52 protein-coding genes (2 of these 52 cut by a window edge) are annotated in these 57,671 nt (G+C 56.9%); 17 read left to right on the forward strand and 35 right to left on the reverse strand.

The features are described from left to right. The 3 genes from BMS17_RS04960 to galE form a co-directional block, all read right to left on the reverse strand. A protein-coding gene (locus tag BMS17_RS04960; RefSeq protein ID WP_046027141.1) for a polysaccharide biosynthesis/export family protein crosses the window boundary here: on the reverse strand, positions 1-199 show its 5' portion. Its footprint begins 857 nt before the window's first position; the window shows 199 of its 1,056 coding nt (coding positions 1-199); its start codon is at positions 197-199; its stop codon lies beyond the left edge, outside the window. A 140-nt stretch (positions 200-339) separates the two neighbouring features. Further along, the gene (locus tag BMS17_RS04965; RefSeq protein ID WP_046026956.1) at positions 340-576 is read right to left on the reverse strand and encodes a hypothetical protein; all 237 of its coding nucleotides are present in this window, start codon (positions 574-576) and stop codon (positions 340-342) included. Positions 577-718: 142 nt separating this feature from the next. Then, positions 719-1,735, reverse strand: a complete 1,017-nt coding sequence (gene galE, locus BMS17_RS04970) for a UDP-glucose 4-epimerase GalE (RefSeq protein ID WP_046026957.1) — start codon at positions 1,733-1,735, stop codon at positions 719-721. Positions 1,736-2,044: 309 nt separating this feature from the next. On the opposite strand from galE, the gene galU reads away from it, so the two are divergent. Together galU and BMS17_RS04980 are read left to right on the forward strand one after the other, a co-directional pair. Next, on the forward strand, positions 2,045-2,878 hold the full coding sequence (galU, locus tag BMS17_RS04975; RefSeq protein WP_046026958.1) for a UTP--glucose-1-phosphate uridylyltransferase GalU: 834 nt from the start codon (positions 2,045-2,047) through the stop codon (positions 2,876-2,878). A gap of 73 nt (positions 2,879-2,951) precedes the next feature. Continuing rightward, positions 2,952-3,359, forward strand: a complete 408-nt coding sequence (locus BMS17_RS04980) for a mannose-1-phosphate guanylyltransferase (protein ID WP_046026959.1) — start codon at positions 2,952-2,954, stop codon at positions 3,357-3,359. 4 nt (positions 3,360-3,363) lie between these two features. On the opposite strand, the gene BMS17_RS04985 is transcribed toward BMS17_RS04980, so the two are convergent. From BMS17_RS04985 to BMS17_RS05025, 9 genes are all read right to left on the reverse strand, one after another. Further along, the gene (locus BMS17_RS04985; protein ID WP_046026960.1) at positions 3,364-4,500 is read right to left on the reverse strand and encodes an SGNH/GDSL hydrolase family protein; all 1,137 of its coding nucleotides are present in this window, start codon (positions 4,498-4,500) and stop codon (positions 3,364-3,366) included. Between the two features lie 36 nt (positions 4,501-4,536). Further along, positions 4,537-5,574, reverse strand: coding sequence for an acyltransferase family protein (locus tag BMS17_RS04990; RefSeq protein WP_046026961.1), 1,038 nt, complete (start codon positions 5,572-5,574; stop codon positions 4,537-4,539). A 12-nt stretch (positions 5,575-5,586) separates the two neighbouring features. Then, positions 5,587-6,690: a hypothetical protein gene (locus tag BMS17_RS04995; RefSeq protein WP_046026962.1), complete on the reverse strand. Its 1,104-nt coding sequence runs from the start codon at positions 6,688-6,690 to the stop codon at positions 5,587-5,589. Next, on the reverse strand, positions 6,690-7,910 hold the full coding sequence (locus BMS17_RS05000) for a polysaccharide biosynthesis C-terminal domain-containing protein (RefSeq protein ID WP_046026963.1): 1,221 nt from the start codon (positions 7,908-7,910) through the stop codon (positions 6,690-6,692). The genes BMS17_RS04995 and BMS17_RS05000 overlap by 1 nt, the downstream gene beginning before the upstream one ends. Beyond that, complete coding sequence (locus BMS17_RS05005) at positions 7,907-9,019, reverse strand: polysaccharide pyruvyl transferase family protein (protein WP_046027142.1); 1,113 nt, start codon at positions 9,017-9,019, stop codon at positions 7,907-7,909. Before BMS17_RS05005 ends, BMS17_RS05000 begins: the two co-directional genes overlap by 4 nt. A 15-nt stretch (positions 9,020-9,034) precedes the next feature. Then, entirely contained in the window at positions 9,035-10,117 is a 1,083-nt protein-coding gene (locus BMS17_RS05010; RefSeq protein WP_046026964.1) for a glycosyltransferase, read from the reverse strand. A gap of 104 nt (positions 10,118-10,221) precedes the next feature. After that, complete coding sequence (locus BMS17_RS05015; RefSeq protein WP_077430560.1) at positions 10,222-12,444, reverse strand: polysaccharide biosynthesis tyrosine autokinase; 2,223 nt, start codon at positions 12,442-12,444, stop codon at positions 10,222-10,224. 44 nt (positions 12,445-12,488) lie between these two features. Next, complete coding sequence (locus BMS17_RS05020; RefSeq protein WP_046026965.1) at positions 12,489-12,929, reverse strand: low molecular weight protein-tyrosine-phosphatase; 441 nt, start codon at positions 12,927-12,929, stop codon at positions 12,489-12,491. 363 nt (positions 12,930-13,292) lie between these two features. Next, complete coding sequence (locus BMS17_RS05025; protein WP_077430561.1) at positions 13,293-13,676, reverse strand: hypothetical protein; 384 nt, start codon at positions 13,674-13,676, stop codon at positions 13,293-13,295. A 340-nt stretch (positions 13,677-14,016) separates the two neighbouring features. Between BMS17_RS05025 and tal the strand changes: the two genes are divergently transcribed. Beyond that, the gene (gene tal / locus BMS17_RS05030; protein WP_046026967.1) at positions 14,017-14,943 is read left to right on the forward strand and encodes a transaldolase; all 927 of its coding nucleotides are present in this window, start codon (positions 14,017-14,019) and stop codon (positions 14,941-14,943) included. A 110-nt stretch (positions 14,944-15,053) separates the two neighbouring features. On the opposite strand, the gene rssC is transcribed toward tal, so the two are convergent. Next, positions 15,054-15,536 carry an anti-sigma factor antagonist RssC gene (gene rssC, locus BMS17_RS05035; RefSeq protein WP_046026968.1) on the reverse strand — a complete coding sequence of 161 codons (483 nt, stop codon included), beginning with the start codon at positions 15,534-15,536 and terminating at the stop codon, positions 15,054-15,056. After that, positions 15,536-16,717 (reverse strand): two-component system response regulator RssB, encoded by a 1,182-nt coding sequence (gene rssB / locus BMS17_RS05040; protein WP_046027144.1) that lies wholly within the window; start codon positions 16,715-16,717, stop codon positions 15,536-15,538. Before rssB ends, rssC begins: the two co-directional genes overlap by 1 nt. A gap of 276 nt (positions 16,718-16,993) precedes the next feature. On the opposite strand from rssB, the gene BMS17_RS05045 reads away from it, so the two are divergent. Next, complete coding sequence (locus BMS17_RS05045) at positions 16,994-17,293, forward strand: PilZ domain-containing protein (protein WP_046026969.1); 300 nt, start codon at positions 16,994-16,996, stop codon at positions 17,291-17,293. 60 nt (positions 17,294-17,353) lie between these two features. Here BMS17_RS05045 and BMS17_RS05050 read toward each other — a convergent pair whose 3' ends face one another. Next, entirely contained in the window at positions 17,354-18,043 is a 690-nt protein-coding gene (locus tag BMS17_RS05050; protein WP_046026970.1) for a VacJ family lipoprotein, read from the reverse strand. 202 nt (positions 18,044-18,245) lie between these two features. Here BMS17_RS05050 and BMS17_RS05055 point away from each other — a divergent pair, with 202 nt between their 5' ends. Then, positions 18,246-18,866, forward strand: coding sequence for a phosphatase (locus tag BMS17_RS05055; protein ID WP_046026971.1), 621 nt, complete (start codon positions 18,246-18,248; stop codon positions 18,864-18,866). Positions 18,867-18,976: 110 nt separating this feature from the next. Further along, entirely contained in the window at positions 18,977-19,240 is a 264-nt protein-coding gene (locus tag BMS17_RS05060) for a DUF4404 family protein (RefSeq protein WP_008151367.1), read from the forward strand. A 172-nt stretch (positions 19,241-19,412) separates the two neighbouring features. On the opposite strand, the gene queF is transcribed toward BMS17_RS05060, so the two are convergent. Then, a complete protein-coding gene (gene queF, locus BMS17_RS05065) occupies positions 19,413-20,243 on the reverse strand; it encodes an NADPH-dependent 7-cyano-7-deazaguanine reductase QueF (RefSeq protein WP_046026972.1) in 831 nt (276 codons plus the stop codon). A 61-nt stretch (positions 20,244-20,304) separates the two neighbouring features. Then, complete coding sequence (locus BMS17_RS05070; RefSeq protein WP_046026973.1) at positions 20,305-20,838, reverse strand: plastocyanin/azurin family copper-binding protein; 534 nt, start codon at positions 20,836-20,838, stop codon at positions 20,305-20,307. 155 nt (positions 20,839-20,993) lie between these two features. Between BMS17_RS05070 and BMS17_RS05075 the strand changes: the two genes are divergently transcribed. Both BMS17_RS05075 and BMS17_RS05080 read left to right on the forward strand, forming a co-directional pair. Next, a complete protein-coding gene (locus BMS17_RS05075) occupies positions 20,994-21,674 on the forward strand; it encodes a heavy metal response regulator transcription factor (protein ID WP_046026974.1) in 681 nt (226 codons plus the stop codon). After that, positions 21,674-23,023 carry a heavy metal sensor histidine kinase gene (locus BMS17_RS05080; protein ID WP_077430562.1) on the forward strand — a complete coding sequence of 450 codons (1,350 nt, stop codon included), beginning with the start codon at positions 21,674-21,676 and terminating at the stop codon, positions 23,021-23,023. The genes BMS17_RS05075 and BMS17_RS05080 overlap by 1 nt, the downstream gene beginning before the upstream one ends. Before the next feature lie 126 nt (positions 23,024-23,149). On the opposite strand, the gene BMS17_RS05085 is transcribed toward BMS17_RS05080, so the two are convergent. The 3 genes from BMS17_RS05085 to BMS17_RS05095 form a co-directional block, all read right to left on the reverse strand. After that, complete coding sequence (locus BMS17_RS05085) at positions 23,150-24,394, reverse strand: lipoprotein-releasing ABC transporter permease subunit (RefSeq protein ID WP_046026976.1); 1,245 nt, start codon at positions 24,392-24,394, stop codon at positions 23,150-23,152. A gap of 65 nt (positions 24,395-24,459) precedes the next feature. Beyond that, positions 24,460-25,143 carry a lipoprotein-releasing ABC transporter ATP-binding protein LolD gene (lolD, locus tag BMS17_RS05090; RefSeq protein WP_162830870.1) on the reverse strand — a complete coding sequence of 228 codons (684 nt, stop codon included), beginning with the start codon at positions 25,141-25,143 and terminating at the stop codon, positions 24,460-24,462. A gap of 7 nt (positions 25,144-25,150) precedes the next feature. Next, positions 25,151-26,401 (reverse strand): lipoprotein-releasing ABC transporter permease subunit, encoded by a 1,251-nt coding sequence (locus BMS17_RS05095; RefSeq protein ID WP_046026977.1) that lies wholly within the window; start codon positions 26,399-26,401, stop codon positions 25,151-25,153. Between the two features lie 94 nt (positions 26,402-26,495). Here BMS17_RS05095 and BMS17_RS05100 point away from each other — a divergent pair, with 94 nt between their 5' ends. Further along, complete coding sequence (locus tag BMS17_RS05100) at positions 26,496-27,074, forward strand: PilZ domain-containing protein (protein WP_046026978.1); 579 nt, start codon at positions 26,496-26,498, stop codon at positions 27,072-27,074. 14 nt (positions 27,075-27,088) lie between these two features. Further along, complete coding sequence (locus tag BMS17_RS05105) at positions 27,089-27,811, forward strand: glycerophosphodiester phosphodiesterase family protein (protein ID WP_046026979.1); 723 nt, start codon at positions 27,089-27,091, stop codon at positions 27,809-27,811. Between the two features lie 42 nt (positions 27,812-27,853). Here BMS17_RS05105 and sthA read toward each other — a convergent pair whose 3' ends face one another. From sthA to BMS17_RS05120, 3 genes are all read right to left on the reverse strand, one after another. After that, a complete protein-coding gene (sthA, locus tag BMS17_RS05110) occupies positions 27,854-29,248 on the reverse strand; it encodes a Si-specific NAD(P)(+) transhydrogenase (protein ID WP_046026980.1) in 1,395 nt (464 codons plus the stop codon). Positions 29,249-29,446: 198 nt separating this feature from the next. Further along, complete coding sequence (locus BMS17_RS05115) at positions 29,447-30,472, reverse strand: FAD:protein FMN transferase (RefSeq protein ID WP_046026981.1); 1,026 nt, start codon at positions 30,470-30,472, stop codon at positions 29,447-29,449. 127 nt (positions 30,473-30,599) lie between these two features. Then, on the reverse strand, positions 30,600-32,063 hold the full coding sequence (locus BMS17_RS05120) for a glyceraldehyde-3-phosphate dehydrogenase (protein ID WP_046026982.1): 1,464 nt from the start codon (positions 32,061-32,063) through the stop codon (positions 30,600-30,602). A gap of 363 nt (positions 32,064-32,426) precedes the next feature. Between BMS17_RS05120 and mfd the strand changes: the two genes are divergently transcribed. From mfd to BMS17_RS05135, 3 genes are read left to right on the forward strand one after another with little or no spacing between them, the layout of a single operon-like run. Continuing rightward, positions 32,427-35,876, forward strand: a complete 3,450-nt coding sequence (gene mfd, locus BMS17_RS05125) for a transcription-repair coupling factor (protein ID WP_077430563.1) — start codon at positions 32,427-32,429, stop codon at positions 35,874-35,876. 10 nt (positions 35,877-35,886) lie between these two features. Then, entirely contained in the window at positions 35,887-36,453 is a 567-nt protein-coding gene (locus BMS17_RS05130; protein ID WP_046026984.1) for a CsiV family protein, read from the forward strand. An 11-nt stretch (positions 36,454-36,464) separates the two neighbouring features. Then, entirely contained in the window at positions 36,465-39,158 is a 2,694-nt protein-coding gene (locus BMS17_RS05135; protein ID WP_077430564.1) for a DEAD/DEAH box helicase, read from the forward strand. Positions 39,159-39,272: 114 nt separating this feature from the next. On the opposite strand, the gene BMS17_RS05140 is transcribed toward BMS17_RS05135, so the two are convergent. The 3 genes from BMS17_RS05140 to BMS17_RS05150 all read right to left on the reverse strand — a co-directional run bounded on the left by BMS17_RS05140 (position 39,273) and on the right by BMS17_RS05150 (position 41,899). Continuing rightward, positions 39,273-40,010 carry an S-methyl-5'-thioinosine phosphorylase gene (locus BMS17_RS05140; protein WP_077430565.1) on the reverse strand — a complete coding sequence of 246 codons (738 nt, stop codon included), beginning with the start codon at positions 40,008-40,010 and terminating at the stop codon, positions 39,273-39,275. A 12-nt stretch (positions 40,011-40,022) separates the two neighbouring features. Further along, positions 40,023-41,021 carry a beta-N-acetylhexosaminidase gene (gene nagZ / locus BMS17_RS05145; protein ID WP_175649008.1) on the reverse strand — a complete coding sequence of 333 codons (999 nt, stop codon included), beginning with the start codon at positions 41,019-41,021 and terminating at the stop codon, positions 40,023-40,025. Between the two features lie 170 nt (positions 41,022-41,191). Then, positions 41,192-41,899, reverse strand: coding sequence for a TetR/AcrR family transcriptional regulator (locus tag BMS17_RS05150; protein ID WP_046026988.1), 708 nt, complete (start codon positions 41,897-41,899; stop codon positions 41,192-41,194). A 229-nt stretch (positions 41,900-42,128) separates the two neighbouring features. Between BMS17_RS05150 and lexA the strand changes: the two genes are divergently transcribed. Together lexA and sulA are read left to right on the forward strand one after the other, a co-directional pair. After that, a complete protein-coding gene (lexA, locus tag BMS17_RS05155) occupies positions 42,129-42,737 on the forward strand; it encodes a transcriptional repressor LexA (RefSeq protein ID WP_046026989.1) in 609 nt (202 codons plus the stop codon). Positions 42,738-42,747: 10 nt separating this feature from the next. After that, complete coding sequence (sulA, locus tag BMS17_RS05160; RefSeq protein WP_046026990.1) at positions 42,748-43,221, forward strand: SOS-induced cell division inhibitor SulA; 474 nt, start codon at positions 42,748-42,750, stop codon at positions 43,219-43,221. Between the two features lie 91 nt (positions 43,222-43,312). Here sulA and BMS17_RS05165 read toward each other — a convergent pair whose 3' ends face one another. The 7 genes from BMS17_RS05165 to BMS17_RS05195 form a co-directional block, all read right to left on the reverse strand. Then, on the reverse strand, positions 43,313-43,546 hold the full coding sequence (locus tag BMS17_RS05165; RefSeq protein WP_007944145.1) for a hypothetical protein: 234 nt from the start codon (positions 43,544-43,546) through the stop codon (positions 43,313-43,315). 151 nt (positions 43,547-43,697) lie between these two features. Continuing rightward, a complete protein-coding gene (locus tag BMS17_RS05170; RefSeq protein WP_046026991.1) occupies positions 43,698-44,222 on the reverse strand; it encodes a DUF6586 family protein in 525 nt (174 codons plus the stop codon). Positions 44,223-44,402: 180 nt separating this feature from the next. Beyond that, the gene (topA, locus tag BMS17_RS05175; RefSeq protein WP_046026992.1) at positions 44,403-47,030 is read right to left on the reverse strand and encodes a type I DNA topoisomerase; all 2,628 of its coding nucleotides are present in this window, start codon (positions 47,028-47,030) and stop codon (positions 44,403-44,405) included. A gap of 114 nt (positions 47,031-47,144) precedes the next feature. Continuing rightward, positions 47,145-47,381 carry a DUF1653 domain-containing protein gene (locus tag BMS17_RS05180; protein WP_046026993.1) on the reverse strand — a complete coding sequence of 79 codons (237 nt, stop codon included), beginning with the start codon at positions 47,379-47,381 and terminating at the stop codon, positions 47,145-47,147. Between the two features lie 99 nt (positions 47,382-47,480). Beyond that, positions 47,481-48,656: an acetyl-CoA C-acyltransferase FadA gene (fadA, locus tag BMS17_RS05185; RefSeq protein WP_007944141.1), complete on the reverse strand. Its 1,176-nt coding sequence runs from the start codon at positions 48,654-48,656 to the stop codon at positions 47,481-47,483. Between the two features lie 32 nt (positions 48,657-48,688). Further along, entirely contained in the window at positions 48,689-50,836 is a 2,148-nt protein-coding gene (gene fadB, locus BMS17_RS05190) for a fatty acid oxidation complex subunit alpha FadB (RefSeq protein WP_027921690.1), read from the reverse strand. Between the two features lie 539 nt (positions 50,837-51,375). Then, a complete protein-coding gene (locus BMS17_RS05195) occupies positions 51,376-51,813 on the reverse strand; it encodes a hypothetical protein (protein ID WP_046026995.1) in 438 nt (145 codons plus the stop codon). Between the two features lie 104 nt (positions 51,814-51,917). Between BMS17_RS05195 and BMS17_RS05200 the strand changes: the two genes are divergently transcribed. After that, positions 51,918-52,355 carry a universal stress protein gene (locus BMS17_RS05200; RefSeq protein ID WP_077430567.1) on the forward strand — a complete coding sequence of 146 codons (438 nt, stop codon included), beginning with the start codon at positions 51,918-51,920 and terminating at the stop codon, positions 52,353-52,355. Between the two features lie 191 nt (positions 52,356-52,546). Here BMS17_RS05200 and BMS17_RS05205 read toward each other — a convergent pair whose 3' ends face one another. Further along, positions 52,547-54,466: an ATP-binding cassette domain-containing protein gene (locus BMS17_RS05205; RefSeq protein WP_077430568.1), complete on the reverse strand. Its 1,920-nt coding sequence runs from the start codon at positions 54,464-54,466 to the stop codon at positions 52,547-52,549. Positions 54,467-54,679: 213 nt separating this feature from the next. Here BMS17_RS05205 and BMS17_RS05210 point away from each other — a divergent pair, with 213 nt between their 5' ends. Further along, positions 54,680-56,608 carry a transglycosylase SLT domain-containing protein gene (locus BMS17_RS05210; protein ID WP_077430569.1) on the forward strand — a complete coding sequence of 643 codons (1,929 nt, stop codon included), beginning with the start codon at positions 54,680-54,682 and terminating at the stop codon, positions 56,606-56,608. 141 nt (positions 56,609-56,749) lie between these two features. Here the strand turns inward: BMS17_RS05210 and BMS17_RS05215 are convergent, their stop codons facing one another. After that, positions 56,750-57,671 carry the 3' portion of an ABC transporter transmembrane domain-containing protein gene (locus BMS17_RS05215; protein ID WP_077430570.1) on the reverse strand. Its footprint extends 857 nt past the window's final position, so 922 of the gene's 1,779 nt are visible here — the last part of the coding sequence; the start codon falls outside the window, past its right edge; its stop codon occupies positions 56,750-56,752.

Below are 57,671 nucleotides of genomic sequence, written 5' to 3' on the forward strand. Positions count from 1 at the left end.
TGTACAAGACATCGTTATTACCGATGCGGTACTCGGCGGGTGCCGTCAGTAATTCCGGGGGCAGTGGCTTATCGATCTGTGCGGCCCTGTCCATGGCGATGAGCTTGGGGGTAATTGGAATCAGCTCGACCCGACTGCTTTCGCTGGCCCCTTCGCGAGTGATATCACTGGTGCTCAGATGTTGACCCGGCGAAAACATGCAACCTTGCAAAGCAATACTTGCCAGCATTAAAAAAGGAACACTACGAATCATAAAGGCACTACGCTATTCAAGGGCAAATACAAAACAAGATCGCCCAGTGTTAGCCGGGCAATCTTGTATTACACCTGCGAAATTTCTTAGTTACTGGTGCCGGTCGTCCCGGTAGTACCTGTTGTCCCGGTGGTGCCGCCATTGGAACTTCCACCACTGTTGGAGGCGGCCACGGCACCGGCAACCAGTGCGGTACTTGCCAGTACGGCTTGTCCAGCGGTCACGTCACCCAACACTTTTGTTTCCAGAGTGAGAGGTTCTTCTACGGCGAGTACCCAGCTGCTCATCATGGACAACAAGGCTATTACCATCATCTTTTTCATATCAAACTCCTTCCTGCGAGTTCTTTATATCTACGGACTTGCCGGATGGGTTTCCAGTCAATTTTCCCGACCATAAATAACATCGAAGCCTGATATAACAGTTCAGCAGAAAAACAGGCCGTTGAAGGCCCGCCCATCAGTTTCAATCGACGTATCCCCGGGGATGATTCGATTGCCAACGCCAGGTATCGGTCATCATCTCCTGCAAGTTCCGTGTGGCCTTCCAACCCAACTCCTTCGCCGCTTTAGAGGGGTCGGCCCAACACTCGGCGACGTCGCCCGAGCGTCGCGGCATCATCCGATAAGGCACCGCTCGCCCCGACGCTTGCTCAAATGCCCGCAGTACTTCAAAAACGCTGTAACCATCGCCAGTGCCCAGGTTCCAGATATTGATCCCGGTGCGCGCCGAGATCGACTGCAACGCTTTGAGATGCCCGTCAGCCAAGTCCACGACGTGGATGTAATCGCGTACGCCGGTGCCATCGACGGTGGGGTAATCGTCACCAAATATCGACAACTCCTGCAGACTGCCGACGGCAACCTGGCTGATGTACGGCACCAGATTGTTGGGAATACCGTTGGGGTCTTCCCCCATTTGCCCACTTGCGTGAGCACCGATCGGATTGAAATAACGCAACAGTGCGATGCTCCAGCGCGGGTCCGCCGCACACAGGTCATGCAATACGTTTTCGATGATCAGCTTGGATTGCCCGTAGGGATTGGTGGGCGTGCCCGTCGGAAAGTCTTCACGAATCGGCATCTGCTCAGGCGCGCCATACACCGTGGCCGATGAACTGAATACCAACCGCAATACACCGGCCGCAGACATCGCCTGGCAAAGCGTAATGCTTCCGCAAACGTTGGTTTCGTAATACTCAAGCGGCTTGCGCACGCTTTCACCTACGGCTTTGAGCCCGGCAAAATGCAGAACAGCATCAATGGAGTGCTGCTGAAAAATCCGGTCCAGCAACGCTCTGTCGCACACGTCCCCGTGAATCATTAATGCGGATTTTCCGCAAATGGCTTCAACCGCATGAAGGGCGGCATCAGAGCTATTGCAAAGGTTGTCCAGCACAACCACTTCGAAGCCTGCTTCAAGCAGCGCAAGAGTGGTGTGCGAACCGATATAACCGGTTCCACCCGTTACCAGAATCTTCATAGAGCGGTCCATAGTGGGGTATTGAAGTATTCAACTGCATGCCATATTTAAAGCAATTAGCGCACGCAAGAAATTGACGCCAACGACTTATTAGCACTTCACAAGAACCGACACTATTAATAGACACCGACTAAAACTAACTAAATACAGGCAGACCCGACAACTAATAACATTTACCCCATTCTGCACATGCCATTAATTGCCATCAAACCACGCCTCAGGTATTAAAGTACAACCATCGTAAAACATCCAAACTCATGGCCACCCTCTTCTGTGTGGCTGTGAACAATGACTTTCCAGGAAATATCTATGATTCGTAAATGCTTGTTCCCCGCCGCCGGCTATGGCACGCGTTTCTTGCCTGCAACAAAAGCAATGCCAAAGGAAATGCTGCCGATCGTCAACAAGCCTTTGATCCAATACGCCGTTGAAGAAGCACGGGACGCCGGTTTGCAGAACATGGCCATCGTTACCGGTCGGGGCAAGCGCGCACTGGAAGACCATTTCGATATCAGCTATGAACTGGAACACCAGATTCGCGGCACCGAGAAAGAAAAGTTTCTGGCCGGTACACGAGAGCTGATAGAAACCTGCACCTTCGCCTACACCCGCCAGGTCGAAATGAAAGGCCTGGGGCACGCGATTCTCAGCGGTCGCCCCTTGATCGGTGACGAACCCTTTGCCGTGGTGCTGGCGGATGACCTGTGCCTGAACCTGCAAGGTGACGGTGTGCTCGCGCAGATGATCAAGCTCTACAATAAATTTCGCTGCTCGATCGTGGCCATTCAAGAAGTCCCGCGGGATCAGACACACAAATACGGGGTGATCGCCGGCGAACTGGTTTCCGAAGGGATCTACCGCGTCAACAGCATGGTTGAAAAACCCGCCCCCGAGGACGCACCGTCCAATCTGGCAATCATCGGCCGGTACATTCTGACCCCCGACATTTTTGATTTGATCGCCGATACCCAGCCCGGCAAGGGCGGCGAAATCCAGATCACCGATGCGCTGATGAAGCAGGCGCAAGATGGCTGCGTGCTGGCCTACAAGTTCGAAGGCCTGCGCTTTGATTGTGGTGGTGCAGAAGGCTATATCGACGCCACCAACTTTTGTTATGAGCAGCTGTATCTCAAGGGCCTTTAACCAATCGGCTCAGCACACTCACCGCTCACCTTGCGGAGCCCTCCGTCACACTCTTTCATCCAGGCAGGCCACTATGACCACTGCAAAACGCTCGGTAGACACCGAACTGAAAGCGAGCAACTTCGGAATGATGGCCTGGCTGTCAAAAGCGCCATCGTTATCCTTCGACACTGCTGCCTGGCTGGGCACAACCCTGCTGGTTGAACGTATCGGGGTGTTCCCCTCTTCGGGCGATATCCATCGCCCGATCAGGGACCCGCTTTCCCTCCTAGCTCACCTGAAAAGTCTGTATGCCGACAAGGCCCTGGATATCGATGAACGCGAAGGGCTTAAAGTGATTTTCAACGATTGGCGATTCCGGGTTCGCATTCGCTACAGCGACCCGGCGATCGTCATCAATGTTGAAACGCGGTGTGATCCCGAACTCATGCCTCTGAAAACCGCAGAACTGCTGAGTCAGCTGGAGCACTTTGAACGGTGAAGGATTACTTTGAAGCGGCACCACACGGCAATTCACCGACAAGCAGTCGATAGAAGTAATCGGCAATAAGCCGACCTCCCGAACCCGGGATGGGGTGAATCTTGTCCGGGCCGATCATGGGGGTCGGCCCGTCACTGGCATAGCGTTTGAAGTCGGCACCGAACGCACACTGCAAACTCCAATAGGCGACGTTCTGCGAACGCGCCCACGGTTCAAGTACTTGGGCATAGTCCGACATCGGATAGGTACTGGAACGTGTTGTGTCCTGACGCAAGATCACATTGATGCTCGCCGCCGGATGAACCTCGCGAACCATCTGCACCAAGCCTTTCATGTTCTCAAGATAATCCTTGGGCTTAACGCCAAACCCTTGATCATTGCCGCCCAACATAATCAGGTAAACGTCTGCCGGTATCTTTGAAACGACGGCCTTCCACTGGGTCTGCCATTGGTTGTCGCTTTTAAAAAAGTCACCGGAGGTGGCACCTGAAGCAGCGAGTTTGGAGACCCTGATGCCGCCCCGGTCATTGGCCAGCCACAAGCCAAATAATGTCGGCGCACCTTTCACCACTTCGAGCCTTAGCGCCCAGTCAGCACTGGCGGGGACACTTAGTTGCACTTCCTGAACACCGGCCCCCGCTATCGTCAATGGATGCCACGGGCCTGAAGGTGTCCACCGATACCTCATCTCGCTGGTTTTGCCGTTTCCCAAGTAGAGTAAGTTGGCGTGGGCAATGGACGTATCAATCGCAGCCGTCTGGCTGGAATCGATCTCAAGATAAGCACCCGCCTTCCCGGTAACAGTGCGACTGTCCGGGCTCGCTTGCCCAAGACTGGAAACGCTCCAATCACCACCGAAGTACTGCTGATTGCTGCGGGTGTACTTGAAGTTCGTACCGCCGAGCGCTACGCCGTGGTTAAACCCGACATAACCAGGCCCGGCGAAACCAAAGTCTTTCGCCAAGCGTTGAGTGAGGCCATTCAGATAAAAGTTCTGCCCGGCGCTATAGCTGTCGCCAATCACCGAGATGTCCAGCACCATCCCCGCTTTACCCTTGCCCAGTCCGGCAAGCGGTTCGCGTGAGCTTCTCACCTCGATGACCGGAGCCGGGACAGGACGCACATCATCGACATAGACCATTGGCTCATCTATCTATCAGGAAACCTGCTTTGGTGTTCAGGTGCGAGACACCTTCAGACCTTTCGCCGGGGTCTTTTTGCTGATCGCACGTTCGCCCAAAAACAAAGTCGATGTGATGGCGAAACGGCTGAAAACATTCGACAGCACCACGGGCCCCAACAATCCGAACAGCACACCGCCAACAACCAAAACGCTTTCATCGGTGACACCCAAACGACGTAACGCGACCCGTGAACTGCCCGCAAACAGAACATGAAAGAGGAAAATCGCGTAGGAATATCCACCGAGCCAGATCAGCGCTTTCGAGCGCATGTCACTCGACAACAACGCGATGCAGGAGGCACAGCCAACGAGCAATCCGACAAGGCTTCTGCGATCGACAATGAGCTCGCGATCCACGGCGGCAATGTAGAGCAGTGCGACCGATATCAAGACGAACACGACGGGCCCGATCACTTTCAGGGACTGCTTTAATTCATTGCCCTTTTCGTGGCAAATCATCCCCGTCACGAAGAACGGCAGCAAATAGATGGCGCCATTGATGCCAAAGGCATCGACTGGAAAAAGCGGCATCAAGAACACCACTGCGGAAAACAAAAACAACAGGTACAACCGTGTCGCCGTCTGCAACCAGCCGCGCCACTGAAGAAATCCGACAAACATAAAGATGATAAAAACCGCCTGCAAGAACCAGAAGTGGTTAATCGGCACGTAAAACGACAACAAGGCGTCTATTAACCCGAAGTCGTTGTTTACCCCCGGCCCGACAACCTGCAGCACCGAAAATGGAATACCGACAAAAAACAATGGCACGATCAATCTTCTTACCTTGCCACGCCAGTAAGCGGAAAAGTCGTTGCCTCTGATTTTGTAAATCGAATAGATGTAGCCCGATATAAAAGTGAACAACGGCATCCGGACGTACACCATCGAATCGGCCAGGATTCGGAAAGGTGATCCCAGGTCGATTTTCAATCCGCCGCCTAATGGCCCTATCACGTGATAGAGCACCAGCAGCAGGCATGCCAGCCCTCTGAGTGTTTCTATTTCCAACGACTTCTTATTGCTTTGCATAAACCACAAACCTCAGTTCAAGACGTTTGATTCAAGCGACTCAGGTTTTTTTGAGCGCAACTGCAACCCCAGCCCCACAAACAGAACCGGAACCACCATGGAGAAATGTCGGGCAAACGATCCGAAGTCAGGTTCAAACAGGCCCTGCACCAATAAAAAGGACAGCGGAATAGCGATAAGCTCTTTGACTTTGGGTTGGATGATTGAGCCCTTGTAGTGACTCGACGTCATCATTTTGAACATCAGCAACGAGGTCATCATCATCAGGACGACAAAGATGATCTGCCCCAGGCCGGAAAGAAGGATTAACTCCACCGGGAAAGACAACCTGAAAAAGATGCTCATCGAATCCACGGCCTGCGAAACGAAGTCACCGCCGTTAATCCACGACACAATCAATGACTTTGAGCCCTCTTCGCCCAGTGTGCGCTGCTCGTTACTATTGGCTCGAATGGACGAAACCGAATAGCCGGCGAGCATCTGAATCGCTGTCGCGATGGCCAAATAGAACGTGAACAACATCAGGAAAAAGCTGAAACGTGACACACGCTTCTTCATGACACACACGCCAACCCAGACCAGCGAAAACAGTATCCAGTAGGGTCGAACCAAGATGCCGTAAAACAGCGCAGAGAGAAAAAAGCCCGCTCTGTATTGCTTCGAAAATGAAAAAACCAGGATGGTAATCATCGCCACCGAAACAATGATTTCCTTGGTCAGGTTATCGAGAAAGAACGACCTGACCACCCCCCACAGACACAGGGTCAGAAAAATCGTCAGCGGTATTCTTCTGAAGATAAAGATCGGGATAGACGTGAGAAACAAGTTGCACATCATCCCGTAGGCCCAGGCATTGTCCAGATTGATGCCGGTGGGACGTAGCACGTAAGCAGTGCAATCGTAAGAAGACCGGTCTGGCGAAAAGGGATTCCAGAAATTGCAGTAGTCTGAACGAGCGTATGACGACCACAACGTCATCGCATCCGGGCCCGGTTCTCGGTGAACCAGCAGCGGCATTGCTACGGACAGAAAAAGACCGCACATCAAAATCAGGAGTGAGATCGACGAATCCAGTTTTGTACCGCGAAATTCTATGGAAGGCAGAGATAAAGCCATTACAACGCCCCCTTCGCCTGGGCAAACCTGGCCAGCAAAGCAACAACGACCAGCTGCACCGTAATCGAGAAAACGTTCCCCCAGGCCGCCCCATAAATTGAATAGTGTTTAATAAGGACATAGCTGACAGGCAGTGAAATCAGCAGGCAAATCACCGCACTGGCCAACGACACCCGATTGTTCTTCGACGCAATAAGACCTCCCCATACGATGTCGCCGACTGCTCGCAGCGCAAACGAGAAAATCAGGATGCACAAAACCCCGTTATCCGGACGCGGAACTGCCGCGTCCACATAATCGAGCACAACATTAAAGAAGGCATAAATCAGCACAGCAACTGCGCAGGAAACGACCAGCGAGCGCAACACCCATTGATTGAAGAACAGTTGCCGGACCGTCAGTGCCTGTTGATTATTCTTATAACGCTTGGCGAGCACGGGAATGCCAACGACGGCAACAACGGCAAAAGACAGCGCTTGCAGGGTGTTAGCGGCAGACCAGGCATACACGTACTTGCCAAGGCTGTCGTACGGCTCAAGGTCCACAATCAGAAAACGCTCGGCAAACTGACTCAATAACATCAAACCGTCGCCCAGATAAAAGGGCAATCCGGCTTTCCAGACAGAAGCCGTCGTGAGGGCACTGACCTCCCTCCCCTTATGTACATTCACCACAATAAAGTATCCGGCCACGATCACCAGAAGGTTGCTGATCACCCACAACCAAAGAACACTGGCAATGCTGGACACCACGCCCGTCATTAGCCCTCCCACAGCAATCAGCGCCCAGAGCCCGGTTTTTATGAAGAACAATAACGCTCCCCAATTGGCTTTTTGCGCAGAAAAAACAAAGGAGTTAATTTCGAAGGACAGATGCTCCGTGATCAGGAGCAGCGTGACGCAGGCGATCAACGCGGTGCTCGCCGGAACATCGCTGAAGAGTGAGTAGAGTACGACTGTGACCACCGAAAACAACGAACCAACGGCCAGGTACAAGACCAGTACTTTATCGATGACGAATCGGGAGCTGCCTCCGATGCTGATCAACCGATTGATTTCAGAGCTGAACCCGACGCTGTAAAACTTCGAGGCTAACAAAGGGGCGATCACCACGACGCCGTAGAAGCCCAATGCGTCATAACCCAGGTAATGAGTGATGGCCAACACCAGCAAAAACTTCGCGCCTAATGCAGTCCCCCTTAGCAACAACCGAAATATCATCGAACAACCCCTTTGATGATATTGTCCATCAGCACCGTTTTGGCTCCGATGTCTTTACAGGTATCCGTGAGTTTCTTGGCAAACCTCGATAGAGCGTTGGGGGCGTAAACAGTGTCGATGATGGTATCGACATTGATATCGCCTTCGTTGATCACCCAGTCTTCCACTCCCATGTCCTGGTACGCCCCAAAACCTTTGCGTTCATAACTGATATGGAACGCGGGTACACCGGCCAGGAGCGCCTCGATAGCCCCGTGTAACCTCACGGAAATAACCAGATCCGGCTGATATTTCGCAAGTGTTGCCTTCAACGGCAGCAGGTCTTCGGTAATGCCAAGTTCGCGATAAAACGCGCCATCGTCGTTGCCGCGGACGGTGCTTTGCACAGCGCAGACCACTTTGCTTTTCGCCCTTAATCTCCTCAATAGAAGCTTCAGGTTTGCAACGTAGGCGACTTTCTTCTCTTTGCTCCAGTGCGACGGCTTGCGTAGAACAACACAGACCACGGCAGGAGCTGATCCACAGTGGATAAACTTGGGCTGCAGCAGTATCTTTTTCGCTAACGCCTGGATCGCCAGGTCCGGCGCCCGGTAGACATTCTCATTGGACTGGAAAATTTCCGAAGACCTGTTGTCTCTGACAAATACCGCATCGGCGCTGGCGTAATGCTCTACGATTTTGCTGCTCTCGCCATGGAACGGACCGATACTTTGTGGGAGGTAAACAGTCGGTACCTTGCTCAAAATCGCGGTTTCAAGCTGTTTGGCATGACCCAGTTTCAGCTTGAGGTGTTCAAAGGTACTTTTTGAGCGCATGTATCCACCGCCCACCCCTACAACCAGATCGCTGGTATTCAAAAGATCGGCAAGGGGGACATAAGACTGTTTAAGGAAAATCGCTTCCCTCACCCTTCCGAATCCCTTAGCCGCCATGACCGGCGCCTCATATCGCTTACAGGAAAGATAGCTAAATGATTGAGGGTCTGACGCAACTACGTTGATTAAAGTGCCGGCGCCAAAGTTACGCTGCACCGTGGCTATTGCCAAATCCACGAGTAGACCATCACCCGAACTGGACGCACTGTAGCCATGCAAAATAGTTACGTTCATCATCTGATTGTCTACTTAATAAGTTTTAGCGGAGTACACGTCATAGGTTTGCTGAATCATCAACGTTGCACTGAACCGCTCGCGCACTTTCTTGCGGCTTTCTGTACCTAGTTCCAGCAGCTTATGTTTTTTGATATTCACTAATATGCTGGCAAGGGCCTGGTAGTCGCCGGTCGAGAACAGGTAGCCGGTGATGTTGTCCGTCACCAATTCAGGAAGCGATGTACAGTCACTGGCAATCACCGGCACGCCCATGGCCATCCCTTCGAGGGGAACCATGGCAAAGCCTTCCCAGCGACTTGGAACAATCAAGGCATCCGCCGTTTTGTACAGTTCGTTGACTTCAGCCGGAGTCACCCAAGGCAGGTACTCCACGGCGTCAATATCGGGGCACTCGACGAAGTCTTCATTGACAGCACTCCCAACGACAGTGAGTCTCAAGTCAGTTCGCTCGACTTCAGCAAACGCCTTGAGCAAAAGATCGAAGCCTTTCTGGTAATCCAGTCGGCCTACAAATAGAAGCTGAATGTCCGTGCTTTCGCTGGACTTGTTCTCATCACTTTTATAATGAATCCCGTTGTAGATCAGCTTCATGCGGTGACGATCAATACCAAACGACGCGGCTTTATCCATTTCATACTGACTGACGCAGATAATGACGTCCGTTACTTTCTGCAAGAGTCGCTCCACCAGCGAATACACTTTCTGCTTGACTGTCGAGCTCTCCATCAAGAAGGAAAATGCGTGCGGGCAGTAGACAATTTTAGGTGACCGCCAAGGGCGCAGTAGCAGACAGACACATCGGCCAATGACCCCGGAAAACGTGCTGTGCAAGTGCACGACATCCGGTTTTTCCTTGAAGATCACGCGGGCCAATTGCCAGGCAAACCGCAACAGGGACATGACATCGCGCTTGTTCCGGGAAAAGGTCCTGATGTTTTTTTCATCAATGCCATGCAACTCTTTCTTCTGGTCGTACGGAACCAGATAAACCAGTTCATACTTCAGAGCATGGTCCCGAGGGGGGGTTGATATCGTACGAATGACCGTCGCAACGCCACCCTTGATAGTTTCCGCCACATGTAATATTTTTTTCATAATCCACCTATCTCCATGAACTTAGTCACAGGCAAAACACGATTAAGAGTGGTGAGTTATCACCCACTCACTCCCAACCGATTACCTGGTAGATAGAACTCGCATCAGGACTTGTCAGAGGCGTACTCATAGTTGTAATAAGCGCCATTACCGTAGTAACTGGATGCCCGCTTCTCGACACCATTAAAAATAGCGCCCTTCAACTCGATACCGTTTTGCGCAAACCGACGAATTGTCAATTCAATCTCTTTGGCCGGATTTACACCAAAGCGAGTCACGATCAAATTAATGGCAGCTTCACGCCCAACGATTGCAGCATCTGTTACTGCCAGAAGAGGTGGCGTATCGATGATGACGACGTCGTAGAGTTCACTTAGTTCTGCCAGGAGTTCTCTGAAGTTGGCATGCATCAACAGCTCTGATGGATTAGGCGGTACCTGTCCACGACTGATGAAATGCAGGTTATCAACCTCGAGCCTATTGATTGCCTGCTCAATGCTGCAACGTTTGGTTAAAAGATCGGATAAGCCGTTGCTGATTGGTGTAGCCAAGGTTTTGTGCAGGTGACCTTTGCGCATATCGGCATCGATCAGCACGACCCTCTGCCCGCTTTGAGCAATGACCGCGGCGAGGTTAGAGGAAACAAACGTTTTGCCCACCTGCGGGCTCGGACCGGAAATCATGATCCGGTTGTTGGTCGCATCCAGCCCCGCAAAATGCAAACAGGTTCGCAGGCTGCGTATCGACTCAATGGACAGGTCAGTAGGATTGCGCAGCGCCAATAGGAAAGCCTGGCGGTTGACGCCATCGCCCAGCCGAAGTTTTTTATTATCTTCTTCTTGTTGCAGGGCGCTGTAGGGAATAGAGGCATAGACGGGCAGTCCGAGTTGTTCGATGGCTTCCGGCCCCTCAAGTCCTCGGCTCAACGATTTACGCACCAACACCAAGGCAACGCCGACAAACCCGCCCAGCAACGTTGCAATAATAATGAGCAAGGCTTTGCGCGGTTTGACCGGGGATGTGATGTCGACATCGGCGGTATCGATCAATCGAGCATTCCCGACCGCCCCCGCTCTTACGATGTCCAGCTCCTGGGATTTATTCAGCAGTTGGGTATAAATCTGTGTCGCCACTTCCACATCACGAGTGAGGTTCAAAAGCTCCTGTTGCGTTGCCGGAAGATCCTGAACCTTCTTCTCCAAACCGTGGCGCTGATTATTCAAATCCCCCAACTGGGCCATCAAGGCGCGGTAGGCCGGATGCTCACGGGTGAACTTTCGATCCAGTTCTGCTTGCTGGAGTTTTAAATCGGAGATGCGCGTATCCAAAACCACCATCTGCTCCAGGACAGACTTGGTTTCGAGTGAGATATTTACTGTATTTCCGCGGGTTTGATAGCTGTTCAGCGCATTGCTGGCCTTGACCAGATCCTCTTTGACTTGAGGGAGCTGTGACTGCAGGAAATCCAGACTCTGAGCCGCCTCGGCAGAGGTGCGTTGCACATTCTGCTCGACATAAAGCGTCGAAATCTTGTTCAGAATTTTCACAGCCAGAGAGTAGTCGGTGCTGGCTAGCGCCAGACTTATAATGCCCGACTCCTTACCTTGTTCGGAGACTTCAAGGATGTCCTGGTAATTCTGAATAGTGACAATTCGTGGGTTGCGTACGACTTCGAATTTAGTGCCAGGGTTCGCAATCATGTTCGCGACCAGCACCTCGACCCCGTTCTCTACCACGGCGACGCCTGTGGTTCCATCGGCCAACAATCCACCCTCTTCATCGTAAAGCTTGAAGCGGTTCTGCTCTCCGGCAATCAGGGTCAGTTTTTCACCTAACAGTTCATCGGGCAGTTTGAGTTTTTCGATTTCAAGCTGCTCGCCACCCCAGGCGAAACTGTTCATGCCAAGGAGTGGAGGCGAAATAGTTTGGCCGGGAGTACTTTTATATCGCCGCGCAATAAAACCACCCACGACGGGAAAGGTGTTCGGCGTGATCACAATATCCAGACGCAGGTCATCGACTGTTTTGCCGATGACTGCGCGAGACTTGATAATTCCGATCTCGGTAGCCGCCGGGGATTGCCCACCCAGCATGCTGCTGATATCCGAAAAGCCCAACATGTCGTTCTTTTTCGGCTCGACCTGCACCAGGGCGTTTGTCAAATACACGGGCGCCGACAAAATCGAATACGCGGCACCGGTCACCATGAACGCTCCGGTAATGGCGCCTATTAACCATTTGTGATCAATCAATGTGCCTAGCAAACCGAGAAGATCAATCTCGTCTTTATCGTTATCTCGGCCACTGACTACTGACGGTAACTGCATAAGGTCTATTCTTTTACCATTAATACTAATCTGAAAATCATCCATCAACGTCCGAGGCGCTGTGCCCATGAGCAAACAGCATCTTCAATCAATGCATGGGCATGGACAAAAGCAGCTTTTCCTTGACGATACGGATCCTTTATTTCGCGCTCACTCTGCCACTTGCCCAGAAGAAACACTTTGCCCCTCGCGTGCGAGGCAATACTCAGCACGCCTTTTACATGCTCTTTCTCCATGACCAGAATGAGGTCTGACTCATTAACAATGGCTGGAGTGATCTGCCGCGCTTTAAACTCTTGGGCGGCGCCACCCTGTTCTTCGAGAACTGAAAGTGCGTTTGGCTCCATAGACTCCCCCACCCGCGCGTTGAGTCCCGCGGAGGTCACCGAGATATCTGAAGGATCCAGCGCGTTGCGGAGCAACATTTCAGCGGTTGGACTTCGGCAAATATTACCAACGCATACGATAAGAATCTTTCTGAACAAGGCTACTCTTCCCGTGTAGTGTCGATTCGGCCAATGTGTAGCGGGGACATGAGTGAACCGACAAAATCGGTCCCGCATTCAGAGATGAATCCATCATAAAAATACAAGTGCATTAAATAGCACGACATACAAAAAACGCCCAACAAGAATAGCTGGACCAAAAATAACGACAACAATCCCGCCGCCACTTATCCGACAAAAAATAACATTGGGGCGTCTGCATGAGAGGTTTGGTGATATTGCTGTATTTGACTAGCCAAATCTATTTTGACTCCGCCCCCGCCCGGCCAAACATCGTAATTATCAAGAAGCTTGCACTGTCAAGACGTTATTAAAATCACAATAGAAAATTACGCTCACCACTTAATGCAGGCGCTTACTAATAAATTCTGAATAACACGCTACATTCATTGCCAACGCCCCTTCCACCAGAACTTTCAGCAATACGACCTGCGCTTCGAAGCGCAGGTTCTGATTACATTTCTGCGCGTCGTCCATTTGCCCCTTCATCAAGCTGGTCACTTTACAGGGATCACTGTACTTCACTCTTTTTAACCAGATGGGAATTTTCGCTGCGGCTTTAACCCGTCCCATCTCAAGCACACCACTCATATTGTCCGGGTAGTTTCTTTTCGAGACCGTCATCAGCTCTTCCAATACATCGGTCAACTTCTTCAAGACATAAGCGAGTATAAAGTCATCGAAAGCCTCCACAATTCCAGACACTTGTGTTTCCTGTGAAGTCATCTTTCCATCCGCTACCTACGTTAATCGGCAGCACATTACACTTCATCGGCCTTGATTATTTGACATATTATAACGGTCAAAATCGACACTTTTTAACAGCGCTAAACGATCAAAGGCCCGCCCGTAAGAACCGGCGGCGACATTGTTGGCGCGGGGTCAACGGTCAGTTACGTTGAACCTGCGCCCCGTTTTGGCATCGTATAAACCGACACCGCGCCCCTCACCTTTCAAACACCTGTTTTCAGGTTGTTGCCGCTGGGGCCATCGATACGTACATGCGCCCTTGAGTGGCTGTCAGCGCTCGGGTAATGTCATTAGACCCACAGGACAGAGCACGCCCATGACTTCCAAGCTGGAACAACTTAAACAAATGACCACCGTGGTTGCCGACACCGGCGACTTCGAAGCTATCGCCCGCGTTAAACCGGTGGACGCCACCACCAACCCTTCCCTGCTGCTCAAAGCCGCGGCAATTCCTGCGTATGCCGAATTGCTGGATGCTTGCGTTCACGACTGCAAGGGCGATGTGGGCCTGGCCAGCGACCGTTTTGGCGTAGCGGTCGGGCAAGAGATCCTGAAGGTTGTACCGGGTCGTATTTCTACCGAAGTGGATGCACGCCTCTCGTTCGACACTGACGCCGTATTGAAGCGTGCGCACCGTCTGATCGAGCTGTACGACAAGGCCGGTATTGGCCGTGACCGCGTGCTGATCAAGATCGCCTCCACCTGGGAAGGTATCCGCGCGGCAGAGACGCTGGAAAAAGAAGGGATTCAGACCAACCTGACGCTGCTGTTCTCGTTTGCTCAGGCAGCGGCGTGTGCGGATGCCGGTGTGTTCCTGATTTCACCGTTCGTGGGCCGGATTTACGACTGGTACAAGAAAGCCAACGGCAACGACTATACCGGTGCGGATGATCCGGGCGTGCAGTCGGTGACACGCATCTACAACTACTACAAGGCCAATGACTACAAGACGGTGGTCATGGGTGCGAGCTTCCGCAACCTGGGCCAGATCGAGCAACTGGCAGGCTGTGATCGCCTGACTATCAGCCCGGATCTGCTGGAAAAACTGGCGGCTGACACTGGCAAGCTGGAACGCAAGTTGTCACCTGGGCATGCCGGTGAAGCGCGCTTGAACTTGAATGAAGCGCAGTTCCGTTGGTTGTCCAACGAAGATGCGATGGCGACCGAGAAACTGGCTGAGGGGATTCGTCAGTTTGCCCGGGATCAGGAGAAGCTTGAGGCGTTGTTGCAGGCCAAGCTGTAACAGCTGACAGGCCAACGCAAAAAGGGCGAACCCTCACAGGTTCGCCCTTTTTTGTATGTGTCTGGTGACTGTCAGGACGCCATCGCGAGCAGGCTCGCTCCTACAGGGAATCAGTGTCGCTCCAGCGCATTTACCAGGTCATGGAACGCTTCACGATTGGAGTCGTTCAGGCCCATGAGGATTTTGTGCGCTTCGAGGACTTTGATCCGCACCACTTCTTCGGACTGATCCTGGTCTGGCAAGTCGTCCAGGCATTCGGGACAGGGCACGGGCTGGTCAACGATGTTGAACACTTGCTCGAAGCCCATGGACTCCAACAGACGCGTAATGTCTTCGTGGGTGGTGACGACGGTCGGCAGCAGGCCGACCTTTTGCCGCGACAGGATCGACAGCTTGGCCAGCAGGCCCAGCGTGGTGCTGTCGATGCTGCGGGTTTCGGTCAGGTCGATCACGATCGCATTGAAGTTCAACGCGGTGAAGATCCGATCAATAGTCGCATCCAACGCCGAACACAGGGTCAGGCGAACTTCACCGACGAATTTCAGGACGAAGGTGCCGTCCTGCTCGGCGAACTGGATTCTACCGGTACTCATTAAAGATTCCTGCTCAACACCAACAGGGCGATATCATCCGGCATCTCCCCAAGCGTGGCCAATCCAAAAACCTGCCGCAGCCCGTCCAGGGTGCCGCCCGCAGCCTTGACCCGTTGGGGCAACGCCGCTTCTTTTTCTTTGAGTGTGGGTTCTGGCAAAAGATCCAGAATGCCATCAGACATCAGCGTCAGGCTGAACGTCGGCGGCAGTTCCAGTACGTGGTCTTCGTAGGTGGCTTCATTGAAGAGGCCTACCGGCAGACCGCGCCCTTCCAGATAACGAACACTGTCGGGTGTGTACAACACTGGCAACGGCAGGTGACCACCGATGCTATAGGTCAACAAACCTGTCTCCTCGTCGATGACTCCACCGACCATTGTGACGTGTTTGCCCAGCTTACAACTGATCAGGCCCCGGTTGATATGACCAAGGACCTCTGAAGGCTTGAATTCCGGCAATGTGCCGCTGCGTTTGGATTCAAACAGCAAGCGCGTGGTCATGAACTTCAGCAGCACGGTAACGAAGGCTGAAGAAGCACCATGACCGGAAACGTCCGCCAGGTAGAAGGCTACCCGGCGCTCGTCGACCCGAAAGTAGTCAACGAAATCACCCGACAGGTACAGCGACGGGATGATCTGGTGAGCAAACTGGAACTCGTCGATGGCCCAGGGGCTGACCGGCAGCATGTTCATCTGTACCTGGCGACCGGCGTTCTGGTCTTCCTGGAGCAGGTTCAGGCTGGCAGCGAGCTCACGGTTGGCCTTTTCCAGCTTCTCGCGGTAGCGCTGGTTCTCCAGCAGCAGGCGCGCACGATCCAGGGCTCGGCGAACAGAATGCTCGAGCACGGCCAGATCTTCGAGAGGCTTGATCAGGTAGTCCGCTGCACCCAGGCGCAGCGCCTCGACCGCATCGTTCATCACGCCGGCACCCGAAACCACAATCACAGGGGTTTGCGGTGACCGCTCGGTGACCTGGCGGATAAGTTCGAGTCCGCCCATCTGCGGCATGCGCAGATCGCAGATGACCAAGTCGGGCTTGTCTTGCTCGAATACCTGAAGACCCTGCTGACCATTACTGGCCTGCAGGACACTGAAACCACTGTCTTCCAAATAGGCCGCGAGGCTCGCGCGCACTACTTCGTCATCATCGATTATCAGCAGCGTGGCACTGGTTTTTGGCATGTGGGCAAACGGCGCCAGAATTAGGTTGGCGTAGCAGGCAAGGCCTTTAGCCCGGCTCACACTACTGGATTCGCTTTCTAGCCTCTCTATTGCACCGTTTTCGAGCGTTTGCCCTACTCACACGTACACCAGAGGTGCCCTTCTAAGGCGCAGACGGTACTCCCATCCGCGGGGCGTTTCAAGCTCACGCCGATGGTCGCTTGGCGTCTTTACTTGTCAAATCACCGGGAGTTATAAGAACAGGCAAATCCGTAACCCAATGGAAGGATCGAGCCCATGAGTCAAACCGGTCGGGACTACAGCGAAAAGCGTGATTTCATCCGCATGCGAGTCGATGCCGATGTGTCGCTGATTCATGAGGGCGATGAGGTGCCAGCCGTCTGCATCGACCTTTCCAGCAGTGGTATGCAGGTTGAAGCGAAACGAGAGTTCAAAGTCGGTGACCGGCTCAATGTGCGCATCGATTCCGATCACGCAGCGTTGAAGGGGCTCGAAGCCGACACCGAAGTGGTGTGGGTGAAGTCATTGGACGGTGATGCTCAGAAACTCGGGCTTACAATCTTGAAAATGAAATAAACCGGATCCATACGAAAGAAGGCGGCCAATGGCCGCCTTCTTCGTTTTTACCGGTCGAGATTAAAAATCGTCTTCAACCTGGCCGTCTTTGACTTTGAACTCACGGTTCTGCAAATACGCATTACGGATAAAGGTGTACTTGTCCCCAGTGATCAGTTTTTCGCTCGACAGCAAGCTGGCACGCGTGTCGACGATATTCAGGCCGAAGACCGAGTTACGCACCGGCACGTCGTTGATGTACGGGTACGGGCCCGTGTAGCTGTCGACGAGTTTCGACGGTGCATCACGCAAGGTGCTTGGACCCAACAGCGGCAGCATCACGTAAGGACCGCTACCCATACCCCAATAGCCAAGGGTTTGACCGAAGTCTTCGTCGCTGCGCTGCAGGCCCATCTTGGTGCCCACATCGAAGAAACCGAGCAAGCCGAACGTGGTGTTGAAGATGATGCGTGCAGTGTCGGTGCCCGCTGCAGCCGGCTTGGCTTGCAGAATGTTGTTCACCAGGTTGGTGACGTCACCGACGTTGCGGAACATGTTGTGAATGCCGTCTTCCAGAAACTGCGGCGTGATGAACTCATAGCCCTGAGCCACAGGCTTGAGTGCATACGTGTCGATGACGTCGTTGAATTTATAGATTGGACGGTTAACGCTTTCCCAAGGATCGTCTTCCGAAGCAGCCTGAGCCACAAACGGAACCAGCAACAGGCTGGCACACACAAAAAGCTGAGCGAAATGATTGCTCCAGCGCATAGAAAAACTCCTTGGATTTGTACTGGCGCGAGCACTTGGCCCGGGCATTAAGCTGATTAGTATAAGACGGAAAACCCGGTTTAGGCAGCATCGCGCGCATTTCGACTATAGATGACTCGCGCTGACTGAGAGCGTTTCACATCAATGTCACTCAACTGTCACTCACGCCGCCTAGCCTTGTTGCTATTTCAGGGACGTTGATATGCCGCACGCCGAAACTTTGCCTCTCGCTGCCCCCAGTTTGACCGCCGTCTTGTTCGGCCTCAGTGGTTGCCTGGTGGATTTCGGCGCCCGGACGCGCCAGCACGGGGCGTATTCTGCGGAGCACGCCGAAGCCACGCCCGGCGCGCTGGACAGCCTGCGCAGTTTGCAGCGCCAGCAAATCCCCTGCGCCTGGCTCGATGAACTACCCCCTGCCCTCAGCCATTCTCTGGCCGTTACCTTGCCGGCCTGGATTACATCGTCGCAACACCCGGCAACAATCAATCCATGGCCTGCACCAAACGCTTGCTGGCAAGCCCTGATGGCGTTGAATGTCGATCGCCTGGATGGCTGCGTGCTGGTCAGTGGCGAACCACGCTTGTTGCAATCGGGTTTGAACGCCGGCTTGTGGACGATTGGCCTGGCGTCCTGCGGCTCGCTCTGCGGCCTGGCGCCCAGCGAATGGCACGCATTGAGCCAAAAGGAACGTGAACACCTGCGCGGCAAGGCGACGATGCAGTTGTTCGGCCTGGGCGTGCATTCGGTGATCGATCACCTGGGTGAACTCGACACCTGCCTGGCCGATATCAGTCTGCGCCGGTTCAAGGGCGAAAAGCCCTGACCGAGATCATGCAGGTTGCGCGAGAGTGGATTAATCTAAAGGTCAAGCCATAGACCTTTGACGTGCTGCTACGGTCTATGCCAGTGCCTATCGATAAAAGGAAGAACGCCATGCCTGCCCGCGAACTGCAACAACAGCTCAATACTCTGCGCGAGCAACTGGAACAGAATCCACCGCTGACCGAAGCCGAGCGCGAAGACCTGCACGCGCTGATGCAACAGATCGAACTGGAACTTGAGCTCGAAACCAAAACCCAGGACTCTAGCCTCGCCGACAATGTGAACTTGGCCGTTGAACGCTTCGAAATCGAACACCCGACCCTGGCCGGTACCTTGCGCAACATCGTGCAAGCTCTGGCGAATATGGGGATCTGAACCCGCCAGACGCAAAAAAGCCCCGCCATCGCTGGCAGGGCTTTTTCATTTCCACAATTTGAAACGCAGTCCCTTGTAGGAGTGAGTCTGCTCGCGATACCGGTGGATCAGACGACATCAATATTGAATGTCAGTCAGCTATCGCGAGCAGGCTCACTCCTACATTGGATTTTTATTGACGCACCAACCGATGATTCGGCAGTTGGACGGTTTCGGTGCTGCGGTACGGGTTGATATCCAACCCGCCACGGCGCACATAGCGCGCATACACCGTCAACTTCTCCGGTTTCAACAACCGCTGCAAGTCGAGGAAAATCCGCTCCACGCACTGCTCGTGAAAGTCCGAGTGCTGACGGAAGCTCACGATGTACTCCAGCAAACTCGCGTGATCCAGCGCAGAGCCACGGTATTCCACCGCCACGCTGCCCCAATCCGGCTGGCTGGTGACTGGGCAGTTGGATTTGAGCAAATGACTGTGCACGCTCTCTTCCACAATGCGCGTCTGATCGCAGCGCAACAGTTCCGGGCGCGGATGCTCGTAGTTGCTGACGCTGATGTCCAGGTCATCGATGCACACGCCGGGCAGCGCCACGACGCCTTCGGCTTCGACATCTTTCAAGCTGCGAATGCGCACGCCGACCGGCTTGCCGGCAGCGGCCGACAGGTCTTTGGCCAGTGTCGCTTCAAGGCTTGCCGTGTCGGCAAACGGTGTCTGGTTCAGTGAGTTCAGGTACAGCTTGAACGACTTCGACTCGATGATATTTGGCGAATCCGCCGGGATGCTGAACTCGCCAATCGCCACCACGGGCTTGCCCGACGGCAACAGCCACGACAGCTCAAAGCAGTTCCAGAAATCCACGCCTTTATACGGCAGGGTTTCAGCCGTCAGGCCCAACTCGGCCCATTTCGCAGTACGCGGGATCGGGAACAGCAAGGACGGCGTGTAAGTGGCGATGTATTCGCTGGATTTGCCCAGCGGCGAATGTTCGGCTGCGGGATGCATGGCGGAAACCTGACTGAAGAATCAGCGGATTCTACCAGCCTTTGCTCCCGCCATTGAGTCCTTACTGACTGACAGTCAACTTGCCGACCATGCCAGCCTGATAATGGCCAGGGATATTGCAGGCAAATTCCAGGTTGGTGGCCTTGGTGAAGGTCCAGGTCAGCTCGGCGGTCTTGCCCGGCTCCACGAGCACGCTGTTCGGGTCGTCATGCTTCATTCCCTGCCCGGATGAGTGGTCCATTCCGGCCATGGCGCTGTGGTCCATTTCCTTCATGCCTGTAGGCGTCAGCATGCCACTCTGTTGCATCTGCAACATTTCCTGCTGGTGTTTGGCGTGCATCGCCGCGTCCCCCAGGTTGAATTCGTGCAGCAACTGGCCTTTATTCACCAGCACAAAACGAATGGTCTCACCGGCCTTGATATCGATGTCCTTGGGCGAGAACGACATATCACCCATCACCACTTCAACACTGCGAGTCGCCTTGGCCGCCGGCGCAGGTTGGCCGAAATCGTAGGTGTTTGCCGGGCCGGCCCACACTGGCGAGCTCAGCGCCAACAAACACACCACCGGCAGCAAAGATTTGCGCAAAAACATCGTCGTACTCCAACAAGATAAGGTTCAGCCTGTGGAAAACTCTAAACTGCTGTCACTGCCCGCAACCTGACAGCCAGATTACAACTTTGTCAGGTTGACCTGAATTAACGCTGCCCACGGTATAAAGCGTTCGTTCCATTTATCTCGAGTTGCCCATGAAACTGCTGATAGTCGAAGACCAACCGAAAACCGGCCACTACCTGCGTCAGGGCCTGACCGAGGCCGGGTTCAACGCAGAACTGGTGGCTGACGGCAACACCGGCCAACAACTGGCGCTGAGCGGTGACTACGCCTTGTTGATTCTCGACGTGATGCTGCCCGGCCGCAATGGCTGGCAGATTCTGCAAGCAGTGCGCAGTAATGGCCTGGACACACCGGTACTTTTTCTGACCGCACGAGACGCCGTGGAAGATCGGGTTCATGGCCTCGAACTGGGCGCCGATGATTACCTGGTCAAACCATTCGCCTTCTCCGAACTGCTGGCCCGGGTCCGTAGCCTGCTGCGTCGCGGCAGCGCCTCACCTCAGGAAACCCAATTACAACTGGCAGACTTGCACCTGGACTTGATTCGGCGGCGCGCTGAGCGCGGCGGCCAGCGCATCGACCTGACGGCCAAGGAATTCGCCCTTCTGGAAATGCTCCTGCGTCGCCAGGGTGAAGTGCTGCCCAAATCGCTGATTGCCTCGCAAGTGTGGGACATGAACTTTGACAGCGACACCAATGTGATCGAAGTCGCGATCCGTCGGTTGCGTCTGAAGATCGACGATGAGTTCCCCAACAAACTGATCCACACCGTGCGCGGCATGGGCTACGTCCTCGAAGAGCGTGCAGCCTGATGCGGCACCTTTCGTTGAGCAGCCGTCTGGCGTTGCTGTTTGCGGCCTGCACGGCGGTGGTTTCGCTATTCGCCGGAGTATTGTTCAGTCGCGCCAGCGAAGCGCACTTCGTCGAACTCGATCAGCAATTGCTGGACGGGAAATTGATTGGTTTACGCCGGGCGCTTCAGGACATTCAATCCAGCGAGAGCGAAATCAGACTGGCCGATGAACTCAGCCGCCAGGCTGATTTGTCGCTGCGCATCACCGGCAGTGATGGCCAGCGCTGGTATGACAGTTCCGCGCACCTGCCGGAAAAACTCCCGCAACAGCCCGGTTTATCGACCCTGAACAACGACGGCACCGACTACCGCGTGCTGATTGCGCCATTGTTTGACGATAGACCGGATTCCCCACAACTGACGTTATTGCTGGACATCACCCATCACCAGCACTTTTTGCAACGCATGCAGCACCTGATCTGGCTGACCGTGGGTTTGTCAGCCCTGGCCACCGCCCTGCTCGGCGCCTGGGCTGCGCGTAGCGGGTTGCGCCCGTTGCGGCGCATGAGCGCGGTCGCCAGCGGTGTGTCGGCGCAATCGCTCAATGCTCGACTGCCCGAAGAAGACATGCCGCCTGAGCTCGCGGAATTGGCCCACAGCTTTAACGCCATGCTCGGACGCCTTGATGCCTCTTTTCAACGGCTCTCGGCGTTCTCCGCTGACATCGCCCATGAATTGCGCACGCCGCTGTCCAACCTGCTGACCCACACCCAGGTCACCCTCACCCGCCCACGGCCCCTCGAGGATTACCGCGAAGCGCTGCACAGCAACCTCGAAGAGCTGCAATGGATGGCACAGCTGGTCAACGACATGCTGTACCTGGCCAAGGCTGATCACGGGTTGCTGATGCCCAAGCGCGAACCGCTGGATCTGGCACAAGAAACCGATGTGTTGCTGGAGTTTTTTGCGCCGTTGGCCGAAGACGCTCGGGTCAAGCTTAGCCGTGAAGGCAATGCGCACATGGAAGGTGATCGCAGCATGCTCCGTCGGGCATTGTCCAACCTGCTGGACAATGCGTTGCGGTTCACACCGGCCCAGGGTGAGGTTCGAGTGCGGATTGTCGAGCAGGCTAAAGGGTTGAGCCTGGTGGTTGAGAACAGTGGCGATGGGATTGACGGGGCGTTGCTACCGCGATTGTTTGACCGGTTTTATCGGGCCGATCCGGCGCGCCAGGAAGGCAGCAGCGAACATGCGGGGTTGGGGTTGGCGATTACGCAGTCGATCGTGCGTGCCCATGGCGGGCAGATTCGTTGCGAATCGGCGAATGGGTGGACGCGGTTTGTGATTGAGTTGCCAAAGGGAGATTGAGGCCAGCAGTACCGGCCTCATCGCGGGCAAGCCCGGCTCCCACAGGGTTTGGAGTCGTTCACAAATGTGTGATTCAACTCGATCAACTGTGGGAGCCGGGCTTGCCCGCGATGGCGATTTCAGGAGTTACGAATACCGCAACGCGTGAGCTGGCTCAATTTTCGCCGCACGCCAGGCCGGGTAGACGGTCGCCAGAAAGCTCAAGATGAACCCCGCCGAGCAAATCAGCAGCACATCGGCGCCCTGCAATTCCGAAGGCAGGTTACTGACAAAGTACACATCAGAACTGAAGATGTGCTGACCGCTTACCCGCTCGATCCAGCCCACCATTTCACTGACGTTCAGCGCCGCGATCACGCCGAGCACGCCGCCGATAAAGGTCCCGAAAACACCGATCACCGTCCCCTGAACCATGAAGATCGCCATGATCTGCCCAGGCGTAGCGCCAATCGTGCGCAGGATCGCGATATCCGCGCCTTTGTCGTTCACCACCATGATCAAGGTGGCGATGATGTTGAACGCCGCCACCGCGACAATCATCAGCAACAGCAGGCCGATCATGGTTTTTTCCATCTTCATCGCACTGAACAGGCTGCCCTGGGTGTGGGTCCAGTCGTCAGCCTTATAGGCAGCACCCAAACCACTGGCGATATCGCTGGATACTTGCGGCGCCGCGTACAAATCCTTCACCGCCAGGCGCACGCTCTGCACCTGATTGGGCTCCCAATGCTGCATCTGCGCGGCATCCGCGACGTGGATCAACGCCATCGAACCGTCGAGCTCGGCACCGACCTTGAACACGCCGACCACGTTCAGGCGCTGCATGCGCGGGGTAATCCCGCCCGGCGCAGTACTCACTTCCGGCACGATCAGGGTGATCTTGTCACCGACGTTCAAGCGAAAGCGCCGGGCCGTGATTTCACCGATTACCACGCCGAACTCACCCGGCTTCAGGGCATCGAGGCGCCCTTGAACAATGTGCTTGGCGACAATTGAAACCTTGCCTTCGAGTGCCGGATCGACACCGCTGACCTGGATCGGCTGCATCGAGCCCTTGTAGGACAGCATGCCCTCCATTTCGGTGAACGGCACGGCGGCCGTCACTTCCGGGTTTTTCATCGCGGCCGCCGCAACGGGCTGCCAATCGTCGATCGGGTTAACGCCGACGATGGTTGCATGCGGCACCATGCCAAGGATGCGCGAGCTCATTTCGCGCTGAAATCCGTTCATGACCGACAACACCACGATCATCGCCAGCACACCCAGGGCGAGGCCGATCATCGAGGTCATCGAGATGAAGGAAACAAAGCGATTGCGGCGCTTGGCGCGGGTATAGCGCGTGCCGATAAAGATCGATAACGGTCTGAACATTCGCTGGGGCACCGTATAAAAATAAAAGACCCGACGCACTGTTCAGCACACCGGGTTTCAGCCAATCAGATGGGTGTCAGGCAACCTTCCTGCAAATGCAGGACGCGATCCATCTGGCGGGCCAGGTTCATGTCGTGGGTCACCACCAGGAACGCCGTGCGCATCGAGGTGCTGAGTTCCAGCATCAAATCCTGAATACCCTGGGCTGTGTGGGAGTCGAGGTTGCCGGTCGGCTCGTCGAGCATCACCAGGCCCGGGTTGTTCACCAAGGCACGAGCGATGGCCACACGCTGGCGTTCACCCCCGGACAATTCGGCCGGTTTGTGCTCCAGACGATGGCCCAACCCTACGCGCTCCAGCAACGCCGTGGCACGCTGACGCGCCTCGGGGATCGACGTCTTGCCGATCAGCAGCGGCATGCAGACGTTTTCCAGGGCCGTGAACTCCGGCAGCAAGTGGTGAAACTGGTAAACGAACCCGAGGGCGCGGTTACGCAGCAGGCCGCGATTCTTCTCGCTCAGCGCTGACAGTTCTTCACCGTCGAGCCAGACGCTGCCCTTGGTCGGCGTATCAAGCCCGCCCAGCATATTGAGCAAGGTGCTTTTGCCAGAACCCGACTTGCCGACAATCGCTACGCGCTCACCCGGGTGCAGTTCCAGTTGCAGACCGGCCAGAACCTCAACCGACTCCGGACCTTCCTCGTAGGATTTGCCCAGGTTGCGGCAGCTCAAGATTGCTTTATCACTCATGCCCGACTCACTCATAACGTAGCGCCTCCGCAGGCTGGGTGCGCGCGGCACGCCAGGCTGGATACAGGGTGGCGAGGAAACTCAGGACCAACGCGGCGGCGCAGACCATCAACACATCCTGGCTTTGCACTTGCGACGGCAGGTAATCGATGAAGTACACGTCGGCGTTAAGGAATTTGTGGCCGATCAGGCCTTCAAGCGCCGAGATCGCGGCGCTGACATTCAACGCGGCGAAGATCCCGACCACAGCGCCGATCAGCGTACCGACCACACCGATGACCGTACCCTGCACCATGAAGATCGCCATGATCGTGCGCGGCGTGGCGCCCAGTGTGCGCAGAATCGCGATGTCGCCCTTCTTGTCGTTCACCACCATCACCAGCGTGGAAATGATGTTGAACGCAGCAACGGCGACAATCAGCAGCAACAGCAAACCGATCATGGCTTTTTCCATGCGGATCGCCTGATACAGGTTGCCGTGGGTGCGCGTCCAGTCACGGGCGTAGAAACGGTCCTCGCCGAGTTGCTGGGCGATGCTCCACGCGGTGCGCGGCGCCTGGAACAGGTCGTCGAACTTCAAGCGGATGCCCTGGACCTGATCCGGCTTCCAGCGGTGCAGCCGGGCCAGGTCCTGCAGGTTGGTGATGCCCAGGTAGCCGTCCAGCTCACCGGCGCCCACATGGAAAATGCCCACCACGGTAAAGCGTTTCATGCGCGGGAACATGCCAGCCGGGGTCACGGTGACCTCTGGCGCGACAAACGTCAGTTTGTCGCCGATAGCCGCGCCGAGCTTGGCTGCCGCCTTGTCGCCGATAACGATGCCGAATTCGCCCGGAACGAGATCGTCGAGTTTGCCCTGCTGCATGAAGTTATCAATGATCGAGACCTGCCGTTCCAGCGCAGGATCGATGGCGTTGAGCAGGACTTTGGAGACTTTGCCGTTGTTGGTCAGCAAACCCTGCATCTGAGTAAACGGCGCAACGGCCGTCACCTGCGAGTTCTGCTTGACCTTGGCGGCCAGGCTTTGCCAGTCGCTGATCGGCTCACCGGACTCGATGGTCGCGTGGGGCACCATGCCCAGCACACGGGTGCGCATCTCATGATCGAAGCCGTTCATGACCGACAGCACCACAATCATCACGACTACGCCAAGGGCGAGTCCGATCATCGAGGTCAGGGAAATGAACGACACAAAATGATTGCGACGCTTTGCACGGGTATAACGCGTGCCAATAAATGCGAAGAGAGGTCTGAACATGTCGGGGCTTGTTCGGAGGGAAAAGGAACGTCCTTGTGGCGGGGGTCGATAACCAGCTTTACACTCAGACCACCGCCGCTACCATGGGTTCGCCATGTCGACATTAGATGAAGAAGATCGCCGCGAATACTACCGTATCGAGGACACGATCGCACTGGAAATTCGGACCCTGTCCGCTCCCGAGGCCGCAGGCCTGGAAGTGTTGCAGGATGCTTCTCCACTATTCAACTTGCTCAGCGAACTGCACCTGAGCGAATTCGAGTCACAACACCTGTTACGCCAGATCAGTGAGCGCGAGCGCAACCTCGCAGCCTTCCTGAAATCCCAGAACAAACGTATCGATTTACTGAGCCAGGTGATCGCGATCACCGTGCTCGGACAGATCGGAGAACCGCAGCCGGTGATCATTTCCGAAGGCGGCATCGACTTCCAGCACCCGACATCTATATCCGTAGGTGCACACCTGTCCGTCAAAATGGTGCTGATGCCGCAAGCCCTCGGCCTGTTGCTGCGAGCCCGCGTCACCCATTGCGACCGCAAGGCTGGTGCCTTTGATATCGGCACCGAGTTCGAACGCCCGACCGATGCTCAACGGCAGTTGCTCGCCCGCTATATTTTGCAAAAGCAGGCCCAGGAACGACGACTGGCCCGCGAAAACGAATCAGGCATTTAATTTAAGGAAGAACCGTGACCCTCATCTACGGCCATCGCGGCGCCAAGGGCGAAGCACCGGAAAACACCCTGATCAGTTTTCAGGAATGCCTCAAGCACGGCGTGCGCCGCTGCGAACTGGACCTGCACTTGTCCATGGACAACGAGTTGATGGTCATACACGACCCGACACTCAAACGCACCACTGACCGTCGCGGCAAAGTCGTCGAACACACGGCGGCCGAATTGGTGACCTACGACGCACGCAAGGGTGGCCCGGGCTGGATCAAACCCTGCCCTATCCCGACGCTGGAAGAATTGTTCGAGAAGTGCGACTTCGATCACTGGCAACTGGAAGTCAAGAGCGCCTCACGCACTCGCGCTGCGACGACGGTACTGGCGATTCGTGAAATGGCTCAGCGTTTCGGTCTGCTCGACAAGGTCACGATCACCTCAAGTTCACGCGAAGTGCTGAAAGCCGCGCTGGACCTGGTGCCGGACGTGTCTCGCGGATTGGTGGCCGAATACGCCTGGCTCGACCCGTTGAAGGTTGCGGCAAGCTACGGCTGTGAGATTCTGGCGTTGAACTGGACCCTGTGTACGCCGGAGCGCCTGCAGAAGGCGCAGCGCCAGGGGTTGCATGTGTCGGTATGGACAGTCAACGAGCCCGCGCTGATGCGCAGACTCGCCGACTTCGGCGTTGACAGCCTGATTACAGACTTTCCCGGTTTGGCCAGCGCCACGCTCGAGAATTGCTGAAATCGGTCTCCCCGGCCGGCTCAGGCCACCGGCCGGAGCCCGTCAAAAAAGCCGGTTGAGGCCATCGTACGCCGCTACCCGATAGGCTTCGGCCATGGTCGGGTAGTTGAACGTCGTGTTGACGAAATACTTCAGCGTGTTCAGTTCGCCCGGCTGGTTCATGATCGCCTGACCGATGTGCACGATCTCCGACGCCTGATAACCGAAGCAGTGAACGCCCAGCACTTCCAGGGTTTCACGGTGGAACAGGATTTTCAGCATGCCTTGCGGCTCACCGGCAATCTGCGCCCGCGCCATGCCCTTGAAGAACGCCTTGCCCACTTCGTACGGCACCTTGGCCTGAGTCAGCTCCTGCTCGTTCTTGCCGATCGAGCTGATCTCCGGAATGGTGTAGATGCCGGTCGGCACGTCATTGACGAAGCGCCAGCTGCCGTTGTCGACGATGCTGCCAGCAGCCGAACGCCCCTGGTCATGCGCGGCACTCGCCAGGCTCGGCCAGCCGATGACATCACCGGCACCGTAGATGTTTGGTACGCAGGTGCGGTAAGCCTCGTCGACTTCGATCTGGCCACGGCTGTTGACCTTCACGCCGATGTTTTCCAGGCCCAACTGATCGGTGTTGCCGGTACGGCCGTTGCACCAGAGCAAGGCGTCGGCCTTGATCTTCTTGCCGGACTTGAGGTGCAGGATCACACCGCTGTCCACGCCTTCAACGCGATCGTAGTCTTCGTTGTGGCGAACCGTGATGTTGTTGTTGCTGAAGTGGTAGCTCAACGCCTGGGAAATTTCGGAGTCGAGGAAGCTCAGCAACTGACCGCGGTTGTCCACCAGCTCGACCAGTACACCCAGACCGCTGAAGATCGACGCGTATTCGCAACCGATCACACCGGCGCCGTAAACGATGAGTTTGCGCGGGGTGTGGCCGAGGCTGAGGATGGTGTCGCTATCGTAGATACGCGGGTGGTGGAAATCGATGTCCGCCGGGCGATAAGGACGCGAACCGGTGGCAATGATGATGTGCTTGGCTACCAGCTTTTCGACCACACCGTTGGCGCAGACCACTTCGATGGTTTGCTCGTCGGCGAAGCTGCCGGTGCCGAAAAACACGTCGACGCGGTTACGGGCGTAGTAGCCGGTGCGCGAAGCGACTTGCTTGGAAATGACTTTCTCGGCGCTTTTCAGTACGTCCGGAAACGAGAACCAGCGCGGCTCACCAATGGCCCGGAACATAGGGTTGGTGTTGAACTGCATGATCTGCCGGACCGAGTGACGCAGTGCCTTGGACGGGATGGTACCCAGGTGGGTGCAGTTGCCGCCGACCTGGCGACGGCTATCGACCATCGCCACCTTGCGCCCTGCTTTGGCGGCGTTCATTGCCGCGCCTTCTCCCGCCGGGCCGGAACCCAACACCACCACGTCGTAGTTGTAGACAGCCATGCGTACTCCTCAGAACAGGCCGCGATGCCATCGGCACCCTGCGGCTAAATCACGCCAATCTGTGGCGTGAAGGAACAATTTGGGGCCAGTGCAGAACCCGGACACAGTCTATAGAAGCGTCAACGCCGCGCACATTAACCCTTGGTCGCGTCGTAGGCTACTTTTGCCTGCACTACAACGCCAGCTTTCGTATTGTCCTCAGTCAGTTTTTGCGCCGCTGAGCCGCTCGAAAGCCTGATTGGTTCGTGTGACGAAACCTGTATCGGCACGAATCACAAAGAATGCACCGATGTCATGTGCCTGGGCATAGTCCCACCCCCGTTCAGGGCCGAGAATCAGCAACAGCGTAGATAGTCCATCGGCCATCAATGCCGAAGGATGAATCACCGTTACTGACGCCAGGGTGTGTAGGACCGGAGCACCGGTGCGGGCATCGAAGGTGTGGGAATAACGCCTTCCGTCCTGCTGAAAGTAATTGCGATAGTCACCGGAGGTGGAAACGCCATAGCCATCGACAGCAATGATGCGCTCCGCCACTTGCTGGTCGTCACGAGGCTCTTCCAGGGCGACGCGCCACGCTGAGCCATCGATTTTTTTGCCGGCAGCCTTGAGCTCGCCCGTGGCTTCGGCGAGGTAATTGTGGATACCCATGGCTTCGAGTTTTGCGGCAATGGTGTCGACGGCATAACCGGCGGCGATGCTGTTGAAGTCGACTTCGACGGCGGCATCCTTGCACAACTGATCACCGTCGATGCGCAGGTGCTGGTATCCGACACGCTGTCGCACCTCTGCCTGCGCCTGGGCAGATGGGACAGTTTCCGCTCGCGCCTGCGGGCCGAACCCCCAAAGGTTGAGCAATGGTTCTACCGTCAAGTCGTAGGAGCCTTCGCTTTGCTCTGACAGTTGTTCGCCAACGCGGATCAACTTGAGGATTGGCGGGGGCATTTTTTGACAGCGATTGGCGGGTAGGTCGTTGAAATGCTCGATGTCCGAGTCGCTGCGGTAGGTCGACATTTGTTGATCGACCTCAGCGAGGATTTTCTCGACTTCGACCTTGACGTCTTTGGGGGCAGGAAGACCTTCGCTACGCACGTACTTGATCGAATAAGTACTGCCCATGGTCGGGCCGCCGAAACTCTCCATGGAGTCGCTGTTGCCGCAGCCTGGCAACGCGGCGATCAATGTGACGAGACTGAAAAGCCGCCATTTCAACAAATCCTGCATCCCCTGAAAAAAGCCCAGACACGCCGTCAAGGCCCGCCATTATGCGATAGAAATGAGGCTATGATCACCGCACAAACAAAAACGCCCCGACCTAGGTCGGGGCGTTTTCATTTGCAGCGGGTAGCGCTTAGCGCGGGAAAGCTGGCGGGTTTACACCGGCCATGTCTTCCATTACGCGAACTACCTGGCAGCTGTAACCGAACTCGTTGTCGTACCAAACGTACAGAACAACGCGGTTGTCTTGGGTAATGGTCGCTTCAGCGTCCACAACACCTGCGTGACGCGAGCCAACGAAGTCGGTGGAAACCACTTCCTGCGAATTGACGTAGTCGATTTGCTTATGCAGATCGGAGTGCAGCGCCATGTAGCGCAGGTACTCGTTCATCTCTTCGCGGGTGGCGGCTTTCTCAAGGTTCAGGTTGAGAATGGCCATCGACACGTTTGGCGTCGGAACGCGGATCGCGTTACCGGTCAACTTGCCAGCCAGTTCAGGCAGAGCCTTGGCAGCAGCAGTGGCAGCACCGGTCTCGGTGATAACCATGTTCAGCGCGGCGCTACGGCCACGGCGATCGCCTTTGTGGAAGTTGTCGATCAGGTTCTGGTCGTTGGTGTACGAGTGAACGGTTTCAACGTGACCATTGATGATGCCGAACTTGTCGTTGACAGCTTTCAGCACCGGCACGATGGCGTTGGTGGTGCAGGAAGCGGCAGAAACGATCTTGTCATCAGCGGTGATTTCACCGTGGTTGATGCCGTGAACGATGTTCTTCAGCTTGCCTTTACCTGGCGCGGTCAGAACAACGCGATCGATCCCCGGGCAAGCCAAGTGCTGGCCCAGACCGTCGGCGTCACGCCATACACCGGTGTTGTCCACCAGCAGCGCGTCTTTGATGCCGTACTGGGTGTAGTCCACTTCAGTCGGGTTTTTCGCGTAGATAACCTGGATCAGGTTGCCGTTGGCGGTGATGGTGCTGTTGGCTTCATCAATGGTGATGGTGCCATCGAACGGACCATGAACCGAGTCACGACGCAGCAGGCTTGCACGCTTGACCAGATCGTTCTCGGCGCCCTTGCGGACAACGATGGCGCGCAGACGCAGGCCGTCGCCACCACCGGTTTTCTCGATCAGGATGCGCGCCAGCAGACGGCCGATACGACCGAAGCCGTACAGGACAACGTCGGTGCCTTTGCGCGCGGCAACGTTTTGCTGACCAACCACATCAGCCAGTTCTTCACGGACGAACTGCTCGGCAGTACGGCCTTTGCCTTCGGTCTTGAACTTGACCGCAAGCTTGCCCAGGTCTACCGAAGCGGCGCCGAGCTTGAGCTCGCTCATCGCTTTGAGCAGCGGGAATGTTTCGTGGACGGACAATTCGCTGTCATCGGACTGACGATGACGAGCAAAGCGGTGAGCTTTGAGAATCGCAATGACTGAACGGTTGATCAGGCTGCGGCCATAGATCGAGCTCACCACGTTGTTATTGCGGTAGAGCTGACCGATAAGCGGAATCATCGCTTCTGCGAGTGCTTCACGGTCGATCCATTCACCAAGACACTGGTCGGGCTTCTGAGTCACGGGAACCTTCCACATGTAGGGGCAGAAAAAAGGGGCTACATTATGCCGCCGACTCCCTCCCGTAGCAATGCGCGCTTGTCGTGCGATCCGTAACATTTTCCTGTTCAAAAAAATCACGCCTCGCCAAAGCCCAATAAAACCGGGGCTTTCAGCGCAGTCAATTTTTTGGAGACAGCGCGACCTTATCCGTAACCCTCCGTAACACTCGTTGGTTTTTCCACTACATATCCAGTCATTCCCAGTAAAAAACCGCCGAATTTTGTCTTTACCACTACATTTCGCCAAACCTGCGTAATAGACACAGTCTGCAACTGACAGGCGGCACCCGGGACCGCTACAATTACCGACTTTGTCGCAACGCTTGGAGCTCAACCTTCCGTGCCCGTTCTGCGTCTACCGCTTCTCCCTGCCGCGGCAGGTAAACAGCATTGGGGCAACCTGCCCGGTGCTGCCCTCAGCCTGGCGATTGCCGAGGCTGCCAGCGCTGCCAAGCGCTTTACCCTGCTGCTGACCGCCGATAGCCAAAGCGCCGAACGGCTGGAGCAGGAGCTGAGCTTCTTCGCCCCGGATTTGCCCGTGTTGCATTTCCCGGACTGGGAAACCCTGCCCTACGATCTGTTTTCGCCGCACCAGGACATCATTTCCCAGCGCATCGCTGCCTTATATAGGCTGCCGGAGCTGAACCATGGCGTTCTGGTGGTGCCGATCACCACAGCCCTGCATCGCCTGGCGCCGACCAAATTCCTGCTCGGCAGCAGCCTGGTGCTGGATGTTGGCCAGAAACTCGACGTCGAACAAATGCGCACGCGGCTTGAAGCCAGCGGTTATCGCTATGTCGACACGGTGTACGAGCACGGCGAATTCACCGTGCGCGGCTCGCTGATCGACCTGTTCCCGATGGGCAGCAAACTACCGTTCCGCATCGACCTGTTTGATGACGAAATCGAGACGCTGCGCACATTCGATCCCGAAAACCAGCGCTCCATCGATAAGGTCGACACTGTCCGCTTGCTGCCAGCGCGGGAGTTTCCGCTGCAAAAAGACGCGGTCACCCGTTTCAAGGCACGCTTTCGCGAGCGCTTCGATGTCGATTTCCGTCGCTGCCCGATCTTTCAGGATTTGAGCAGTGGCATCACACCAGCAGGTATCGAGTACTACCTGCCGCTGTTCTTTGAGGAAACCTCGACGCTGTTCGATTACCTGCCGCAGGACACGCAAGTGTTTTCCCTGCCGGGCATCGAACAGGCGGCGGAGAATTTCTGGAACGACGTGCGCAATCGCTACGAAGAACGCCGTGTCGACCCGTCCCGTCCTTTGTTACCGCCGGCCGAGTTGTTCCTGCCAGTGGAAGACTGTTTTGCACGCCTGAAGACCTGGCCCCGCGTCGTCGCCAGCCAACAGGACGTGGAAACCGGTGTCGGTCGCGAGCGTTTCCCGGCGCGGGAACTGCCAAACCTGGCCATCGAAGCCAAGGCCACTCAGCCATTGGCGGCACTGGCCGGCTTCCTCGATGAATTCCCCGGACGCGTGCTGTTTACCGCCGAGTCGGCGGGCCGTCGCGAAGTATTGCTGGAATTACTTGAACGCCTGAAGCTACGGCCGAAAACCGTCGACAGCTGGCCGGACTTTGTCTCCAGCAAAGAACGCCTGGCGATCACCATTGCCCCGCTCGACGAAGGCTTGGTGCTCGATGATCCGGCGCTGGCGCTAGTTGCCGAAAGCCCGCTGTTCGGTCAGCGCGTGATGCAGCGCCGTCGTCGCGAAAAACGCGCCGACGCCAATAACGATGCGGTCATCAAGAACCTCACCGAACTGCGCGAAGGCGCGCCGGTGGTGCATATCGATCACGGTGTCGGTCGATACCTCGGGCTGGCGACGCTGGAAATCGACGATCAGGCGGCCGAATTCCTCACGCTGCAATACGCCGAAGGCGCAAAGCTTTACGTGCCGGTGGCCAACCTGCACCTGATCGCTCGCTACACCGGCAGCGACGATGCCTTGGCCCCGCTGCACCGTCTCGGCTCCGAAACCTGGCAAAAAGCCAAACGCAAAGCCGCCGAACAGGTGCGCGACGTGGCTGCCGAACTGCTCGACATCTACGCACGTCGTGCCGCGCGCGAAGGCTATGCCTTCGAAGACCCGAAAGCCGACTACGCGACCTTCAGCGCCGGCTTCCCGTTCGAAGAAACCCCGGACCAGCAAACCACCATTGAAGCGGTACGCACCGACATGCTCGCGCCGAAACCGATGGACCGCCTGGTCTGCGGCGACGTTGGCTTCGGCAAGACCGAAGTGGCGATGCGCGCCGCCTTCATCGCCGTGCATGGCGGTCGTCAGGTCGCCATTCTGGTACCGACCACCCTGCTCGCCCAGCAACACTACAACAGCTTCCGCGACCGGTTTGCCGATTGGCCGGTGACCGTGGAAGTGATGAGTCGTTTCAAGTCGACCAAGGAAGTGAACGCCGCGGTCGCGGATCTCGCCGAAGGCAAGATCGACATCGTTATCGGCACCCACAAGTTGCTGCAAGATGACGTGAAGATCAAAAACCTCGGGCTGGTGATCATCGACGAAGAACACCGTTTTGGCGTGCGCCAGAAGGAACAGCTGAAGGCGCTGCGCAGCGAAGTCGACATTCTCACCCTGACTGCCACGCCGATTCCGCGCACGCTGAACATGGCGGTGTCGGGCATGCGCGATCTGTCGATCATCGCCACCCCGCCGGCTCGTCGCCTGTCGGTGCGGACCTTCGTCATGGAGCAGAACAAGAGCACGGTCAAAGAGGCCCTGCTACGGGAATTGCTGCGTGGCGGTCAGGTTTACTACCTGCACAACGACGTGAAGACCATCGAGAAATGCGCCGCCGACCTCGCCGAACTGGTGCCAGAGGCGCGGATCGGCATCGGCCACGGACAAATGCGCGAACGCGAACTCGAACAGGTGATGAGCGACTTCTACCACAAGCGCTTCAACGTGCTGATCGCCTCGACCATCATCGAGACCGGCATCGACGTGCCGAGCGCCAACACCATCATCATCGAGCGCGCCGACAAATTCGGGCTGGCACAACTGCATCAGTTGCGCGGCCGTGTCGGGCGCAGTCACCACCAGGCTTACGCTTACCTGCTGACGCCGCCGCGCCAGCAAATTACCCCGGACGCAGAAAAACGCCTGGAAGCGATTGCCAACACCCAGGACCTCGGCGCGGGCTTCGTGCTTGCCACCAACGACCTGGAAATCCGTGGCGCAGGTGAGTTGCTGGGCGACGGTCAAAGCGGGCAGATCCAGGCGGTTGGCTTTACGCTGTACATGGAAATGCTCGAGCGCGCGGTGAAATCGATCCGCAAGGGCGAGCAACCCAACCTGGATCAGCCGTTGGGCGGTGGCCCGGAAGTCAATCTGCGCGTTCCGGCGTTGATTCCCGAAGACTATCTGCCGGACGTTCACGCCCGGTTGATTCTCTACAAACGCATTGCTTCGGCCACCGATGAAGACGGCCTCAAAGACTTGCAAGTTGAAATGATCGACCGTTTCGGCCTGCTGCCGGAACCGACCAAGAACCTGATGCGCATCACCGCGCTGAAGCTGCAGGCCGAACTGCTGGGCATCAAGAAAGTCGACGGTGGCCCGCAAGGTGGCCGCATCGAGTTCGCGGCGCAGACGCCGGTCGACCCGCTGACACTGATCAAACTGATTCAGGGCCAACCCAAACGCTACAAATTCGAAGGTGCCACGATGTTTAAATTCATGGTCCCGATGGAAAGCCCGCAAGAGCGCTTTAATACTGTAGAGGCGCTGCTTGAGTGCCTCATCCCGAAAACTGCTTGAAGGACGCCGCATGCGCCTGTTTCGCTTACTGACCTTGCTGACAACCCTGGTCGCTCCAACGGCGTTTGCCGATGACATGTATCAGATTGAAATGATTCTGGTCCGCCAGAACGCTGTACCCGCTATCGTTAGCCGCGCTGCACCGGAAGACTGGGCCGCCGGCGCACAAAGCATCAAACCCGACAGCCTGCGCACGCCAAGCCTGAATGGCGAAGTGGAAAAACTCACCGCCAGCACCGACTACACTGTGTTGCTGCACAAGGCCTGGCAACAGAACCTGGGTGAAGAAGGCAGCAAAGTCGCGATCAGCGACGGCAAGGAACAGTTCGGCCAATTCCCGATCGAGGGCACGCTGAACCTGAAACTGGGACGATTCACCGACGTAGACGCCGATTTCTGGGTTAACCAGATCGACGCCAACGGCATGGTCACCGCCAGCGAGCGCCTCAAGCAAGAAAGCCATACCAAGAACGGCCAGCTGAACTTCCTCGACAACGGCCACCTCGGCTTGCTGATCAAGATCACCTCGCTTACCGCCCCTGCACCTCGGCCAGTCCCCGATGAAATTCCGGACTGATTGAAGTCCCTATGACCTCGACCCTGAGCAAACCCCTGGGACCTTCCTGGGTCAGCCGGTTCAAAGAGCAAAGCCTGGAGCGTGGCCGTCGCTACGCCCTGGAGAATCGCGTCAGAATCGTCGAGGTCGGCGATGCTACGATTATCGCCGCGTGCGAAGGTTCTGGCGGTAACGTTTACCGTCAGACCATTCGCCTGCGCGAGTCGGCCAAAGCCACCTTGCTGATGGTCGACGCGACGTGCACCTGCCCGGTTCACAACAACTGCAAACATTGCGCAGCGGTACTGCTGAAGGTCCAGGAAACCTTGGACTACCCCGCCGCCGCGCAGGACGCCGAGCTACTGGAAAAACTTCAGGCCGTGCTGGAAAACCGCAGCCCGAAAGCACCTCCGCAAATCCTGGTGGATAATGTCCAACCGGTGCCGCGACTGTGGCTGGCGAGTATCGAGTTCAGCGCTTTCGAACCGCGCAACGGCAAAATGCAGCGCTATATCCAGCATCGCGCGGCGTTGTCTTTCAGCTATCTGGATGAATACGTCTGCGGACAAAAGAACACCGACATCCTGATTCGCCAGGAAACCCAGACGTTGCGGATAAAACGTCACCCGGACGTCGAACAAACCTACAGAGAACAGCTGCGAATCCTTGGCTTCAAGATTGCCACCCGGCAAAGTAAAGCGTTGCCGGAAAGCGCCGGCGAGCTCTACGAGATGGTCAATGACAGTGCCTGGCTGACGTTCACCCTGAATGAGTTGCCGAAGCTGCGCACCCAAGGTTGGGAATTGCAGATCGACGAAGACTTCGGTTTCGACCTGACCGCCGTGGACGACTGGTACGCCACCGTCGAGCAGGCACCGGAGCGCGACTGGTTTGATCTCGAGCTGGGGATTATCGTCAATGGCGAGCGCCTGAGTTTACTGCCGATCCTGTTGAACCTGATGCGCTCCCACACCGAAATCCTCAACCCGGAGCGCCTGGCCCGCCGGCGCGACGACGAGCTGATTCTGGTGAACATTCCCAATCGTCCGAACTCCGAATACGGCCCACTGCAAGTCGCCCTGCCCTTCGGGCGCTTGAAGCCGGTACTGGCGACGCTCGGCGAGTTCTATCTGCAAGAACCCGGCGAAACCACGCTGCGCTTGAGCAAGGCTGACGCCACGCGTCTGAATCCGCTGGAAGACATGCCGCTGCTGTGGGAAGGCGGGGAACAGATCCGCTCGTTCGCCCAGCGTCTTCGCGACATCAAGGACTACACCGCGACCGTACCGGAAGGCTTGAACGCAACCCTGCGCCCCTATCAGCTGGAAGGCCTGAGTTGGATGCAGTCGTTACGGCAACTGGAGGTCGGAGGGATTCTCGCGGACGACATGGGCCTGGGCAAAACCCTACAAACCCTGGCGCATGTTCTTACCGAGAAAAATGCAGGACGCCTGGATCGGCCGTGCATGGTGGTAATGCCCACCAGCCTGATCCCGAACTGGCTCGACGAAGCGGCGCACTTCACGCCGCAACTCAAAGTGCTGGCACTGTACGGCGCCAGTCGCAAAAAACATTTCGACCATCTGGCCGATTACGACTTGATCCTGACCACTTATGCGCTGCTACCCAAGGACGTCGAACGCCTCGCCGCGCAGCCATTGCACGTACTGGTGCTGGATGAAGCGCAGTACATCAAGAACCCCAACAGCAAGGCCGCCCAGGCCGCCCGCGAGCTCAATGCGCGCCAGCGCCTGTGCCTGAGCGGCACACCGCTGGAAAACCATTTGGGTGAGCTGTGGTCGCTGTTTCACTTCCTGCTGCCCGGCTGGCTGGGGGATGTAAAAAGCTTCAACAGCGACTACCGGGTGCCGATTGAAAAACGCGCAAGCGAAGTCAGGCTTTCGCACCTCAACGGCCGGATCAAACCGTTCCTTTTGCGCAGGACGAAGGAACAGGTCGCGAAAGAATTGCCGCCAAAGACCGAGATCATTCACTGGGTCGAGCTCAACGAAGCCCAGCGCGATGTGTACGAAACCATGCGCCTGGCCATGGACAAAAAGGTCCGCGACGAGATCACCCGCAAAGGCGTAGCGCGCAGCCAGATCATCATTCTTGAGGCGCTGCTGAAGCTGCGTCAGGTGTGCTGTGATTTGCGCCTGGTCAACGATGCCGCCCTGCCGTCTCGCAGCAGCACATCGGGCAAGCTCGACAGCTTGATGGAAATGCTTGAGGAATTGTTTGAAGAAGGTCGGCGGATTCTGCTGTTTTCACAGTTCACGTCAATGCTGGCGCTTATTGAAGTCGAACTGAAGAAGCGTGGCGTCGAGTACGCGCTGCTGACGGGACAAACCCGCGACCGACGTGCGCCAGTGAAGGAATTTCAGAGCGGCAAGCGTCAGATTTTTTTGATCAGCCTGAAGGCCGGCGGTGTTGGTTTGAACCTGACTGAAGCGGATACGGTAATTCACTATGACCCTTGGTGGAACCCGGCAACGGAAAACCAGGCGACTGACCGGGCTTATAGAATTGGCCAGGAGAAACCGGTGTTCGTCTACAAGATGATTGCCCGGGGCACAGTGGAAGAGAAGATTCAGCATCTGCAAAAAGAAAAATCCGACCTGGCTGCCGGCGTTCTGGATGGACGCAAGGCCGGGGACTGGAAGTTGCAGAGCGATGATATTGAAGCGTTGTTTGCGCCACTGCCGGATAAGCTGGAGAAGCGCTGACGTCTCTGCGTCTGATCGATTGCTTTCGCGGGCAAGCCCGCCCCCACAAGGTCAACATCAATCCTGTGGGAGTGGGCTCGCCCGCGATTGGGTCAACTCGATGCAAAGCCTGCCTTACCCTTTCAGCACCCGCGCCAACGTCGACTTCACCCTCCCCATCCCGTCATGCAACGCCTGCTCGATTTCAGCCATGGTAATCACCGCCGTCGACTTGCCCGCCGCCGGGTTCACCACCAGCGCCAGGCAGGCGTAATCCAGTTCCAGCTCACGAGCCAGTGCCGCTTCCGGCATGCCGGTCATACCGACGATGTCGCAGCCATCACGCTCCAGCCTGGCGATTTCCGCAACAGTTTCAAGCCGCGGCCCCTGGGTGCAGGCGTATACGCCATGACTGCTGTAGCCGACGCCTTCAGCCGCCAACGCCGCGATCAACTGCTGACGCAATGGCTCGCTGTAGGGATAGCTGAAGTCAATGTGTGTGACGTGTTCCAGCTCATCGGCGAAAAACGTGTGTTCACGACCGCTGGTGTAATCGATCAACTGATGCGGCACGCAGAAATGCCCGGTGCCCATCGCCGCATGAATCCCGCCCACGGCGTTGACCGCGAGGATCGCTTCGGCGCCCGCCTGCTTCAACGCCCAGAGGTTGGCGCGGTAGTTCACCTGATGTGGCGGGAAACGGTGCGGATGACCGTGACGGGCGAGGAACAACACTTCCTTGCCGGCGTATTCGCCGATCTGCACTTCAGCCGAGGGCGCACCGTACGGCGTGTCCACCGCCAGTGACTGACGAATGCTCAGGCCTTCGAGTTGAGTCAGGCCGGTGCCACCGATAATCGCGTAAACCGTCATAACGTAAAGTCCTTATTCAATCAGTTGAGCGTCTTTGAGCGCGCCGATAGCCGTCAGCCAGCGCGGGTTCTGACGGTATTCGGTATTGGCGTATGACTGGCCGCGCATTCGCGCAATACGCTCAGACGGTTTGACCTTTAGCCGCTGGGCAGCGCTGAGCGCCAACTCCGCAGCAGCGCGATCGTTGCACACCAGGCCCATGTCGCAACCCGCGGTCAGCGCGGCTTCGATCCGGCTGGCCGCATCGCCCACCACATGAGCACCAGCCATCGACAAGTCGTCGCTGAAGATCACACCATCGAATTGCAACTCACCGCGCAGGATGTCCTGCAACCATCGACGGGAGAAGCCGGCAGGCTGGGAGTCGACTTGCGGGTAAATAACGTGGGCCGGCATGACGGCGGCCAGTTGCTTGCTCAATTTGGCGAACGGCACCAGGTCGTTGGCGCGGATCTCGTCGAGGCTGCGCTCATCGTTCGGGATGGCGACATGGGAATCCGCCTCAGCCCAGCCATGACCGGGGAAGTGCTTGCCAGTAGCGGCCATGCCGGCGCTGTTCATGCCCCGGATAAAAGCACCGGCCAGCAACGCGGCACGCTCGGGGTCCCCTTCGAAGGAACGGGTTCCTACGACGGCGCTGCGCTGATAATCAAGGTCCAGCACCGGGGCAAAACTGAGGTCGAGGCCAACGGCAAGCACCTCGGTGGCCATGATCCAGCCGCACTGCTCGGCCAGGTATTCGGCGTTTGGATTGTCGGCGATGGCGCGCATCGCCGGCAGTCGCACAAAGCCTTGGCGCAAACGCTGGACGCGACCGCCCTCCTGGTCCACCGCCAGCAGCAGGTCGGGGCGAATTGAACGAATCGCAGCGCTCAACTCGCGCACCTGGCGCGGAGTTTCAATGTTACGCGCAAAAATGATCAAGCCGCCCACTTCGGGCTGGCGCAACAATTGGCGATCTTCAGCCGTCAGCCAGGTACCGGCGACGTCCACCATCAACGAGCCTTGCAGGCCAGCAGTCATAGAAATTCCTTGATAACGAGAAACCCGCCCCACACGAATTCGCCGCCTTGGGCAAAGCCCGGCAGGTCGGCGATACAAATGGGGAACGGGTTCATAACGAGAGTCGGCATGGGCGGCTAGCTTAGCGGATGTCAGCTGCCGCGCCCACCCGTGAGCGGTTAAACCTTGGCGGGAGCCGGGGCCGACTTGCTGCGAGGACGCAACTGCGCGGTGGCCATGGCGGTATCGGTCACACCGGTTTCGGCACGCATGCCGGCAGCCAGGAACGGCACCATGAGGCGCATGACTTGCTCGATGGAGGTGTTGACGCCGAAATCGGTTTCGGCAATCGCGCGCAGAGCCTTGATCCCCGACATGCTGAACGCTGCGGCACCGAGCATGAAGTGTACGCGCCAGAACAGCTCGATCGGTGGAATGCGCGGTGCGGCTTCGTTGACCAGCATCATGTAGCGACGGAACACCTTGCCGTACATGTCTTCCAGATAACGCCGCAAGTGGCCTTGGCTCTGACTGAAGGCCAGACCCAACAAGCGCATGAAGATCGAAAGATCATTGCCGCTACGAGGTTGCACGACAAGGGCTTGCTCGACGAGGATTTCGAGCAGCTCTTCAAGAGTCGGCTTGTTCTCGGGCTTGGCCTGACGCCGCTCGAGCTCTTTATCGAGGCTAATGCAGAACGGCCCGAGGAAGCGCGAAAAGACCGCTTGAATCAGCGCTTTCTTGGAACCGAAGTGATAGTTCACCGCCGCCAGATTGACACCGGCCTTGCTGGTGATCAGGCGCAACGAGGTTTCAGCGAAACCTTTTTCCGCGAACAACTGCTCGGCAGCATCAAGAATACGTTCAACGGTTTCCGACTGGGCCATGGCTACTCCGCCTGACAAACACTTGTTTGAAACATACGTTTCAGCCTATGCATTGTCAAGCCTGGCAGTTCGATTTGGGAATGGTCGGTCAGCTATTTAACCATACAACGGCAAAGCTTCAATCAGCGGGTCGATCGACCGTCGGGCAGTCGGCGAAAAAAGGGGCATTGCCAAGACGCTTTCACTGTATATAATCCCAGTCACTGTATAAAAAGACAGAGCGATCAAAATGCTAAAGCTGACGCCACGCCAAGCAGAGATTCTGGCCTTCATCAAACGCTGCCTCGAAGACAACGGCTATCCACCAACCCGCGCGGAAATCGCTCAGGAGCTGGGTTTCAAGTCGCCCAACGCGGCAGAGGAACACCTTAAGGCGCTCGCTCGCAAGGGTGCTATCGAGATGACTCCGGGTGCGTCCCGTGGCATTCGCATTCCAGGCTTCGAAGCCAAAGCCGATGACTCGACGCTGCCAATCATTGGACGAGTCGCTGCCGGTGCCCCCATTTTGGCCCAGCAGCACATCGAAGAGTCTTGCAACATCAACCCCGCCTTCTTCCATCCGCGCGCTGACTACTTGCTGCGGGTTCACGGCATGAGCATGAAAGACGTCGGTATTTTCGACGGGGACCTGCTGGCCGTGCACACCACACGTGAAGCCCGTAATGGTCAAATCGTGGTCGCTCGAATTGGCGACGAAGTGACGGTCAAGCGTTTCAAGCGTGACGGCAGCAAGGTCTGGTTGATTGCCGAAAACCCTGAATTTGCCCCTATCGAAGTGAACCTGAAAGATCAGGAACTGGTGATTGAAGGCTTGAGTGTCGGCGTGATTCGCCGCTAAAGGAGGCTTTATGCAGTTCCCACACACATCACAGCAAGCCCAATTACCGCTGTTTGAGGCGTTCATGGCGCAACCATTGGCGCCGATCCTGAAAGACGTGGTCGAGTCGCCGTGGTGCGCCGAGCCCGAAGCCTTCAGTGAGCTGTCGCTACGTGGTGCAGCCGGGAACTGCCTGAACCTTCTGGCACCTATTCTCAGGGAGCTGAGCCAGGATCAGGACGCACGCTGGCTAACATTGATTGCCCCGCCAGCGAGCCTGACCCAGGCTTGGCTGCGGGATGCAGGTCTTAACCGCGAACGCATCTTGCTGTTGCAACCTCGCGGCACCCAAAGCGCCCAGCAGTTGACCTGCGAAGCCTTGCGTCTGGGCCGCAGCCACACAGTGGTCAGCTGGCTCAATCCGTTGAACACGACTTCACGGCAACAGTTGATCAGCGCCGCCCGAACCGGGGACGCACAGAGCTTGAATATTCGATTGGGCTAGCCGAGTAACAATGTGCGCGTTGAACTGCGCGGGGCTTCTCCAAGGATAGAGAAGCCGACCTGTAGCGATTCCTGCAATCCGACGGGCGGGATCAATGAAGGACGCGAGATCCCTGATCTTTATCAAATTCGCCTTCAACCAGGCGCCCTGCCATCTGAACACCGACGCTCAACATCGCCTTGGCGACTTCCACGTACTGACCTTGAAGGAACGCTTTGGCATCCTCGGAGAAATCCAAAGTGACCAGAGAACCCTCGTCCTCGGCCCTGCGCAGCTCGATACGACCGTCTGGTAACTCGACAATTTCTAGAAAGGACGTTGGCATAAAGGTCTGTTCTCCACGAAAGGCGGGGATTATATAGGCATCGGTCAGGCTTCGCTCGGCAACTTGACCAGATGTCATGGCAAGGAAATATCTTTCAGCACCCATCCTTGAGCGGACACCTTTCAAGGCATCCGTCTTACCGGCTAATCCGTCAGCACTCGTTCAACCCTTCTCGAAACCGGATTGCCAGCCCTTTCAGGTTCTGACGCCAGCCTTCCAACTCCTCCCGACTCAGTTCCTCAGGCGCCTCTTCTTCATCGAGGTTAACAGCCAGAATCAATGGCTGAGTCACGTCACCCTTAGGCTTGTGCGGCGCGCGCGGAGGTTGAAACAACGCCGCATGGGCCGCCAACAACTTGGCCAGCCAGGTTTCAGGGTTTTGCGCGAGCTCGACCATTTCAGCCATTTCAGGAATTGCGATGGTCTCGAGTATTTCGCGAGTCAGCAACAACTCAGCCCGAGGCGCATTAGCTTGAGGCAAACGATAGAACCCGGCGATTTCATGGCATAGCCCCAACAAAGCACCGTACAGGTGAAACAACGCCGATTCGCGACCCGCCTGGATCAGCGCCAGCGAGTTCATTGCCCGCCCCTCTTCAGCTCTGGCGAGCGCCTCCAGCGACAGACCGGCGAAATAAATCTTCTGATTGGTACGGGTATAGAGTTCGTGGGCCATGACGGCAGTCTCCACAACGAAATAATTGCTTCACACAGGTCAGACAGTGTCGTGGATCACCTCCGCTTCCCGCAAGCACAAAACAAAAGGCCGCATGAAAACCCGAGGGTTGTCATGCGGCCTTTGTAATGTGGCGAGGGAGCTTGCTCCCATTGGCCGACGGCGTCGGCCCACTATCCTTTAAGCCTTTGCAGCGGGACGCTTGTCTTCAACCTTCCACTTGCCGCCGTCGTAGTACGCCTTCCAGCCAGTCGGCTTACCGTCGACTTCTGTCTGCACATACTGCTCTTTGGTCTTGCGGCTATAACGAATCACCGCCGGGAGACCGTCCGGATCCTTCTTCGGCGCTTCGCAGAGGAAGTGGTACTTCGGATCGATCTCGTCCTTGTGCGGCACGATTTCCATGACCAGCGGAGCACGGGTTTCGCGGTTTTTCGGGAATTGGCTCGCCGCCAGGAACAGACCGGAAGCACCGTCGCGCAGGATATAGGTGTCGTTGACCTTCTCGCACTTCAGCTCAGGCATCTTCACCGGATCCATCTTCGGCGGCGCCGCATCACCGCTCTTCAGCAGCTTGCGGGTGTTCTTGCACGTTGCGTTGGTGCAACCGAAGAACTTACCGAAACGACCGGTCTTGAGCTGCATTTCGCTGCCGCACTTGTCGCACTCCAGGCTCGGACCTTCATAGCCTTTAATGCGATAAGTACCCTCTTCGATTTCGTAGCCATCGCAATCCGGGTTGTTACCGCAGATGTGCAACTTGCGCTTCTCGTCGAGCAGGTATGCGTCCATCGCCGTGCTGCAGATCGGGCAGCGATGCTTGCCACGCAGCACCAGCGACTCCGATTCACCTTCGTCGTCCGCGGCAATCTCATCACCGGGCACCAGATTGACGGTGGCCTTGCAGCGTTCTTTCGGCGGCAAACTGTAGCCCGAGCAGCCGAGGAACACGCCCGTCGAGGCCGTACGAATCTGCATTGGGCGACCACAGGTCAGGCACGGAATGTCCGTCATGACCGGCTGGTTGGCACGCATGCCACTTTCTGGGCTTTCGGCTACTTCCAGCTTCTTCTTGAAGTCACCGTAGAACTCGTCCAGTACGTTTTTCCAGTCGCGCTCGCCCTGGGCCACGTCATCGAGGTGCTCTTCCATGCCGGCGGTGAAGCCGTAGTCCATGAGATTGGAGAAACTCTCGGACAGACGCTCAGTGACGATGTCACCCATCTTTTCCGAATAGAAACGACGGTTGTGCAGCGCGACGTAACCACGGTCCTGAATGGTGGAAATGATCGCTGCGTAGGTCGAAGGACGACCGATGCCGCGTTTTTCCATTTCTTTAACCAGGCTCGCTTCCGAGTAGCGCGCCGGCGGTTTGGTGAAGTGCTGGGTCGGATCAAGCTTGATCAGCTTCATCGCATCGCCCTGAGCCATATCTGGCAACACATCATCATCGCCCGGCTTGGTAATTTGCGGCATGACGCGGGTGTAACCGTCGAACTTCAGGATGCGACCCTTGGCACGCAGCTCGAAATCACCAGCACCGACGGTAACCGTGGTCGACAGGTATTGCGCCGGCAACATCTGGCAAGCCAGGAATTGGCGCCAGATCAGCTCGTAGAGGCGCTCGGCATCACGTTCCATGCCCGACAGCTTGCTTGGCTCGGTATTGGCGTCGGAGGGACGAATCGCTTCGTGAGCCTCTTGTGCACCTTCTTTGCTGCTGTAGACGTTCGGGGTTTCCGGCAGGTACTTCTTGCCGAACTCGCCTTCAATATAAGTGCGCGCCATCGTCACGGCATCGGCCGAGAGGTTGGTGGAGTCGGTACGCATATAAGTGATGTAGCCGGCTTCGTACAGACGCTGGGCCATCATCATGGTTTTCTTCACGCCGAAGCCCAGGCGGTTGCTTGCAGCCTGTTGCAGGGTGGACGTGATGAACGGAGCCGACGGTTTGCTGCTGGTCGGTTTGTCTTCGCGCTTGACGATGCTGTAGCTGGAAGCCTTGAGCTTTTCCAGCGCGGCCATGGCCTGGGCTTCGTTGAGCGGCTTGAAGGCCTCGCCTTTTTCGCGAGCCACGTCGAAGCGCACGGTCGCGCCCTTGGCGGTACCGAGGTCAGCATGGACTTCCCAGTATTCTTCCGGGTTGAACGCACGGATTTCACGTTCGCGCTCGACCACCAGTTTTACCGCAACCGACTGCACGCGACCGGCGGACAGGCCACGGGCGATTTTGGCCCACAGCAGCGGCGAAACCATGTAACCCACCACGCGATCGAGGAAGCGACGCGCCTGCTGAGCATTTACACGATCGATGTCCAGCTCGCCCGGCTTGGAGAAGGCTTCCTGAATCGCCTTCTTGGTAATTTCGTTGAACACCACGCGCTTGTAGCGGCTGTCGTCACCACCGATGGCTTCGCGCAGGTGCCAGGCAATGGCCTCCCCCTCGCGATCCAAGTCGGTTGCGAGATAGATGGTGTCAGCATCTTTGGCGAGCCGGCGCAGCTCTTCGATGACTTTTTCCTTGCCCGGAAGGATCTCGTACTTGGCTTTCCAGCCATGATCGGGATCGACCCCCATGCGCGAGACCAGCTGCTTGCGCGCTTTCTCTTTCGGCGAGAGCACCGGACCTTCGCCCGCGGCAGCCTTACCGCGCTTGGCGGCTGGCTCTTTGCTGGCGCTAGCCGAACCGCTGGTGGGCAGGTCTCGGATATGGCCGATACTCGACTTCACCACGTATTGGTTACCCAGATACTTGTTGATGGTCTTGGCCTTAGCCGGGGATTCCACAATGACCAGCGATTTGCCCATGGATCAGAAAATTCCTGAATTCTAGAAGTGAAAGGCGGTTGGCGCCTGACGCGGCACCGCTATATATAGTGGCTACAAGGTGAGGTCAAGCGCAGGGTTTTGCGCGCACTCAGCTTATGGCTTCGAAAAAAGGCTCGGTTCGGCTTGCACCAAAGCAAAGCGTGGCACCTGTTCGCCGTCAACCTCGACCGACTCAAGAAACATGCTCAAGGGACGTACCCAAAAGCCGTAATCGCCATACAGGGCTTGGTAGAAGACCACTTCTTCTTCAGTTTCCGAATGCCGCGCAAGACTGAATACGCGGTACTGCGGACCTTTGTAATGTTGGTAGAGCCCAGGTTGTATCGGCATGGTTTGGCCCTCACTCAAATCTTTTCAAAATAAAAACAAAAATAAATTCAGAAAAACAAAAACCGGGGCACTTGGCCCCGGCTTCCGTCAACGGAACGCTTAAACGCGTTCGAAGACGGTGGAGATGCCTTGGCCGAGACCAATGCACATGGTAGCCACCCCGAAGGTGCCGCCATTTTGCTTCATCACGTTCAGCAGAGTGCCGGAGATACGTGCACCGGAGCAACCGAACGGGTGACCCAAGGCGATCGCGCCGCCGTGCAGGTTAACCTTCTCGTTCATCTTGTCGAGTACTTTCAAATCTTTCAGCACTGGCAGGGCCTGTGCGGCGAAAGCTTCGTTGAGCTCGAAGAAGTCGATATCGTTAATGCCAAGGCCCGCGCGCTTCAGTGCTTTTTGTGTAGCCGGTACTGGACCATAGCCCATGATTGCCGGGTCCACACCTGCCACTGCCATCGAACGAATCACGGCCATAGGCTGGATGCCCAGGTCCTGAGCACGCTGCGCCGACATCACGATCATGCACGAAGCACCGTCGGTGATTTGCGACGAAGTACCCGCAGTCACGGTGCCGCCCTTCGGGTTAAACGCTGGCTTCAGAGCCGCCAGGCTTTCCAGGGTGGTTTCCGGACGAATGGTTTCGTCGTAGTCGAACAGTTTCAGGAAACCGTTCTCGTCGTAGCCCTGCATCGGGATGATTTCGTCTTTGAACTTGCCTTCCAGGGTCGCCTTGTGGGCGAGTTGGTGGGAGCGCACGCCGAAAGCGTCCTGCTGTTCGCGAGTGATGCCGTGCATTTTGCCCAGCATTTCAGCGGTCAGGCCCATCATGCCCGAGGCTTTCGCCGCGTACAGGGACATGTGCGGGTTCGGATCGACACCGTGCATCATGCTCACGTGACCCATATGCTCGACGCCGCCTACGACGAACACGTCACCGTTGCCGGTCATGATCGCTTGCGCAGCAGTGTGCAGTGCGCTCATCGACGAGCCACACAGACGGCTGACGGTCTGACCGGCAGCAGTGTGCGGGATCTGAGTCATCAGGGATGCCATGCGCGCGATGTTCCAGCCCTGCTCCAGGGTCTGGTTTACGCAGCCCCAGATCACGTCTTCGACTTCGTTCGGGTCAACCTTGACGTTGCGTTCCAGCAATTTGCTGATCAGGTGCGCCGACATGTCTTCGGCGCGGGTGTTGCGGTGCATGCCGCCCTTGGAGCGGCCCATCGGAGTACGACCGAAGTCGACAATCACGACGTCTCTTGGATTCAAGCTCATAAAATTTCACTCTCGCTCAAGTGTTGGGACGCTTAACCGAAGAACCGTTGGCCGGTTTTGGCCATTTCACGCAGTTTTGCGGTCGGGTGGTACAGCGCGCCCAAATCAGCGTACTGGTCAGCCAGGGCAACGAACTCGGCAACACCGATCGAGTCGATGTAGCGCAGCGCACCGCCGCGGAATGGAGGGAAACCAATACCGTAGACCAGACCCATGTCGGCTTCGGCAGCGGTTTCGACGATGCCGTCTTCCAGGCAACGCACGGTTTCCAGGCACAGCGGGATCATCATCCAGTTGATGATGTCTTCGTCAGTGACTTCGCGCTGCTCGTAAACGATCGGCTTGAGCACCTCCAGTACCGATGGATCGGCAACTTTCTTCTGCTTGCCGCGCTTGTCGGTCTCGTAGGCGTAGAAGCCCTTGCCGTTCTTCTGACCCAGGCGCTTGGCTTCGTAAAGCACGTCGATCGCGGTACGGCGGTCGTCTTTCATGCGATCCGGGAAGCCTTCAGCCATCACGTCACGACCGTGGTGACCGGTGTCGATGCCGACCACGTCCATCAGGTACGCCGGGCCCATTGGCCAGCCGAATTTTTCCATGACCTTGTCGATACGGACGAAGTCCACACCGGCGCTGACCAACTTGGCGAAACCGCCGAAGTACGGGAACAGTACGCGGTTAACCAGGAAGCCCGGGCAGTCGTTGACGACGATCGGGTTCTTGCCCATTTTCTTGGCGTAGGCAACGGTGGTGGCAACAGCCAGCTCGCTGGACTTCTCGCCACGGATTACTTCAACCAGCGGCATCATGTGCACAGGGTTGAAGAAGTGCATGCCGACGAAGTTTTCCGGACGCTTGAGGGCTTTGGCCAGCAAGGTGATGGAAATGGTCGAGGTGTTGGACGCGAGGATGGTGTCCTCTTTGACCTTGTCTTCGACTTCGGCCAGTACGGCTTGCTTGACCTTAGGGTTTTCAACAACCGCCTCAACCACCAGGTCCACGTGACCGAAATCACCGTAGGACAGGGTTGGACGAATGCCGTTGAGCACTTCAGCCATTTTCGCGGCGGTCATGCGACCTTTATCAACGCGGCCGACCAGCAGCTTGGCGGCTTCAGCCAGGCCTTGCTCGATGCCGTGCTCGTTGATGTCCTTCATCAGGATCGGCGTACCTTTGGAGGCCGACTGATAAGCGATACCGCCACCCATGATGCCGGCGCCCAATACGGCAGCCTGCTTCACGTCTTTGGCGATTTCGTCGTAGGCCTTGGCCTTTTTCTTCAGCTCCTGATCATTCAGGAACAGACCGATCAAGCTCTGCGCGGCAGAGGTCTTGGCCAGTTTGACGAAACCGGCGGCTTCGACTTCCAGCGCTTTATCGCGACCGAAGTTCGCGGCTTTCTGGATGGTCTTGATCGCTTCAACCGGCGCCGGGTAGTTCGGGCCAGCCTGACCAGCTACGAAACCTTTGGCGGTTTCGAAAGCCATCATTTGTTCGATTGCGTTCAGCTTCAGCTTTTCCAGCTTCGGTTGACGCTTGGCCTTGTAATCAAACTCACCGGAAATGGCGCGCTTGATCAGTTCCAGGGCCGCTTCCTGCAGTTTCTCAGGAGCAACCACTGCGTCCACTGCGCCGACTTTCAGCGCGTCTTCAGGACGGTTTTCTTTACCAGCGGCAATCCACTCGATGGCGTTGTCGGCGCCGATCAGGCGCGGCAGACGCACAGTACCGCCGAAGCCTGGGTAGATGCCCAGTTTGACTTCCGGCAGACCGATCTTGGCCTTGGTGGACATGACGCGGTAGTCCGCCGCCAGGCACATCTCCAGACCGCCACCCAGGGCGATGCCGTTGATTGCGGCGACAGTCGGGACGTTGAGGTCTTCGAAATCGCTGAAAATCTTGTTGGCTTCCAGATTGCCAGCAACCAGCTCGGCATCAGGCAGCTTGAAGTTTTCGACAAATTCGGTGATGTCGGCGCCGACGATGAACACGTCCTTGCCACTGCTGACGATCACGCCCTTGATCGAAGCATCTGCCTTGATGGTGTCCACAGCCTGACGCAGTTCGTTCAGGGTTAGACGGTTGAACTTGTTGACGGACTCACCCTTGAGGTCGAACTTCAGTTCGACGATGCCACTTTCAAGAGCCTTAACCGTGATGGCTTTACCTTCGTAAATCATCAACTGATCTCCACGATATGGAAGCTGAACAGTACACGTCGGACGCAAGTGAATGGCTCGGCAGGACGTTAAACGTCGATGCTACGCCAATCCACCTGGCACACCCTCCAACGCGATAGTCGGGATTCTGTAGGAGCGATCTGAAATACAAACGCTCAATTCATACGCCCGTTTGATTTGGGTACGCCACCTTCACGGAATTTCCGACAATTGTCAATCGCCCAAAATACGGGTTGAAACGCGACTTTGCGGTCACTTCCGTACTGCGAAGATCTTCAACACGCAGATGCATGTGGATCCATTCATAGAATCAATAGTTAGAAAAGTCGCCCTAATTCGCTGCAGCCCGTGTTTAACAAGCTACGCTGGCAGGAATCTGAAGAAAAAAGATGAACGTGTTTGGCGAATACCGGGCGCAAGATCAGCCCTACAGCGAATTACCGGCCTGCCTGGCCAACCCCAGCCCGATGATGATGTCGGGCTTTTTATTGCCTGTCTGCCGGACATTTCGCGCCATTGCAGTGCGAAATATCCTCGGCTCACGCCAGCGCTTTCAGTACGGCGTCGATGTCTTGCAAAACCGTCGCCTCGCCCTTCTCGCCCCAATACAACGTGATCATCTGCTTGTCTGCCTCAACCTTGTAGACGTTTTCTGGCAACTTTTCGAAATGAATCAATAACGCCGGATCCTCGCAAACCTCCTGCCACTGATTCACCCACACACCCGGCGATTTTTGCCAGTAACTCCAGCATGCGGGTTGATTGCCACGACGCGGGCGATGGTACTGGGCACAGGGGCTCGGCGGCTCCTTGCTCAGCCAATGCGGCCACTCTTGAGGCGCCAGTTGCATGGCCAGACCGATACGTCGCGCCTCCATGCGCAGGGCCATTCGCCCGCTCTGACCACGAGACGGCCGCAACCATGCGAGCGGACTCAGTACCACCAGCAGGATTGACACCACTATCCAGACCGTCATATCTGTACTCCCGAATCTTGATGAGCGCTTTGAGCCACATAGAAACCAATGCGCTTGAAACCAGCCATACTTACCAATATTGCAACCCTCAGGAGGAGCACCTCATGCCCTACAACCACATTCTGGTCGCTGTAGATCTAACCGAAGAGTGCGACCCTGTAATCCACCGGGCTCGCGAGCTGTCGGTGAGCAACGGGGCAAAGCTGTCCCTGGTGCACATTGTCGAACCAATGGCCATGGCCTTTGGCGGTGACGTCCCCATGGACCTGTCACAACTGCAACAGCAGCAGTTCGATCAGGCCAAGGAGCGCCTGGACCGGCTGATTGTGAAGTATCCGGAACTCTCCAAGGAATACAGCCACCTGACTTACGGCCAGCCGCGCCAGGAGATTCACCATCTGGCCAAGGAACAGGCTTGCGACCTGATCGTGGTGGGCAGCCACGGTCGACACGGCCTGGCCTTACTGCTGGGTTCGACCGCCAATGACGTGCTGCACGGTGCGCCTTGCGATGTGCTCGCGGTGCGCCTGATCAAAAGCTGAAACACGAACCCCCTGTGGGAGCGAGCTTGCTCGCGATGAGGTCCTGTCAGCCGACATCAATATTGACTGGCAGACCGCCATCGCGAGCAAGCTCGCTCCCACAATGGATCGCTGTAGCCTTGTAGATCTCACTCCATATGAAAAGCCCGGCGTTCATCACTGAACGCCGGGCTTTTTTACAGCAGGATCAATCAGGCATCCAGTTCGGCCCAGCGCTCGACCCTCACGTCGAGCTCGGCCTGCAACTGCTCCAACTGAGCAATTACGGTGGCGGTCTCGGCAGCAGGACGCTGATAGAAAGCGGCATCAGCCATTTGCGCTTCAACCACAGCAATCTGCTGCTCCATGGCTTCGATCTGGCTCGGCAACATTTCCAGCTCGCGCTGCAACTTGTAGCTGAGTTTCTTCTTCGCCACCGGCGCTTCAACTGCAACGGCAACCGGCGCAGCTTCTGCGGTCACGACCGCCGAAGTCAGGTCAGCTTTGCCGGATTTGCTCTCGGTCACGCCCAGCAGACGCGGCGAACCGCCCTGACGCAGCCAGTCTTGGTAGCCACCGACGTACTCACGAACCTTGCCCTCACCTTCGAAGACCAGGGTGCTGGTGACCACGTTATCGAGGAATGCCCGGTCGTGACTGACCATCAGCACGGTGCCGTTGAAGGTCAGCAGCACCTCTTCCAGCAGCTCGAGGGTTTCGACGTCGAGGTCGTTGGTCGGTTCGTCGAGGACCAGCAGGTTCGCCGGCTTGCTGAACAGCTTCGCCAGCAACAAACGGGCACGCTCGCCACCGGACAGCGCCTTGACCGGCGTGCGGGCACGCTGCGGGCTGAACAGGAAGTCGCCGAGGTAGCTCAGCACGTGACGGCTCTGACCATCGATGTCGATGAAGTCGCGACCTTCGGCCACGTTGTCGATCACGGTCTTTTCCAGGTCCAGCTGATGGCGCAACTGGTCGAAGTAGGCCACGTCGATGCGCGTCCCCTCTTCCACTGTGCCGCTGGTAGGTTGCAGACCGCTGAGCATCAGCTTCAGCAGTGTGGTTTTGCCGGTACCGTTGGCGCCGAGCAGACCGATACGGTCGCCGCGCGTCAGGACCATCGAGAAATCCTTGATCAGGAACGGGCCACCCGGGTGAGCGAAGCTCACGTTCTCGAGGACCATCACCTGCTTGCCGGACTTGTCAGCGGTATCCAGCTGAATGTTGGCCTTGCCGGTGCGCTCACGACGTTCGCTGCGTTCGACGCGCAGGGCTTTCAACGCGCGGACACGGCCTTCGTTACGGGTGCGACGGGCCTTGATGCCCTGGCGGATCCAGACTTCTTCCTGAGCCAGCTTCTTGTCGAACAGCGCGTTGGCAGTTTCTTCAGCCGCCAGCGAGGCTTCTTTGTGCACGAGGAAACTGGCGTAGTCGCCGTTCCAGTCGATCAGGCCACCGCGATCAAGTTCCAGAATGCGAGTCGCGAGGTTTTGCAGGAATGAACGGTCGTGCGTGATGAACAGCACGGCGCCCTGGAAATCCTTCAGCGCTTCTTCAAGCCAGGCAATTGCACCGATGTCCAAGTGGTTGGTCGGTTCGTCGAGCAGCAGCAGGTCCGGTTCGGAAACCAGGGCCTGGGCCAGCAGGACGCGACGACGCCAGCCACCGGATAACTCGGCGAGGGTCTTGTCGGCTGGCAACTGCAGACGGCTCAACGTGCTGTCGACCAGTTGCTGCAGACGCCAGCCATCGCGGGCTTCGAGGTCGTGCTGGACGTGCATCAGCTTGTCCAGATCGGCGTCGGTGACGATGTTCTGGCTCAGGTGGTGATACTGCGCGAGCAGCTCGCCCACGCCGTCCAGGCCTTCGGCAACCACGTCGAACACGGTCCGCTCGTCGGCTACCGGCAATTCTTGCGGCAATTCGCCAATCTTGAGGCCAGGTGCACGCCAAACGGAGCCCTCATCGGGCTTCTGGTCGCCCTTGACGAGCTTCATCATGCTGGACTTGCCAGTGCCATTGCGGCCGATGATGCACACCCGCTCACCACGGGCGATCTGCCAGGACACCTTGTCCAACAACGGCATAGCGCCGAAAGCAAGGGACACATCGCTGAATTTGAGCAGGGTCATGAGCTTCTCCAAAAACCGGGCGCGCATTCTACCTGACTTGAGGCTTCAGAAGGCCGGCAATTTCACTCTCGAAGCACTCTGCACAACAAATGTTGCGAACTTATGCTGACAGGCCCGCAAAGCTTTCGCCTGCTGCTGGCAAAAGGCTAAGCTACAAACAATTCAGTGCGGGCATTACCCGCACTTGTCATGATTTCTCTGCCCGGACGTCTCATGCGCAGTCGCCTTTTCAGTCTTTTATCTTGTCTGCTTCTTTCTGCCACTGCCGTCCAATCAGCCCAGGCGGTGGACCTGTCCACCCAGCGTCAGTATTACGATGAAGCCAAGCGAGCCTTGGCCAAGGGCGATTCCGGTCCTTACTTCCGTTACAGCCAGGCCCTCAGCGATTACCCGCTGGAGCCCTACCTGGCCTATGACGAATTGACCGCGCGCCTAAAAACCGCCAGCAATGCCGAAATCGAGAAATTCCTCGCCGAGCACGGTGACCTGCCGCAAGCCAACTGGATGAAATTACGCTGGCTGCGCTGGCTGGCGGACCGTGGCGAATGGGCGACCTTCGTCAAGTATTACGACCCCAAGCTCAACTTCACCGAACTGGACTGTCTGAACGCGCAGTATCAGATCAGTCATAACCAGAAGGCCGAAGGTTATGCCAACGCCAACAAGCTCTGGCTGACCGGCAAATCCCAACCTGAGGCCTGCGATGCACTGTTCGGGCAATGGGCCGCCGAAGGTCAATTGACCGAGCAAAAACGCTGGGAGCGCACCAAGCTCGCCGCCCAGGCGCGCAATTATCCGCTGGCCAAAAGCCTCGTTAACGGCCTGACCACCCTCGCTCCTCGCGGTCGATTACTGATTGATGTGGCGCAAAAACCCGAGCTGCTCAACCAGCCTTCGCGCTTCACCCCGGCCGACGAACCGATGTCCGACATCGTCAGCCTCGGCCTGCGCCGCCTGGCCAAGCAAGACCCGGACAAGGCCATGGACCTGCTCGACGGTTATGCCAGCAGCATGCACTTCTCCCGCGATGAAAAAGTGGCGATCGCCCGGGAAATCGGACTGACACTCGCACGACGTTACGACAGCCGCGCACTGGACGTGATGACCAAGTACGACCCGGAACTGCGCGACAACACCGTGTCCGAATGGCGCATGCGGCTACTGTTGCGCCTGGCCCGCTGGGACGATGCCTATCAATTGACCCGGCGTTTGCCGCAGGACCTGGCGACCACCAATCGCTGGCGTTACTGGCAAGCCCGCAGCCTTGAGCTGGCCCAGCCTCAGAACGCGGAACCGCAAACGCTTTATAAAAACCTCTCTCGCGAGCGCGATTTCTATGGCTTCATGGCGGCCGATCGTTCGCAGTCGCCCTATTCGCTGGTCAACAAACCGTTGGTATTGAGCCAAGCGTTGACCAACAAGGTGCGCAACACTCCTGGCGTACGCCGCGCCCTGGAGCTGCACGCCCGTGGACAGATCGCCGACGGGCGCCGGGAGTGGTACTACGTCAGCCGTCATTTCAGCCGCGACGAAATGGTTGCCCAGGCCAAATTGGCCTATGACCTGAAATGGTATTTCCCGGCGATTCGCACCATCAGTCAGGCGCAGTACTGGGACGATCTGGACATCCGCTTCCCGATGGCCCACCGCGATGCGCTGGTCCGCGAATCCAAAAACCGCGGTATCCATTCGAGCTGGGCATTCGCCATCACCCGCCAGGAAAGTGCCTTTATGGACGACGCCCGCTCTGGTGTCGGCGCCACAGGCCTGATGCAATTGATGCCTGCCACCGCCAAGGAAACCGCGCGCAAGTTCAGCATTCCGTACTCCTCGCCGCAGCAGCTGCTTGACCCGGACAAGAACATCCAGCTCGGCGCCGCTTATCTGAGCCAGGTCCACAGCCAGTTCAATGGCAACCGCGTCCTCGCCTCCGCCGCCTACAACGCCGGCCCGGGCCGCGTACGCCAGTGGCTACGTGGTGCCGATCACTTGAGCTACGACGTGTGGGTGGAAAGCATCCCGTTCGACGAAACCCGCCAATACGTACAGAACGTGCTGTCGTATTCGGTGATCTACGGTCACAAGCTCAATACGCCCCAACCGCTGGTGGAATGGCATGAACGGTTCTTCGACGATCAGTGACCGGTAGCGCCCGTTAAACAGGAACAGCGCGGAACCGGTGTTGTAGGAGATGTGTAGGAGCTGTCGAGTGAAACGAGGCTGCGAATTTTTGATCGCAGCCTCGTTTCACTCGACAGCTCCTACACATCTCCTACACGACGCTTACAGGTAAAGACCAAGCTCGGCCTTGCCATCACTGAACTGCAACGCCGCCAACCGCGCATACAGCGCATTGCTCGCAATCAACTCCTGATGCGTGCCCACCGCCACCAACCTACCCTGATCCATCACGGCAATCCGGTCGGCGTTTTTCACGGTGGCCAAACGGTGGGCGATCACCAGGGTGGTGCGGTTTTTCATCAAGCTCGGCAGGGCCTGTTGGATCAGGTGTTCACTTTGCGCATCGAGTGCGCTGGTGGCTTCGTCGAGCAGCAGGATGGGTGCGTCCACCAGCAACGCCCGAGCGATGGCCAGGCGTTGGCGCTGACCACCCGACAAGCCCAGCCCTGCGTCGCCGAGATGGGTCTGGTAGCCATTGGGCATGTGTTCGATAAATTCATGGGCGTAGGCAATTTTTGCGGCCTCCTGAACTTGCGCGGGTGTCGCCGCTGGATTGCCGTAGCGAATGTTCTCCTCGATGCTGCCAAAAAACAGTGCCGGGTTTTGCGAAACCAGGGCGAAGCAACGGCGCAGGTCGAGTGGGTCGAGCTGGGTCAATGGCACGCCATCGAGCAGGATTCGCCCTGCGGCCGGATCGTAAAAACGCAGCAGCAGGTCATACACGGTGGATTTACCGGCACCGGAGGGGCCGACCAGGGCCAGGGTTTCGCCCGCGTTAATGGTCAGGCTCAAACCATCGACCGCGTAGCTTTGCGGACGCGACGGGTAGGAAAAACGCACATCTTGTAGAACCAGATCGCCCTTCACCCGCTCCGGCAAGGTCACCAGGCCAGAGCTCGGCGGCTGGATGATGTTTTCCGAGCGCAGCAACTCAGCAATCCGCTCGGCCGCGCCCGCTGCACGCTGCAACTCGCCGATCACTTCGCTCAAGGTGCCGAACGCACTGCCCACGATCAGACTGTAG

Origin of the sequence: Pseudomonas sp. C9, assembly GCF_002000165.1 — a bacterium.
In the GTDB taxonomy this organism is placed as follows: Bacteria; Pseudomonadota; Gammaproteobacteria; order Pseudomonadales; family Pseudomonadaceae; genus Aquipseudomonas.

Excerpts from the sequence above, each read along its gene's own strand:
- BMS17_RS04985 (WP_046026960.1), bottom strand. The coding sequence starts at position 4,500 with ATGGTCTATGTCGATGATGTGCGTCCTGTCCCGGCTCCGGTCATCGAG.
- BMS17_RS05165 (WP_007944145.1), bottom strand. The coding sequence starts at position 43,546 with ATGCCAACGTCCTTTCTAGAAATTGTCGAGTTACCAGACGGTCGTATC.
- lexA (WP_046026989.1), top strand. The coding sequence starts at position 42,129 with ATGCTAAAGCTGACGCCACGCCAAGCAGAGATTCTGGCCTTCATCAAA.
- BMS17_RS05180 (WP_046026993.1), bottom strand. The coding sequence starts at position 47,381 with ATGCCGATACAACCTGGGCTCTACCAACATTACAAAGGTCCGCAGTAC.
- BMS17_RS05205 (WP_077430568.1), bottom strand. The coding sequence starts at position 54,466 with ATGACCCTGCTCAAATTCAGCGATGTGTCCCTTGCTTTCGGCGCTATG.
- fadA (WP_007944141.1), bottom strand. The coding sequence starts at position 48,656 with ATGAGCTTGAATCCAAGAGACGTCGTGATTGTCGACTTCGGTCGTACT.
- topA (WP_046026992.1), bottom strand. The coding sequence starts at position 47,030 with ATGGGCAAATCGCTGGTCATTGTGGAATCCCCGGCTAAGGCCAAGACC.
- rssB (WP_046027144.1), bottom strand. The coding sequence starts at position 16,717 with ATGCCAAAAACCAGTGCCACGCTGCTGATAATCGATGATGACGAAGTA.
- rssC (WP_046026968.1), bottom strand. The coding sequence starts at position 15,536 with ATGAGTACCGGTAGAATCCAGTTCGCCGAGCAGGACGGCACCTTCGTC.
- BMS17_RS05120 (WP_046026982.1), bottom strand. The coding sequence starts at position 32,063 with ATGTGGAAGGTTCCCGTGACTCAGAAGCCCGACCAGTGTCTTGGTGAA.
- BMS17_RS05010 (WP_046026964.1), bottom strand. The coding sequence starts at position 10,117 with ATGAAAAAAATATTACATGTGGCGGAAACTATCAAGGGTGGCGTTGCG.
- BMS17_RS05135 (WP_077430564.1), top strand. The coding sequence starts at position 36,465 with ATGACCTCGACCCTGAGCAAACCCCTGGGACCTTCCTGGGTCAGCCGG.
- BMS17_RS05210 (WP_077430569.1), top strand. The coding sequence starts at position 54,680 with ATGCGCAGTCGCCTTTTCAGTCTTTTATCTTGTCTGCTTCTTTCTGCC.
- BMS17_RS05115 (WP_046026981.1), bottom strand. The coding sequence starts at position 30,472 with ATGCAGGATTTGTTGAAATGGCGGCTTTTCAGTCTCGTCACATTGATC.
- galU (WP_046026958.1), top strand. The coding sequence starts at position 2,045 with ATGATTCGTAAATGCTTGTTCCCCGCCGCCGGCTATGGCACGCGTTTC.
- BMS17_RS05050 (WP_046026970.1), bottom strand. The coding sequence starts at position 18,043 with ATGCGCTGGAGCAATCATTTCGCTCAGCTTTTTGTGTGTGCCAGCCTG.
- BMS17_RS05130 (WP_046026984.1), top strand. The coding sequence starts at position 35,887 with ATGCGCCTGTTTCGCTTACTGACCTTGCTGACAACCCTGGTCGCTCCA.
- BMS17_RS05195 (WP_046026995.1), bottom strand. The coding sequence starts at position 51,813 with ATGACGGTCTGGATAGTGGTGTCAATCCTGCTGGTGGTACTGAGTCCG.
- lolD (WP_162830870.1), bottom strand. The coding sequence starts at position 25,143 with ATGAGTGATAAAGCAATCTTGAGCTGCCGCAACCTGGGCAAATCCTAC.
- BMS17_RS05150 (WP_046026988.1), bottom strand. The coding sequence starts at position 41,899 with ATGGCCCAGTCGGAAACCGTTGAACGTATTCTTGATGCTGCCGAGCAG.
- BMS17_RS05100 (WP_046026978.1), top strand. The coding sequence starts at position 26,496 with ATGTCGACATTAGATGAAGAAGATCGCCGCGAATACTACCGTATCGAG.
- BMS17_RS05055 (WP_046026971.1), top strand. The coding sequence starts at position 18,246 with ATGCCGCACGCCGAAACTTTGCCTCTCGCTGCCCCCAGTTTGACCGCC.
- BMS17_RS05080 (WP_077430562.1), top strand. The coding sequence starts at position 21,674 with ATGCGGCACCTTTCGTTGAGCAGCCGTCTGGCGTTGCTGTTTGCGGCC.
- sthA (WP_046026980.1), bottom strand. The coding sequence starts at position 29,248 with ATGGCTGTCTACAACTACGACGTGGTGGTGTTGGGTTCCGGCCCGGCG.
- BMS17_RS04995 (WP_046026962.1), bottom strand. The coding sequence starts at position 6,690 with ATGGCTTTATCTCTGCCTTCCATAGAATTTCGCGGTACAAAACTGGAT.
- BMS17_RS05005 (WP_046027142.1), bottom strand. The coding sequence starts at position 9,019 with ATGAACGTAACTATTTTGCATGGCTACAGTGCGTCCAGTTCGGGTGAT.
- BMS17_RS04980 (WP_046026959.1), top strand. The coding sequence starts at position 2,952 with ATGACCACTGCAAAACGCTCGGTAGACACCGAACTGAAAGCGAGCAAC.
- BMS17_RS05170 (WP_046026991.1), bottom strand. The coding sequence starts at position 44,222 with ATGGCCCACGAACTCTATACCCGTACCAATCAGAAGATTTATTTCGCC.
- fadB (WP_027921690.1), bottom strand. The coding sequence starts at position 50,836 with ATGATTTACGAAGGTAAAGCCATCACGGTTAAGGCTCTTGAAAGTGGC.
- BMS17_RS05025 (WP_077430561.1), bottom strand. The coding sequence starts at position 13,676 with ATGACTTCACAGGAAACACAAGTGTCTGGAATTGTGGAGGCTTTCGAT.
- BMS17_RS05015 (WP_077430560.1), bottom strand. The coding sequence starts at position 12,444 with ATGCAGTTACCGTCAGTAGTCAGTGGCCGAGATAACGATAAAGACGAG.
- BMS17_RS05140 (WP_077430565.1), bottom strand. The coding sequence starts at position 40,010 with ATGACGGTTTACGCGATTATCGGTGGCACCGGCCTGACTCAACTCGAA.
- BMS17_RS05070 (WP_046026973.1), bottom strand. The coding sequence starts at position 20,838 with ATGTTTTTGCGCAAATCTTTGCTGCCGGTGGTGTGTTTGTTGGCGCTG.
- sulA (WP_046026990.1), top strand. The coding sequence starts at position 42,748 with ATGCAGTTCCCACACACATCACAGCAAGCCCAATTACCGCTGTTTGAG.
- queF (WP_046026972.1), bottom strand. The coding sequence starts at position 20,243 with ATGCATCCCGCAGCCGAACATTCGCCGCTGGGCAAATCCAGCGAATAC.
- BMS17_RS05095 (WP_046026977.1), bottom strand. The coding sequence starts at position 26,401 with ATGTTCAGACCTCTCTTCGCATTTATTGGCACGCGTTATACCCGTGCA.
- galE (WP_046026957.1), bottom strand. The coding sequence starts at position 1,735 with ATGAAGATTCTGGTAACGGGTGGAACCGGTTATATCGGTTCGCACACC.
- BMS17_RS05200 (WP_077430567.1), top strand. The coding sequence starts at position 51,918 with ATGCCCTACAACCACATTCTGGTCGCTGTAGATCTAACCGAAGAGTGC.
- BMS17_RS05045 (WP_046026969.1), top strand. The coding sequence starts at position 16,994 with ATGAGTCAAACCGGTCGGGACTACAGCGAAAAGCGTGATTTCATCCGC.
- tal (WP_046026967.1), top strand. The coding sequence starts at position 14,017 with ATGACTTCCAAGCTGGAACAACTTAAACAAATGACCACCGTGGTTGCC.
- BMS17_RS04990 (WP_046026961.1), bottom strand. The coding sequence starts at position 5,574 with ATGCAAAGCAATAAGAAGTCGTTGGAAATAGAAACACTCAGAGGGCTG.
- BMS17_RS05085 (WP_046026976.1), bottom strand. The coding sequence starts at position 24,394 with ATGTTCAGACCGTTATCGATCTTTATCGGCACGCGCTATACCCGCGCC.
- BMS17_RS05060 (WP_008151367.1), top strand. The coding sequence starts at position 18,977 with ATGCCTGCCCGCGAACTGCAACAACAGCTCAATACTCTGCGCGAGCAA.
- BMS17_RS05075 (WP_046026974.1), top strand. The coding sequence starts at position 20,994 with ATGAAACTGCTGATAGTCGAAGACCAACCGAAAACCGGCCACTACCTG.
- BMS17_RS05000 (WP_046026963.1), bottom strand. The coding sequence starts at position 7,910 with ATGATATTTCGGTTGTTGCTAAGGGGGACTGCATTAGGCGCGAAGTTT.
- BMS17_RS04965 (WP_046026956.1), bottom strand. The coding sequence starts at position 576 with ATGAAAAAGATGATGGTAATAGCCTTGTTGTCCATGATGAGCAGCTGG.